General features: G+C 50.0%; 40 protein-coding genes (2 of these 40 running past the window's edge). 23 read left to right on the top strand and 17 right to left on the bottom strand.

From position 1 onward, the window contains the following. A protein-coding gene (locus tag J7438_RS06455; protein WP_209275886.1) for a TrkH family potassium uptake protein crosses the window boundary here: on the top strand, window positions 1-1159 show its 3' portion. It extends 293 nt beyond the left edge of the window; the window shows 1159 of its 1452 coding nt (coding positions 294-1452); the start codon falls outside the window, past its left edge; its stop codon occupies window positions 1157-1159. 206 nt (window positions 1160-1365) lie between these two features. On the opposite strand, the gene J7438_RS06450 is transcribed toward J7438_RS06455, so the two are convergent. After that, window positions 1366-2172 carry an HMG-box domain-containing protein gene (locus J7438_RS06450; protein ID WP_209275885.1) on the bottom strand — a complete coding sequence of 269 codons (807 nt, stop codon included), beginning with the start codon at window positions 2170-2172 and terminating at the stop codon, window positions 1366-1368. Between the two features lie 287 nt (window positions 2173-2459). On the opposite strand from J7438_RS06450, the gene glyQ reads away from it, so the two are divergent. From glyQ to J7438_RS06420, 6 genes are all read left to right on the top strand, one after another. Beyond that, complete coding sequence (glyQ, locus tag J7438_RS06445; protein WP_353620101.1) at window positions 2460-3425, top strand: glycine--tRNA ligase subunit alpha; 966 nt, start codon at window positions 2460-2462, stop codon at window positions 3423-3425. Then, window positions 3425-5536, top strand: a complete 2112-nt coding sequence (gene glyS, locus J7438_RS06440) for a glycine--tRNA ligase subunit beta (protein WP_209275884.1) — start codon at window positions 3425-3427, stop codon at window positions 5534-5536. Before glyQ ends, glyS begins: the two co-directional genes overlap by 1 nt. 58 nt (window positions 5537-5594) lie before the next feature. Further along, complete coding sequence (gene gmhB, locus J7438_RS06435) at window positions 5595-6173, top strand: D-glycero-beta-D-manno-heptose 1,7-bisphosphate 7-phosphatase (RefSeq protein WP_209275883.1); 579 nt, start codon at window positions 5595-5597, stop codon at window positions 6171-6173. Beyond that, the gene (locus tag J7438_RS06430) at window positions 6173-6943 is read left to right on the top strand and encodes a lysophospholipid acyltransferase family protein (protein ID WP_209275882.1); all 771 of its coding nucleotides are present in this window, start codon (window positions 6173-6175) and stop codon (window positions 6941-6943) included. The genes gmhB and J7438_RS06430 overlap by 1 nt, the downstream gene beginning before the upstream one ends. Before the next feature lie 432 nt (window positions 6944-7375). After that, window positions 7376-10183, top strand: a complete 2808-nt coding sequence (locus J7438_RS06425; protein WP_209275881.1) for a tetratricopeptide repeat protein — start codon at window positions 7376-7378, stop codon at window positions 10181-10183. Window positions 10184-10499: 316 nt separating this feature from the next. Further along, window positions 10500-11003, top strand: a complete 504-nt coding sequence (locus J7438_RS06420) for a hypothetical protein (protein WP_286196436.1) — start codon at window positions 10500-10502, stop codon at window positions 11001-11003. A gap of 70 nt (window positions 11004-11073) precedes the next feature. Here the strand turns inward: J7438_RS06420 and lpcA are convergent, their stop codons facing one another. The 5 genes from lpcA to dnaA form a co-directional block, all read right to left on the bottom strand. Beyond that, window positions 11074-11658, bottom strand: a complete 585-nt coding sequence (gene lpcA / locus J7438_RS06415; RefSeq protein ID WP_209275880.1) for a D-sedoheptulose 7-phosphate isomerase — start codon at window positions 11656-11658, stop codon at window positions 11074-11076. 63 nt (window positions 11659-11721) lie between these two features. Continuing rightward, complete coding sequence (gene gyrB / locus J7438_RS06410) at window positions 11722-14136, bottom strand: DNA topoisomerase (ATP-hydrolyzing) subunit B (protein ID WP_209275879.1); 2415 nt, start codon at window positions 14134-14136, stop codon at window positions 11722-11724. After that, window positions 14129-15355 (bottom strand): DNA replication/repair protein RecF, encoded by a 1227-nt coding sequence (gene recF / locus J7438_RS06405; protein ID WP_503003889.1) that lies wholly within the window; start codon window positions 15353-15355, stop codon window positions 14129-14131. Before recF ends, gyrB begins: the two co-directional genes overlap by 8 nt. Before the next feature lie 23 nt (window positions 15356-15378). Further along, a complete protein-coding gene (dnaN, locus tag J7438_RS06400; protein WP_209275878.1) occupies window positions 15379-16482 on the bottom strand; it encodes a DNA polymerase III subunit beta in 1104 nt (367 codons plus the stop codon). Window positions 16483-16544: 62 nt separating this feature from the next. Further along, window positions 16545-18176 (bottom strand): chromosomal replication initiator protein DnaA, encoded by a 1632-nt coding sequence (gene dnaA / locus J7438_RS06395; RefSeq protein ID WP_209275877.1) that lies wholly within the window; start codon window positions 18174-18176, stop codon window positions 16545-16547. A gap of 313 nt (window positions 18177-18489) precedes the next feature. Here dnaA and J7438_RS06390 point away from each other — a divergent pair, with 313 nt between their 5' ends. From J7438_RS06390 to J7438_RS06340, 11 genes are all read left to right on the top strand, one after another. Then, complete coding sequence (locus J7438_RS06390; RefSeq protein WP_209275876.1) at window positions 18490-18648, top strand: hypothetical protein; 159 nt, start codon at window positions 18490-18492, stop codon at window positions 18646-18648. Between the two features lie 676 nt (window positions 18649-19324). Beyond that, window positions 19325-21589, top strand: coding sequence for a hypothetical protein (locus J7438_RS06385; protein ID WP_209275875.1), 2265 nt, complete (start codon window positions 19325-19327; stop codon window positions 21587-21589). Window positions 21590-21716: 127 nt separating this feature from the next. Further along, entirely contained in the window at window positions 21717-21851 is a 135-nt protein-coding gene (gene rpmH / locus J7438_RS06380; RefSeq protein ID WP_081622094.1) for a 50S ribosomal protein L34, read from the top strand. Between the two features lie 30 nt (window positions 21852-21881). Further along, window positions 21882-22259 (top strand): ribonuclease P protein component, encoded by a 378-nt coding sequence (gene rnpA / locus J7438_RS06375; RefSeq protein ID WP_209275874.1) that lies wholly within the window; start codon window positions 21882-21884, stop codon window positions 22257-22259. A 225-nt stretch (window positions 22260-22484) separates the two neighbouring features. Beyond that, window positions 22485-22823, top strand: a complete 339-nt coding sequence (gene yidD / locus J7438_RS06370; protein ID WP_353620100.1) for a membrane protein insertion efficiency factor YidD — start codon at window positions 22485-22487, stop codon at window positions 22821-22823. Then, window positions 22799-24463: a membrane protein insertase YidC gene (yidC, locus tag J7438_RS06365; RefSeq protein ID WP_209275872.1), complete on the top strand. Its 1665-nt coding sequence runs from the start codon at window positions 22799-22801 to the stop codon at window positions 24461-24463. The genes yidD and yidC overlap by 25 nt, the downstream gene beginning before the upstream one ends. Window positions 24464-24760: 297 nt before the next feature. Next, window positions 24761-27736: a FimV/HubP-related protein gene (locus J7438_RS06360; protein WP_209275871.1), complete on the top strand. Its 2976-nt coding sequence runs from the start codon at window positions 24761-24763 to the stop codon at window positions 27734-27736. A gap of 66 nt (window positions 27737-27802) precedes the next feature. Further along, window positions 27803-29191 carry a tRNA uridine-5-carboxymethylaminomethyl(34) synthesis GTPase MnmE gene (gene mnmE, locus J7438_RS06355; RefSeq protein ID WP_209275870.1) on the top strand — a complete coding sequence of 463 codons (1389 nt, stop codon included), beginning with the start codon at window positions 27803-27805 and terminating at the stop codon, window positions 29189-29191. 226 nt (window positions 29192-29417) lie between these two features. Next, on the top strand, window positions 29418-30833 hold the full coding sequence (locus tag J7438_RS06350) for an F-box protein (protein ID WP_209275869.1): 1416 nt from the start codon (window positions 29418-29420) through the stop codon (window positions 30831-30833). Window positions 30834-31096: 263 nt separating this feature from the next. Then, entirely contained in the window at window positions 31097-32611 is a 1515-nt protein-coding gene (locus tag J7438_RS06345) for an F-box/WD repeat-containing protein (protein ID WP_209275868.1), read from the top strand. A 501-nt stretch (window positions 32612-33112) separates the two neighbouring features. Next, on the top strand, window positions 33113-34435 hold the full coding sequence (locus J7438_RS06340) for an F-box/WD repeat-containing protein (RefSeq protein ID WP_209275867.1): 1323 nt from the start codon (window positions 33113-33115) through the stop codon (window positions 34433-34435). 86 nt (window positions 34436-34521) lie between these two features. Here the strand turns inward: J7438_RS06340 and J7438_RS06335 are convergent, their stop codons facing one another. From J7438_RS06335 to J7438_RS06310, 6 genes are all read right to left on the bottom strand, one after another. Beyond that, window positions 34522-36723 (bottom strand): TonB-dependent receptor, encoded by a 2202-nt coding sequence (locus J7438_RS06335; protein ID WP_209275866.1) that lies wholly within the window; start codon window positions 36721-36723, stop codon window positions 34522-34524. Between the two features lie 98 nt (window positions 36724-36821). Then, window positions 36822-38840 (bottom strand): iron ABC transporter permease, encoded by a 2019-nt coding sequence (locus J7438_RS06330; protein ID WP_209275865.1) that lies wholly within the window; start codon window positions 38838-38840, stop codon window positions 36822-36824. Beyond that, window positions 38837-39757, bottom strand: a complete 921-nt coding sequence (locus J7438_RS06325; RefSeq protein ID WP_209275864.1) for an iron-siderophore ABC transporter substrate-binding protein — start codon at window positions 39755-39757, stop codon at window positions 38837-38839. The genes J7438_RS06330 and J7438_RS06325 overlap by 4 nt, the downstream gene beginning before the upstream one ends. After that, window positions 39758-40600 carry an ABC transporter ATP-binding protein gene (locus tag J7438_RS06320; protein ID WP_209275863.1) on the bottom strand — a complete coding sequence of 281 codons (843 nt, stop codon included), beginning with the start codon at window positions 40598-40600 and terminating at the stop codon, window positions 39758-39760. It abuts the gene before it with no gap. Window positions 40601-40717: 117 nt separating this feature from the next. Then, window positions 40718-41110: a hypothetical protein gene (locus J7438_RS06315; RefSeq protein WP_209200280.1), complete on the bottom strand. Its 393-nt coding sequence runs from the start codon at window positions 41108-41110 to the stop codon at window positions 40718-40720. Beyond that, window positions 41092-42345 (bottom strand): MFS transporter, encoded by a 1254-nt coding sequence (locus J7438_RS06310; protein WP_209275862.1) that lies wholly within the window; start codon window positions 42343-42345, stop codon window positions 41092-41094. Before J7438_RS06310 ends, J7438_RS06315 begins: the two co-directional genes overlap by 19 nt. A 298-nt stretch (window positions 42346-42643) precedes the next feature. Between J7438_RS06310 and J7438_RS06305 the strand changes: the two genes are divergently transcribed. From J7438_RS06305 to J7438_RS06290, 4 genes are read left to right on the top strand one after another with little or no spacing between them, the layout of a single operon-like run. After that, window positions 42644-44518, top strand: coding sequence for an IucA/IucC family protein (locus tag J7438_RS06305; protein WP_209275861.1), 1875 nt, complete (start codon window positions 42644-42646; stop codon window positions 44516-44518). A gap of 29 nt (window positions 44519-44547) precedes the next feature. After that, a complete protein-coding gene (locus tag J7438_RS06300; RefSeq protein WP_209275860.1) occupies window positions 44548-45576 on the top strand; it encodes a GNAT family N-acetyltransferase in 1029 nt (342 codons plus the stop codon). After that, complete coding sequence (locus J7438_RS06295; RefSeq protein ID WP_209275859.1) at window positions 45573-47384, top strand: IucA/IucC family protein; 1812 nt, start codon at window positions 45573-45575, stop codon at window positions 47382-47384. The genes J7438_RS06300 and J7438_RS06295 overlap by 4 nt, the downstream gene beginning before the upstream one ends. Beyond that, window positions 47381-48718, top strand: a complete 1338-nt coding sequence (locus J7438_RS06290; protein ID WP_209275858.1) for a lysine N(6)-hydroxylase/L-ornithine N(5)-oxygenase family protein — start codon at window positions 47381-47383, stop codon at window positions 48716-48718. The genes J7438_RS06295 and J7438_RS06290 overlap by 4 nt, the downstream gene beginning before the upstream one ends. 143 nt (window positions 48719-48861) lie before the next feature. Here J7438_RS06290 and J7438_RS06285 read toward each other — a convergent pair whose 3' ends face one another. The 4 genes from J7438_RS06285 to J7438_RS06270 form a co-directional block, all read right to left on the bottom strand. Continuing rightward, window positions 48862-50874, bottom strand: coding sequence for an F-box/WD repeat-containing protein (locus J7438_RS06285; protein ID WP_209275857.1), 2013 nt, complete (start codon window positions 50872-50874; stop codon window positions 48862-48864). Between the two features lie 320 nt (window positions 50875-51194). Then, a complete protein-coding gene (locus J7438_RS06280) occupies window positions 51195-52394 on the bottom strand; it encodes an ABC transporter ATP-binding protein (RefSeq protein ID WP_209275856.1) in 1200 nt (399 codons plus the stop codon). Continuing rightward, the gene (locus tag J7438_RS06275; protein WP_209275855.1) at window positions 52391-54028 is read right to left on the bottom strand and encodes an ABC transporter permease; all 1638 of its coding nucleotides are present in this window, start codon (window positions 54026-54028) and stop codon (window positions 52391-52393) included. Before J7438_RS06275 ends, J7438_RS06280 begins: the two co-directional genes overlap by 4 nt. A gap of 16 nt (window positions 54029-54044) precedes the next feature. Next, a complete protein-coding gene (locus J7438_RS06270) occupies window positions 54045-55055 on the bottom strand; it encodes a Fe(3+) ABC transporter substrate-binding protein (RefSeq protein ID WP_209275854.1) in 1011 nt (336 codons plus the stop codon). A gap of 672 nt (window positions 55056-55727) precedes the next feature. Here J7438_RS06270 and mnmG point away from each other — a divergent pair. Further along, window positions 55728-57608 (top strand): tRNA uridine-5-carboxymethylaminomethyl(34) synthesis enzyme MnmG, encoded by a 1881-nt coding sequence (gene mnmG, locus J7438_RS06265; RefSeq protein ID WP_209275853.1) that lies wholly within the window; start codon window positions 55728-55730, stop codon window positions 57606-57608. 54 nt (window positions 57609-57662) lie between these two features. On the opposite strand, the gene J7438_RS06260 is transcribed toward mnmG, so the two are convergent. Next, a protein-coding gene (locus J7438_RS06260; protein ID WP_209275852.1) for an ArsR/SmtB family transcription factor crosses the window boundary here: on the bottom strand, window positions 57663-57671 show its 3' portion. Its footprint extends 285 nt past the window's final position; only the last 9 of its 294 coding nucleotides appear in the window; its start codon lies beyond the right edge, outside the window; its stop codon occupies window positions 57663-57665.

The following is a 57671-nucleotide window of genomic DNA, read 5'->3' as shown; positions in this document are numbered from 1 at the left end:
TACCGACGCACTGTTTGAGTCCATGTCCGGCTTAACCACCACGGGAGCTACCATTCTAACCGGGATTGAGCACCTGCCCCGCTCTGTTCTATTTTATCGACAACAGCTGCAATGGCTTGGCGGTATGGGGATTATTGTGCTGGCAGTGGCCATTCTACCAATGCTGGGGATCGGCGGTATGCAGCTGTATCGAACAGAGACTCCCGGACCGGTTAAAGATTCAAAACTAACGCCCAGAATTACCGAGACCGCCAAAGCGCTCTGGTTTCTTTATCTTTTTCTAACGGCCGCCTGTGCCCTGGCATACTGGTTAGCGGGGATGAACCTGTTTGACGCGATCTGCCACAGTTTCACTACCATCGCCATCGGCGGTTTTTCTACTTACGACGCCAGTATGGGCCACTTCAACTCCCCCATGATTATCTCTGTTGCCATCTTTTTCATGCTGGTTGCCGGGATCAATTTTGCCCTGCATTTTACCGCCTGGCGCAATAAGTTATTGACCCACTATATTCAGGATCCGGAAGTTAAGTGGTTTCTGGCCATTTTGGGTGTTGTTGGCCTAATCACCGTTACCACGCTCTATCTTTCTGATACTTACCCCCTTGCCAAGTCCTTCCGCTATGGTCTGTTTGAAGTGGTATCCGTAGCCACAACCACTGGCTACACCTCATCCTCCAGCTTTTCTGCCTGGCCAACGTTTCTGCCCCTGCTGTTGTTTTTTACCAGTTTCATGGGGGGGTGTGCAGGCTCTACCGCAGGTGGAATGAAAGTCATCAGGGTTGTTCTGATTGCCAAACAGGGAATGAGAGAACTTCGTCGTTTAGTTCACCCTAATGCGGTCTTCACCATCAAGATTGGCGGAAAACCCGTGAGCTCAAAGGTGGGTGAAGCGGTGTGGGGATTCTTTGCTACTTATATTTTGATGTTTGTTCTTCTCTTTCTGGCTCTACTGGCAGCGGGTTTAGACTTTACTACGGCATTTTCAACCATTGCTTCCTGCCTGAATAATCTCGGACCCGCTCTCGGCGAAGCAGCGTTCAGTTACCGGGGCCTGCCCGATGCCGCAAAGTGGATTCTTGCTTTTGCCATGCTACTGGGACGCCTGGAGATTTTTACACTTCTGGTGTTGTTTACTCCAACCTTCTGGCGTTATTAATGCCATTCGGGAGAAGATGGTTACATCGAAGAGCTATCTTCTCCTGCCAGTACATCAGTAGATGAAATCGGCAAAGCTACCCCGGTACAGCGGCCAGAACAAAGGTTACGGGCTGAAAATATGCTGAATAAAGCAGCGGTTAACCGGAGGCAGCATCAATAAGAACCATGGAGAAGAGTTTCCGGTTGGAATGCATAGGATTAAAGTCAGTCTACCAGGCTCTCACCCTCCAGAACACTGAGCCATAGAGATTTATCAAATGGATTCACCAAATCAAAAATATTAGACTTGGTAAAGCTTACCGAGTCTAATTTTAGCCCATTATCGTCCCCCTTTTTTGAATAAATACGACTGGAATCTGTTTGACAGGAAACATTCCTGAATGCCCAATCCTCACGCAAGGACGTGACATTATTGTTGTCAGGAATCTGGGCACTATGAGGGTTGTGATCTGTTAAACCCGAAGGGCTTAATACTTTATGCGTTACCTGGTTTGGCTTAACACTGGTATGAGCAACGCTTGACGCTTTTTGAGCAATCACGGATTTCTTGTCCGGTTGCCTTACGTCAGAAACAGGATTATTGCCAGAACGCTGCCTTTTGGGATGGGCTACCTTCCGGCTTGTTACAGTTTTGCCTTTTAACTCGCTTTCAGCATCGGATTTTTTGCGCTTTATGGGGTGAAACTTGTAATCAGGATACTTTTTTTTGTGCTCAGCTTTTTCTAATTTGGCTTTCTGAACAAAAAACTCCTTCTGCTTCTCAGACATTTTATTCCAATCTTTGGCCACTAGTTTGGATAATTCACTTTGATAGCAATCCTTTACTTCCTTTGCCTTTATGCTGCGAAAAATAATAAACGCATTTCTGGGCCTGGGTATGTGATTGTGCTTTGATTTTACAGAGGCAGTTGTAGAGGCAGTTGTCTCAACCATCTCTCTATTATTAGTTTCAGGCTCCCCGGCAGGATAAGAACCCGGGGCAACAGTTGGACCAGAATTAGTTACATGCACGGTTAAAAAACCTCTCTAAAACCTGCATTGACAACGTTTTGAGCTATTAAGTTCCCAATGGGTCCCCTTAATGTTTACCCACATTGTTCACAACTTATCCACAGCTTAAACTTAATCGCACAAACCGGTATACTCCCTCTCTATTTTTACAGTCGAACCCTGCGAGTGATCACTCATAGGGAAACCTGCGCCAGGTGAATAAACCGGTCATCGATAATTGCTCGCAACACAACGCTCAATGTTCAAAAAACGACCCGTTTGCATTTGAGCCTCCAAGAGGTAGAAAAGTGACTTCCCAGAGCACACCAGATATCTATACATTCCAGGGGCTGATCCTCGCCCTGCAACAATTCTGGGCCCAACAGGGCTGCGTCATCATGCAACCACTGGATATGGAAGTGGGTGCGGGTACTTTCCACCCAGCCACTTTTCTGCGTGCCATCGGCCCGGAAAACTGGAACTCGGCTTATGTTCAGCCCAGCCGTCGCCCAACCGATGGCCGTTACGGTGAAAACCCCAACCGTCTGCAACATTATTACCAGTTCCAGGTGGTGATGAAGCCATCCCCCGATAATATCCAGGAGCTGTACCTGGAATCTCTCCGGCAACTGGGCATTGATCCACTGGTTCATGATATCCGTTTTGTCGAAGATAACTGGGAGTCGCCCACACTGGGTGCCTGGGGTCTTGGCTGGGAAGTCTGGATGAACGGTATGGAAGTCACCCAGTTCACCTATTTCCAGCAGGTCGGCGGTATTGAGTGTTACCCGGTTACCGGCGAGATCACCTATGGTCTTGAGCGCCTGGCCATGTATATCCAGAATGTTGATAACGTGTATGACCTGGTCTGGACGGTGGGTCCACAGGGTCCGGTCACTTATGGCGATGTGTTCCATCAGCAGGAAGTTGAAATGTCCACATTCAACTTTGAACACGCTGACACGGAAGAACTGTTCAAACAGTTCGATTTCTTTGAACGCGAATCCCGGAAGCTGGTTGATATCGGCCTGCCTCTGCCGGCTTATGAGTACGTTCTGAAAGCTTCACACACCTTTAACCTGCTGGATGCCCGTCACGCGATTTCGGTGACGGAACGCCAGCGTTTTATCCTGCGCGTCAGAACGCTGGCCAGGGCAGTCGCCAAAGCTTACTTCGATAAGCGTCGTGAGCTTGGTTTCCCCCTTGCGGATGACACCATTCGTGATGAAGTTCTGGCATCTCTTGCCAAAGAAACCGCGCAGGAGGAAAAATAATGAGCACTTCTGTGAATAAAGCACATAAAGAAGACTTCCTGATTGAGTTGGGCACGGAAGAGCTGCCACCAAAGGCATTAAAAAGCCTGTCTGACGCGTTTACCCGGGGCATCCTTTCCGGTCTTGAACAGGCCCAGATCACATTTACCGATTATGAGTCGTTTGCCGCCCCCCGTCGTCTGGCTCTGCTGATCAAAGGCCTGGATAGCGCGCAGCCGGATCAACAGCTTGAGCGCAAGGGGCCTGCGGTCAAGGCCGCCTATGATGCCGAAGGCAACCCAAGCAAGGCAGCCCTCGGTTTTGCCCGTTCCAACGGGGTAGATTTTGCCGACCTGGAACAGGAAGAAACACCGAAAGGTGCATGGCTGGTCTACCGCTCGGTCAAACCGGGTCAGGCCAGCAAAGATTTGCTGCCGAAAATTATTACCCAGTCTCTGAATAACCTGCCCATTCCCAAACGTATGCGCTGGGGTGCCAGCCGTACCGAGTTTGTCCGTCCCGTTCACTGGCTGCTGATGCTGCTGGGCAATGAGATTATTGACGTTGAAATTCTCGGCCTGAAAGCCGGTAACACAACCCGTGGTCACCGCTTCCACGGGAACCGGGAAATCACCATCAGCAATCCTGCTGACTATGCACAGGTTCTTCATGAGCAGGGCAAAGTGATTGCCAACTTTGCAACCCGTCGCGACATTATCCGTGAGCAGGTTGAACAGATTGCTGCCACGATTAATGGTCATTCGGTGATTGATCCGGACCTTCTGGATGAAGTCACTGCGCTCAATGAATGGCCGGTCGCCCTCTGTGGCCGTTTTGATGATGAATTCCTGGCCGTTCCATCGGAAGCACTGATCTCTTCCATGAAAGGCCATCAGAAATATTTCCATGTGGAAAACAGTGAAGGGAAACTCCTGCCGCACTTTATTACCGTGGCCAATATTGACAGTGCCGAACCTCACCTTGTTGTGGCAGGTAATGAGAAAGTCATTCGTCCGCGTCTTGCCGATGCCAAGTTCTTCTACGACACTGACCGTAAACATACACAAGACGATCGTCGTGAAAAACTGAAACCCATTGTCTTCCAGGCACAACTGGGTTCAGTGTTTGCCAAAACAGAACGTATCGCACGACTTGCATCTTACATTGCGCAAACGGAAGGTGGTGATGCCTCGCTGGCTGAACGTGCCGGTCAACTGTGCAAGTCCGACCTGGTGTCTGAAATGGTGCTGGAGTTTCCCGAGCTGCAGGGCATCATGGGTCAGTACTATGCCGACAACGACGGTGAAAACCCCGAAGTCAGCAAGACGCTGTATGAACAGTACATGCCCCGCTTTGCCGGTGACCAGCTACCGTCAACACTGATTGGCTGTGCCGTTGCCATTGCCGATAAAGTGGACACCATTACCGGTATTTTCGGTATCAATCAGCTGCCAACCGGCAGTAAAGACCCTTTCGCACTTCGTCGTGCCAGCATCGGTGTGCTGCGAATCATTGTTGAGAAGAAACTCAATCTTGATCTGGAAGCGCTGATCGATCAGGCGATTCTTGGCTATCAGGAGCAAGGTGTTTCACTGCCCGCACTGGATAACCTTAATACGACAGTCGTCAATTACATGCTGGAGCGTTTTGATGCCGCTTATCAGGAAGAAGGCATAGCGGTTGAGATCATCAACTCCGTCAAGGCATTACGCCCTACCCGGCCACTGGACTTTGATCGTCGTATAAAAGCCATTACCCGCTTTAATGCCATGGATGAAGCGGATGCCCTGGCTTCTGCCAACAAGCGGGTATCCAATATTCTGGCGAAAGCCGGGGATATCATTATTCCTGACGCGCTGGATGAGACACTGCTGAGTGAAATTTCTGAACTTGAGCTTGCCAACATTGTGTTTGCCAAGAAAGAGGAAATTGCCCCCGCACTGGCAGAAGGTCGTTACGCGCTGGCCATGGAGAGTCTGGCGGCACTGAAGCAACCGGTTGACCTGTTCTTTGACCAGGTGCTGGTCAATGCTGAAGACGAAGCTATCCGTCTGAACCGCTATGCACTGCTTAAGCAATTGCGCAGCCTGTTCCTGCAGGTAGCGGATATCTCTTTGTTACAGAAAAGCTAAATACAACCTGATAAAGTGCGGCACCAGCCGCACTTTTTTTATGTGTTTCAGGAGCACTATGACCAGGCTTGTTATTCTGGATCGGGATGGCGTGATCAATGAAGATTCAGACCAGTACATACGGTCTGAACAAGAATGGCTTCCTATTCCGGGAAGTATTGAAGCCATTGCCCGGTTATCATCTGCGGGCTATAACGTCGTTGTAGCGACCAACCAGTCCGGGTTAGCCCGTGGCTACTTCACTGGCAAAGAGCTCGATGCCATGCATAACAAGCTAATCAGGCTGGTCAAAGAGCAGGGAGGTCATATCAATGGCATCTATTACTGCCCACACGGCCCGGATGACCACTGTCAATGCAGAAAGCCGGCAACAGGGCTTATTGACCAGATTTTTACCGACTACGATGCCAGCCCGGCAGAAACCTGGGTGGTTGGCGATTCACTGCGTGATCTTCAGGCAGGGGTCCGCAGTGGTTGTAAAGTTGCCCTGGTACTGACGGGTAAAGGCGTTAAAACCCACGCTAAACTCATCGAACACCCGGAAGCGATTTCTGGTAGCCTATCTGGTAGCAGGGATGTAGCTGTTTATAACAATCTGAACAGCTTTGTAGAAGAACTACTTTCAGAGGGATTTTAATGTCATCAGCTGTCGGTTCTGCAACTACCCGGGCAGTGACCCGGTCAATGGCCACTACCTTTTCTGTTTTAAGGACAACTGTCTTTTATTTGTCGCTGGCAGTCTGGACCGTGTTCTGGGCAATGCTGATGATTCTGTTTATCTACCCCTTCAGGTTTAATCTACGTCATCGCATTTTTGTCAAAACATGGGCTGTTGTATCAGTATATCTTTGTCGTTTAATTTGCGGTATTCGATGGCGTGTAACCGGAACAGAGAATATTCCTGATACTCCCTGTGTCATTATCAGTAACCATCAAAGCACCTGGGAAACGTTTTTCCTGCAAACCTTATTAACTCCCCAGACTCAGGTGATCAAACAGGAGCTACTGAAAATCCCCTTCTTTGGCTGGGCTTTTCAAAAAATCAGACCCATCGCCATTAATCGTAAGGATGCCCGACAGGCACTTCAGCAGGTCAGAGAGCAGGGTAAAGCAGCACTTGCCCATAACGTCTGGGTCCTTATTTTTCCGGAAGGAACACGCGCATCTCCCGGTGAACCGGGCAAGTTTTCCCGTGGTGGCGCAGGGCTGGCGAAAGCGGCGGCAGTGGATATTCTTCCCATAGCCCATAACGCCGGTGTTTTCTGGCCGAACAGCTCCTGGATAAAACGCCCCGGAACGATTCAGGTAGAGATCGGGCCCGTCATCAAAACAGAACCCCTTTCGGTGGCAGAAGTAAATGATACCACCCGTGACTGGATTACACGTGCGCTGCAAACGATGCAATAACCGACTGCTATTTATCAGTACCCTGCATTGCTTACCACCTATGGCTTTGATCAAATCCGGGCAACCTCGGCCCGGGTAAAGCCTTCTTCCTGTCGACCCGCTGTACCAAAGCCTGGTTGTAATACCAATCGAACTTTTTAACTCCCTTGATGAGTATGAAGATTTGATACGTTCGTTCATTTTGCGATTTCAGAAAAATCCGAAGAAGTTAGTTTCGCCCTGCTATACTCAGCCGGTTCTAAGTCTGATGCCATTACAATGATTATTAAAATACATGTATCTGAATTGAGTTTTTCTTTCGCGGTGTCAAACAATGTATAGGACTCACGATCTGTTATTACCACCGAGAATAAATGCTTCCCCCCATATTAACGCATCCTGTGTTGCATTGAATGTGCTGAAAGCAGGAAACAGTGTTCAAAGAATTAATACATGGATAATAATAACGCGCATCTAAACGTTCATAACCTTATTTTGGCCCGTCATCAGGCTAATAAATACCACAGAAATAAGACAGCCCCCTATGCGAGGCCCTATGCGAGGCCAGGCTTTAACAGATCCATAAGATACATACAAAAGCCACAAGGGGCATCCAATGCAACGTCTTATATACCCAGAAGCCCGGGCATCCCAGAAAACAGGAAGGAATTTCAACGTTTTCATCATCGTCCCCCATCCCGCTCTCAACCGGGTGCGGGCTATCATCGACAGGGGGAAATTCCCGGTATTAATGAAGGGTTCAGCTCTTTAAGCGCAGGTGATAATGATCATGCCCTCAAATTAGCAGAAGAGATATTAAAGAATAATGCCAGATTGAGTCGGAGTAACTATCTGCGCGCAAACCTGCTTAAAGCCAGAGCCCTTTTGAATTCAGGGCTAGTTAATGATTGCCTGCGATCAATAGAACAGGTAAAACCTCCCCTTAACAAATGGTTACTGATGACAAAAGGCAAAGCACTTCAAGGCAAAAAACTCATGTTTGAAGCGCTGCATGTTTTTAAGGACATTTATGAAAACCACTCAATTAAGTACAACGATAAAAGAAATAATTATCTTACCCTTGGCATACATTACCAGCGCATGGGAGAGCATCAGGAGGCACTGACAATCTTTATCAAGCTGCGCACTGACCTCTCCGGGCATGAAGCCACTCCCTGCAACGACAAGCAAGTAGAACTGGCCCTTGGCTGGCTATACCAGGACATGGGGCTGTATCAGAAGGCGCTGACAATCTTTTGCAAGCTACGTGCCGACATCTCCGGACATGAAGCCACTCCCTGCAACGACAAAAAAGTAGAACTGGCCCTTGGCCGACTATACCAGAGCATGGGACTGCATCAGAAAGCACTGACGATCTTTATCAAGCTGCGTACCGACCTCTCCGGGCATGAAGCCACGCCTTGCAACGACAAGAAAATCGAACTGACCCTGGGTCGGCAATTCCAGTTCATGGGACGATATCAGGAGGCACTGACGATCTTTATCAAGCTGCGCACTGACCGCTCCGGGAATGAAGACACCCCCTGCAACGACAAAGAAGTTGAACTGGCCCTTGGTCGGCAATTCCAGCTAATGGGACGGTATCAGGAGGCGCTGACGGTCTTTAAGACGCTTCGCACCGATCGTTCCGGACATGAAGATACCCCCTGCCACGACAAGGACGTAGAGTTAGCCCTTGGTCGGCTTTACCAGGACATGGGACTGCATCAGAAGGCACTGGCGATCTTTACGAAGCTGTACTCCGCCCACTCCGGGCATCCAGGGACTCCCTGCAAAGACAAGGAAGTTGCTCTGGCCCTTGGTCGGCTATATCAGGACATGGGACTGCATCAGGAGGCGCTAATGATGTTTTTTAAGCTGCGTACTGACCGTTCCGGGCATGAAGGCACACCTTGCAACGACAAGGACGTTGAACTGGCCCTTGCCGTGCAATACAACTGCATGGGACGGTATCAGGAGGCACTGACGATCTTTTATCAGTTGCGCAGCGACCGCTCCGGGCATGAAGGCACTCCTTGCAATGACAAGGACATTGAACTGGCCCTTGGTCGGCTATACCAGTACATGGGAGGGTATCAGGAGGCACTGACGATCTTTATCAAGCTGCGCACCGACCGCTCCGGGCATGAAGGCACTCCTTGCACCGACAAGGACATTGAACTGGCCCTTGGTCGGCTATACCACGATATGGGACAGTATCAGAAGGCGCTGGCGATCTTTAACAAACTGCGCGCCAACCGTTCCGGGCACGAAGATACTCCCTGCAACGACAAGGACATAGAGTTAACCCTTGGCCGACAATACGAGTACATGGGACGGTATCAGGAGGCGCTGACGATCTTTACCACGTTGCGCACCAACTGCTCCGGGCATGAAGACACTCCTTGCAATGACAAGGAAATTGAACTGGCCCTTGGTCGGCTATACCAGCACATGGAACTGCATCAGAAGGCGCTGGCGATCTTTAACAAACTGCGCGCCAACCGTTCCGGGCACGAAGATACTCCCTGCAACGATAAGGACATAGAGTTAACCCTTGGCCGACAATACCAGTACATGGGACGGCATCAGGAGGCGTTGACGGTCTTTAAGAATCTGCGCACCGACCTCTCCGGACATGAAAGTACTCCCTGCAATGACAAGGACATTGAACTGGCCCTTGGTCGTCTACACCAGAGCATGGGACGATATCAGGAAGCACTGGCGATCTTTATCAAGCTGCGCAGCGACCGCTCCGGGCATGAAGGCACCCCCTGCAACGACAAGGAAATTGAACTGGCCCTTGGCGACATTCATGTCGATTTAATGAACTGGCGTCAGTTTGACCAAATGCAACTTGATAAAAAGGGTTTTGCCGGGCCTGAAGTGGACTTGTGTACCAGTATTCGTTACTTCAGAGAGTGCATTTATTCTGGTCAAAGCAAGGAAATTCCAGGGCTTTTGGCTAAAGCCATTGAGCATGGATGTAATGCAATAGAAAAAAGCCAGTATCTCGATGCATCATCTTTTAGTCAGTTAGGACACTGCCTTCGTATCGCAGCATTATTACCTGTTGAGAAAACACAGGATTTCTTTTCAAAAGATGAATTGAAAAACCTGGTTTCTGAATATTTTACCAAAGCTAACAAACTGTACCCTTACCGACAGGACCGGCTAAAAACTGAAGACTGGAGGAAAATAGAGCGTACTTTTTTAGCAAGGATACCTGTCGGACTTAAGACTGCCCTACCGCGAGAATAACCTGTGTTCCCAAAAAATTCAGCCATAGTATTGGGTGAAAGTCTCTTATTGATAGTGGTAATCAGGAAAATTTAAGTACCCATAGGGAACCAGAGCCAAATAAAGATGTCCCAAGTTTTTCAAAGCAGTAAAAACAAGAGATGTTATGAACGTCACTAACGGTGTTTCATGCTCTATATGTCATGACGTAGCAAACTGTGAACTCATCCAACTGACCTGTAGGCATGCGTTTGGCCGATCATGTATGCGACTATGGTTAGCTACTTCTGACCAAAGGCACTGTCTGCTGTGTGAACAACCATTAACTGATTATGAATTGCAAAGGATAAATTATATTTCGTTGTCTGAACGTGTGGTTGGTGTTTCGTCCACCGCTATTAGCATTTTTAAACAGCATTGCCCACAAGTTATTCTGCGTGGCTTACATATACTCACGTCTGTGACACGTATGGCTTGTGGCGTGCTTCTTTTCCTGGGTTATTTTGCCATTGCTGATAAAGAACTCCAGCATGTGCTCTTAGACGCTTTGCCGAATGTCATTGGTCATACTTTGGCTACTTATGTGACTGCCTGTGCTATCCTGGCTCTCGGTTCTGCTGTTGGTTCTTTCGGATCTGCTGGGGGAGTTTCTAAAGTTTTCGGAACTGCTGTCGGGATGACTTCCGGAGCTTTAACATCGGCTTGTGCCTGTGAGATATATGGCGATACGAATGGCGTCCGGTTCCCCACCACACTTCGCAACGCAATTATAGCTTTAGGGGGGCTCGTTGCAGGTGCCAGTGCCTTTACCGCCTATGGTATTAAACCGATCAACCGTTAGGCGGGGCTGAACACATGGTAGATTATTACCCTCCCAGAACTCCAAACAACCGGTATAACTGTGGATTTTTTTATTCCATATACTTTTCAACAAGCTGAATCATAATATGGATTGCCTTGATATGGACCTCCTGAATCCGATCAGCATAACCAAAGTGAGGCACACGAATTTCAACATCCGCCATCCCCGCCATCTGGCCGCCATCTTTGCCTGAGAGCAGAATAACCTTCATCCCTTTTGCCCTGGCCGCTGCTACCGCCTTGATAATATTCCCGGAATTACCACTGGTGCTGATCCCAAGCAGTACGTCCCCTTCCCTGCCTACCGCTTCAACGTAACGTGAGAAGACATACTCATAACCAAAGTCGTTGGATACACAGGAGATATGACTGGGGTCGGAAATGGCAATAGCCGGATAGCCAGGGCGATTATCGCGGAAACGTCCGGTCAACTCCTCAGCAAAGTGCATGGCGTCACAGTGGGAACCGCCATTACCACAGGACAGTACCTTGCCACCGGCTTTAAAGCTCTCAGACAATAACCGGGCAGCAAGATCAATGGATTCAAGATTGGCGTCATCATCCAGGAATCGGCTCAGCACAACCCTCGCCTCTTCCAACTCCTGTCGAATAATTGCTTTACATTCTGGAGACATAGAACACCTGAGAATCAAAAAAATAAAAAAAGTGCCGGTTAAAACCGACACTACTGAATTGGATTAAATATCGAGATTGGCAACATTCAATGCATTGCTTTCGATAAACTCTCGGCGGGGTTCTACATGATCCCCCATCAGCGTATTGAAGATCTGGTCTGCGGCAATCGCGTCTTCAATGGTGACCTTCAGCATTCTGCGGACATCCGGATCCATGGTGGTTTCCCACAGCTGGTCCGGGTTCATCTCACCCAGTCCCTTATAACGCTGAATGTAATGGCGCTTGGTGGATTCACTCATCAGCCACTCAAGGGCTTCCTCAAACGAAGACACGTCCTTCTTGCGCTCCCCTTTCTGAATAAAGGCCCCCTCCTCGATCAACCCTTGCAGTTTATTACCGAGAGAAACGATCTTTTTATAGTTAGTAGAGGCGAAGAAGTCGGCATTCCAGCGATAGTGGCTATCGACACCGTGGGCAATAATCGTCACCTTGGGCAGCCAGACATTGAGTTCCCGGTCTTCCTCTACGGAGAACGTCATGGTGCTACCGGCGGCTTTCAGGTTCTCAATTCTCTCGCTCAGTTGGGCAACCCAGGACTCCATTACGCTCTTATCAGCCAGGCTCTCTGCCGTGACTTCGGGCATGTAAATCATTTCCCGAAGCACAGTGACCGGGTAAATACGGGACAGCTTATCGGCCACTTTATGGACGTCTCTGAACTCTTTCACCAGTTCTTCAAGGGGCTGATCACTGATCCCGGGAGCATTTTCGTTAACATGCAGGCTGGCATTTTCCAGTGCTGACTGGGTCAGGTAACCATCCAGCGCACCATCATCTTTCAGGTACTGTTCCTGCTTGCCACGCTTAACCTTGTACAGCGGTGGCTGAGCAATGTAGATGTAGCCATTTTCAATCAGCTCAGGCATCTGACGGAAGAAGAAGGTCAACAGCAGTGTACGGATGTGCGATCCATCCACGTCCGCGTCGGTCATGATAATGATGTTATGGTAGCGGAGTTTTTCAATATTGAACTCCGTACGGCCAATGCCACAACCCAGGGCTGTAATCAGGGTTCCAACTTCCTGGGAGGAGAGCATCTTGTCAAAGCGGGCTTTCTCAACGTTCAGGATCTTACCCTTGAGAGGCAGGATCGCCTGAGTCTTGCGGTTACGGCCCTGCTTGGCTGAACCACCCGCAGAGTCACCCTCCACTATGTAAAGTTCAGAAAGTGCCGGGTCTTTCTCCTGGCAGTCCGCCAGTTTGCCGGGCAATCCGGCAATGTCCAGGGCACCTTTTCGGCGGGTCATTTCCCGGGCCTTTCGGGCGGCTTCACGGGCCCTGGCAGCGTCCAGCATCTTACCGACAACCGCTTTGGCTTCCTGGGGGTTTTCTACCAGGTAGTCCGCCAGGTATTTGCCCATCTCCTGCTCTACCGCGGTTTTTACCTCGGAGGACACCAGCTTGTCTTTGGTCTGGGAGGAGAATTTAGGGTCCGGCACTTTGACAGAGATGATTGCCGTCAGGCCTTCACGGGCATCATCACCGGAGGTGGCCACCTTGGCCGTCTTCTGGAAACCTTCCCGTTCGATATAGCCATTCAGGCTTCGGGTCAGCGCCGCACGGAAGCCCGCCAGATGCGTTCCACCATCGCGCTGGGGGATGTTGTTGGTAAAGCAGAATACCCCTTCCTGGAAGCTGTCATTCCACTGCATGGCCACTTCCACACCAATACCGTCTTCACGGGTCATTTCAAAGTGGAAGACTTTATTGATGGTGGTTTTATTCTGGTTCAGGTGTTCCACAAAGGCCTTCAGACCACCATCGTATTTGAAGTCATCAACCTTGCCGGTGCGTTCATCCGTCAGCTGGATATAGACCCCTGAATTCAGGAACGAAAGTTCACGCAGGCGCTTGGCCAGAATGTCATAACTGAACTGAATATTTGAGAAGGTCTCCGGGGAAGGAATAAAGTGCAGTTCCGTGCCGGTAACGTCCGTCTCACCAATAACCTTTAGCGGCTCTTCCGGAACCCCTTGATGGTACACCTGCTGATGAACCTTGCCATGGCGGCGGATGGTCAGTTTCAGCTGACTGGACAAGGCATTAACCACTGACACACCCACACCGTGCAAACCGCCGGAGACCTTATAGGTGTTGTCATCAAATTTACCACCGGCATGAAGCACCGTCATGATGACTTCAGCGGCAGAAACGCCCTCTTCCTCATGGATATCCACAGGGATACCACGGCCATTATCCTTAACCGTGATGGACTCATCCGGGTGAATAATGACAGAAATCTTGTCACAGTGCCCTGCCAGCGCCTCATCGATGGAGTTATCAACCACCTCAAACACCATATGGTGCAGACCGGTACCATCATCGGTATCACCAATGTACATCCCCGGGCGCTTGCGGACAGCATCCAGGCCCTTGAGGACCTTTATATTGGATGCGTCGTAGTTTTGTTCACTCATGCTCTATCTCCAAAGACTCAGCCCGGCGAATACTTTGCTGACCAGGGTTCTCATGTGATGTAACAGTAACCTGCCCATGTTTCACGTGAAACATTTTCACTTCCGTTTCAGGCAACCAGCAATGTTCCAGTGCCTCCTTCTCAACACAGGTGATGAAGGTCTGGCAGTTCATTTTTTGAAACAATCGACAAAGCTTTTGTCGATTAGGGGTATCCAGTTCTGATGGCAGGTCATCGACCAGGAAGATGCACTGTTTGTCTTGCAGCTCTTTGTATAAAAAGCCCTGAGCGAGTTTCAGTGCACAGACCACCAGTTTTAATTGACCTCGGGAGAGGATATCAACCGCACTGCCTTTGCCCATCCGAATCCTTAAATCTGCCCGTTGCGGCCCGGCATGGGTATAGCCCGATTGGACATCCCGTGCCAGTCCGCTACTGAGTACTTCATGCAGTTCTCTCTCCCGATCCCACCCTCGGTAATATTGGATGGAAAGATTATCCAGATCTGCCAGTTCCGAAAGCACCTCATTGAAGACGGGCGTCAGTTTCTGGATATAATCGCCGCGTAACACATCGATGGCATTGGCCGCTTTGGCAAACTCTATGTTCCACGAAGTCAATTCAGAACCGTTTATTCTACCATGACGGAGCAGACTGTTCCGCTGTTTCAGAGCCTTCTGCATGCGTTTCCATAGCGGGAAAAAGTCATGATGTTTCACGTGAAACACCCCCCAATCAATAAAGTTCCTTCTCAGCTTTGGGGAGCCTTCAAGCAAACGGAAGGTGTCCGGATTAATCACCTGTAAGGGCAGTAACCTGGCCAGCTCAGAGGTGGACTTCAGGTTTTCTCCGGACACCCGTATCTGCAGTGTTTCATCCCGCAGGTTTCTGGAAACGCCAACCGGTATGGTTCCCGATGGCACACCGATTCGGCCAAACACCGTACAGACCTCGGCATCACGATTGATCACCGGTTTAATTCGGGAGGTCCGAAACGATCGGGCAACCCCGAGAAGATGTATGGCCTCAAGCACGCTGGTTTTACCACTGCCATTGAGCCCGTAGAGCACGTTTACAGAAGAGGAAGGGGTAAGCGAAACAGAGGAGAGGTTTCTAATATCGGTTATGGCGAGCTGTTGAATCATATTCTGTTTATTTCCGAACCTGAGTAGCCCGGAAGCCGGATCAGGGCGAGTGTCTGATGCCACAACATCAGACACTGACTACTTCTGCCGACAGGCGGTTACAGCCTCATAGGCATAACAACATAGGTGGAGTCACCAGACTCAGACTCCTCAAGCAGCGCACTGCTGTTCGGGTCGGAGAGGGTCATCTTGATGGTCTCTCCAGAAAGCACAGAAAGCACATCCAACAGGTAGCTGACGTTAAACCCGATCTCCATGGAGTCACCATGATAAGCCAGGCTCAACTCTTCTTCGGCTTCCTCCTGCTCCGGGTTGTTAGCAATCACCTTAAGCTGGCCATCCGAAAGAATCAGGCGGATACCCCGGTATTTCTCATTGGACAGAATAGACGCACGCTGGAATGACTGACGCAGTTCCTGGCGATCACCAATAATGATTTTATTGCCGCCCTTCGGGATCACCCGCTCATAGTCAGGGAACTTACCGTCCACCAGTTTGGAGGTGAACATAAAGTCGCCGGTTTTGGCTCTGATATGATTCGCACCCAGGGTAATATGAACACTCTCTTCCCCTTCGGTGAGCAGACGCGCCATCTCAAGAATACCCTTACGGGGCACAATGACCTGATGCTTGTCCTGCTGGTTGATATCGGCATCCACGCTGCACATGGCCAGGCGATGTCCATCGGTAGCCACCGCACGGAGACAGTTCTGGCTGACTTCCAGCAGCATGCCGTTCAGATAGTAACGAACATCCTGCTGGGCCATGGCAAAGCCGGTACGGTCAATCAGGCGACGAAGACGTGACTGACCAATGGTAAAGGATACCGATCCCGCCTCCTCTTCAATACTGGGAAACTCATTGGCCGGCAAAGTGGAGAGGGTAAACCGGGACCGGCCAGCCTTTACCTTGACCTTCAGATCATCCTGATGCACTTCAATCAGGGTGTTTTCAGGCAGGGACTTACAGATATCCATCAGCTTTCTGGCCGGTACCGTAATCTCTCCGGCTTGTGCAACATCTTCCAGGGCGACACGGCCAACCAGTTCGACTTCCAGGTCAGTACCGGTTAACGAGAGCTGGTTTCCATCGACTACCATCAACACATTGGACAATACCGGCAGCGTCTGTCTGCGCTCAACCACACCGGCAACCAGCTGAAGTGGCTTAAGCAATGCTTCCCGATTAATGGTAAATTTCATCGCTTTCCTTTCTCTTGATATAAAAAGGTATTCACCTTTTTATGAGGTTGAATAAGGTGGAATTAACTTGTCAGTGAGCGCAACAGGTTTTTGTAATCGCTTTTGATCTCGTTATCCACTTCGACCAGTTCTTTTACTTTACGGCAAGCGTGAAGAACGGTGGTATGATCACGTCCGCCATAGGCATCACCAATCTCGGGCAAACTATGACTGGTCAACTCTTTGGAGAGTGCCATGGCGATTTGCCTTGGCCTTGCCACAGAACGACTGCGACGCTTGGAAAGAATATCCGCCACTTTGATCTTGTAGTACTCAGCAACCGTCCTCTGGATATTATCTATACTGACCTGTTTATCCTGTAAAGCCAACAGGTCTTTCAGGGACTCGCGGATCAGATCAATATCAATACGGCGTCCCATAAAGTGCGCACTGGCGATTACCCGCTTCAGGGCACCTTCGAGTTCACGCACATTGGAACGGATTCTCTGGGCAATAAAGAAGGCGGCTTCATGGGGCAGTTCTACTTTCTGCTGTTCTGCCTTTTTCATCAAAATGGCAACGCGGGTTTCCAGCTCGGGCGGCTCAACGGCTACCGTTAAACCCCAGCCAAATCGTGACTTCAGCCGTTCTTCAACGCCGCTGATCTCCTTTGGGTAACGGTCACAGGTCAGAATCATCTGCTGACCACCTTCCAGCAACGCATTGAAGGTGTGGAAAAACTCTTCCTGTGAGCGCTCTTTACCGGCAAAGAACTGGATATCATCAATCAGTAGCGCATCAACAGAACGATAGTATTTTTTAAAATCATTAATGGCATTCAGCTGCAGTGCTTTCACCATATCCGCAACAAAACGCTCGGAGTGTAAATAAACGACTCTGGCATTACGGTTCTGCTTGACCAGGAAATTACCCACCGCATGCATCAAGTGAGTTTTACCCAGACCAACGCCACCGTATAAGAACAGTGGGTTGTAGGAAGCACCGGGGTTTTCTGCCACCTGTCGAGCGGCCGCCAGGGCCAGCTGGTTTGATTTACCCTCAACAAAGGTTTCAAAAGTGAAACCAGTGTTCAGCGAACTGTGATGCTTGATAGACCCTTCAACTTCAACCTGCCGCACCGGGGTAACAGGCTCATCAGCCGCAGCACTCACCGACTCTTTCAGCGGGTTTACCTTGATCTGGGCGGGCTCTTCTGTCTGCCTGCTGTCATCTTCCTGAAAACCGGAGTCTGATACCAGATCCGGCTCCGGGGTATTGTCCTGCGCTACTGTTAAAGCAGACACCAGCTCATGGGTAACCACGGAACGCTCAATAGCGGCCTGTTTCAGCGGGTTCTCAATGGGTTTCTCAGAAACGGTCACCGTTGCCGCAGGCTGAATCTCTCTGGGTGGCACTTCCCTGAGCTGCGGCTCTCTTGGCCGTGCAGATCGCTTGCTCAGTGAGGGTGGCCGACGATTGGACACCGCCAACGCTACGGCTGGAGAGTCCCCATCGGACAGTTCATCCAGAATCTCTTCGATTCTTGGCAAAAACTTCTCTTTCACCCAGTCGGCAACGAACCGGTTGGGAGCCAGTAAACACAAATCGTGTTCGTCCCCCATCACTTTCAAAGGGCGAATCCAGGTATTGAATTGCTGAGAAGACAGCTCATCCTGCAGGATATCGATACATTTTTGCCACAGCTCAAGGGGCACAGGCACTCTCCTACTCTCCTACTCTCCCGCTCTCCCACCCATCTCCGGATATAGATAAGGATCAGAATCAAGGTTTGATACGGGTATCACTGAAGCCGGTCAGACAGCCTGCTGAAGACCTTCAGGTATGAAATAACGATTGGATAGACAAAAGGGAATTGTATCCTTTCTGGCAAAAGTTATCCACACCTGCAAAATAGGACAACAGATCATCCATCAGAAACAATATCCTTATAATTCAATGAGTTGAAAATAAAACAGCCATAATGCGGAGGAAAATATTGCTTACTGCACCCTGTGGGTAGGTCCGTTTATGAATGGCAATAAACCCTATGATCTTCCTGTGGGTAAATTGAATAACAAGAGAACTGTGGATAACAGCCACACTTATCCACAAGCCATCAAGACCAAAACAACAACATACCTCCGGGATTTCTACAAAAAAGCACACATCCCCAAAGGCAGACGATAACTGGCATAAACGGAGTTATCCACAGAAAAACCCTGCCTAAATAATTACATTAAAATCAAAAACACATCACATAAGAGATAACTTATCTATTTATATATCTATGAATCGCTGCCTGGTGATTAACATTATTTGATCTTTTGTACTAACTTGAACAGGGTGTTCCAAGGCCATACCAACAAAATAAAATTCATTCATTATGTTAGATCCGCTATCAAGGCTGACGGCTGTGCTGGAGGCACAATTGCCCATGGCCAACAATGAGGTCACAGGGCACTTGGCTAGCCAGGGTGCTTTCGGGCGATGTGTGAAGGATGCCAGTCAAACAGAAAAGAAGCTGCCCGAGCAGTCCGTGGCCAATATAAACTCGACTGCCCGGGAAGGTAGGAATGGATTCAGGCAGATCTCAAAGGGAACCGATTTTCAGCTGAACCGGTACAAGATAAATCCTTTGTTAGAAATGGAATTTATGCCGACATACGGGGGATTTGAGCCAATCGGGTACTATTGTGGCCTGCATAGGACTCAATTGCAGAGTAAAATCAATCTGTTCCGTAAAATGATTCCAAAGTTGACCCTGGAAATCGGTCAAATTGCCAAGGACAAAAACTTGTCAATGTTCTCTGAGAGGATTCAGCGTTGGTGTTTTAACTGCCTATTCGTGCAGGATGCGTTGAGTTTGGATCCATCGATGAGGAACAACTGCAAGCTCCACGGATTGGAACAGCAGATGTGCCATTATGATGATCAGCTTGTGGAGTGTTTGCTCAGTTACCAGCCAGATACTCCTGATGAACAGCAAGAGCTGTTTATTATGTGTATCTGGTATCTAAGCCTGCTGGTAATTTCTGATAGAGGTCGAAGTGCCAACACTCTGGCTATCAACCGCAAGGTGGTCGCTCTTCTGAACGATGGTCTTATCCGGGAGATTGATAAAGAGAGAGCCCGGCTGCGTATTTCCTGCCTCTATTCGGCCGATGATCCCACCATGGACGATCAGAGATTATCGAAGATTCTGTTTGGTCAAATCATGACTTCGTTGGGGAATATCCGCTGTCACAGTCTTGATATTGCCAAATGTGAAAAGCTGTATGACATTGTTGAACAACTGGTTACCTCAGACCCGATATTCCGGCAAGAACAGGTTGCTGAGGATTTGCTCACTCAATGGCAGCAGATAAAAGCACATTTTTTGGAATTAACAACCACCACGATCCGGGACGTCGAGGGCATAAGAAAGGATTTTATGGGCAGTGGCGAATTCGATGAGACCTGTACGATCGAGTATACGTTCTTCTGTCTTGGTTTTTGGCAAAGCGGATTCTGCTCACCGGACATTGGCCTGATCGCTTTGCAGATTCTGTACCAGAACCGCTCGCTGCCATCCGTCAAAGAACTATTGGTAAATTCGCAGAAAGCGGCCTGTAACGATGGCCAGGATAATCCGGCGCTGTATGCCCTTATGGAGTTTCTGATCAATTATGCCTGTGAGGATAGTGTTGCCAGAGTCGAGAATGATGACCTGAGATATTACCTGAAAAGCCTGATCTTTTATCTGGATGGACAGCTCGACAAGGCCATTGCTCAGGCCCGGTTATCCCGTTTGCCAGAAGCTTTCTGGCTGCTTGGCTCACTCCAGATGAGTCAAGAAAATGCGAATACTGAAGAAGCCATTGCCAGTATTGAATCAGCCATTATTCGTGGTGTGGAAGCGGGCAAGCTGAAGCTGGCTCTGCTGTTGTTAAAATCCAGGGAACCGGACCTGTTGAAAATTTCCGGTTTGCTCAATGATGTGATGGAACACTATGGCAGTTTAGGTGCCGTCAAGCTGCAGAGTGGGCTGGCCGAGGTCCGTGACATCCTGGAGTTAAGCGCTGAAGCCAGTTCAGTGGTGAATTCCCCTGCATTGAACGATGACTGGCTGCTGAGTGATGACATGCCAAAACGGTCATCCGCTGTAGCCCCCAGAAATAAAAACAAAGGCAAGCGGTCCAAACATAAAAGAGCGGGCTCCAGGGGCGGCAAAGAGCGTTCAGCAGCTGACAGCCACAAAACAGGCAGGGCAAATAAAGCAGTTGGTGCTGACCACCGGCCGACAGTGGATATTCCCCTGGCGGTTGTTCCGCAATGTCAAACCCAATGGCTTACACAATACGATATGGCGATCCTGAGTCTGTCAGTTACCCATGCCGTATACTGCCGGGGGTACGACCAGGCCTATGAGTTGCTGCTGGAAGCTAATGGGAAAGTCAACTGGGATTTTCAGCAAGCCACCATCGCCCGGCTGGATTTGTGGCGCCTGCGGGAGCTGGCCAATAACCACCAGCATTTGCAGTTGTTAAGTCAGTCAGTGCAGGCAGGGGAGAAGACCATTGAATTCTCGGTAATCCCCCAGCAAAGCCCCCTGCTTGGCCAGTTCGGGCTGGCCCGGAGTGAGCCCATTCCCCTGACCGGCGACATCAGTGTAGCCCGTGATGCACTGCGTCATCTGTTGATCGACAAATCCTTAAACTGGCTCTGTTTTCTCCATGCAGAACCGTTGGCCCTGGAGGATCTCAAACGGCGATGGCAGGATCATCCGCTGGAGACGGCCGAACAGCAGTTAACGGATTTTGAGCACAGTCTGTCCATGGTATTTACCACCGCTTCCTATCTGTCAATGCTGGGGCATCTTTACGGAGATATTGCCCGGGACCGGGACCCTGCTGATGGTATCGAAGAGATCCGCCGAATCAAGGCATTGTCGGCCGCGTTTTACCAGGCTGCCAACAAGTTCAATGAATGGCGTAACCGCCTGAGAGATGATGGCGAACTAAACAGTCGGATCGCTAAGGCCACCCCTTTGGGCAACCTGCAGAAAATTCGTGCGAAGCAGGGCAGAACCTGCCGGGAAAAAATTGAAAACCAGCTTTACGGCGATGATCATCAACTCAGGACGGAATGAGCGAAGGAAGTGTAGGGAGAAACAACGGGTAGTAATGCGGTGCTTCTTGACAAATGCAAATTGACGCTAACCCTGCAATTACTTAGAATGCCCGTCTTTTGTAAGTCCATTAAGACGAGTAACCACGATGAAAAGAACTTTCCAGCCAAGCAACCTGAAGCGCAAGCGTAACCACGGCTTCCGTGCGCGCATGGCTACCAAGAACGGCCGTGCGGTAATCAACCGTCGTCGAGCTAAGGGACGCAAGCGTCTGTCAGCCTGATCAACCGCCTGTGGCTAAGAGAGCATCAGTGTGAGCTTATCTTTTAGCCGTGCATCACGGCTACGCTCCTCGGCTGATTTCAAACAGGTATTTGATACAACGGATATCAAGGTATCCAGCAGACAGCTTCTGATACTGGCAAAAGCCAATGAGCTTGGCCGGGCAAGACTGGGGCTGGTGGTTGCCAAAAAAAATATTCGTACTGCCGTTGGCCGAAACCGGGCCAAACGTCATATCCGGGAAACCTTTCGTCTGAAACAGGATGAAGTTGGTAACCTGGATATTGTCGTTCTGGTCCGGAAAGGTTTCAGTGATCTGAATGACAGTGACCTGAACCTGCTACTCAACCAGCAGTGGCAAAGGTTGAAACGAAGGCTGCACGAATGGGAAGCGTCGGCATCACGTTGATATCCAACCTGAAGAAAATGCCAGAGTTAACAGGAAGCCCCGGGGTTTTTCCTGTTCGGCTCGACCAGGCTCAGAAAGCTTTCTTATAGAAACAGCCGCAGTTGAGTGTCGACTGTCTGAGGCTGTTGCCCGCACAGGGCATGTTAATAAGCAATAAGGCTTTGATCTGGCTAAAGGCTTGCTATAGAGCCAGGGGCTTTCTACAGGACTAAGGGCGCCGACAAAATGAAGGCATTTATGGGCAGATTAGCAACTATCCCCCGATCATTGCTGATGGGACTGATCAGGATATACCGCTATGCGCTAAGTCCTCTGATGCCCAGCCGGTGCCGCTTTTACCCCTCTTGCTCTGCCTACGGCCTGGAAGCCTTAAATCGTCATGGTTTTCTGACTGGTAGCAAGCTTATCTTGCTCCGACTACTGAGGTGCCACCCCTGGCATCCAGGAGGATTTGACCCGGTACCGGAAAAAGATTCTGGTGATCATCGGACACAATCAGACAATCATATTCATTCACCTGAATGTGTGGCCCGGAACTCATGGATTTCCAAAGAACACTCCTGATCGGCGCTATTGCTGTAGTTGGTGTTTTAACACTGCAGCAATGGAATGAAGACTATCCCGGTACGCCGAAGTCGGCATCCGTCGCTCACTCCGTATCCAGCAGTCAAGCTGGTTCCGATCTGCCGTCGATGACTGATGGCAACGCTATTCCCGACACCGACGATGGTGCGGTAAAACCTTCTGCCCAGCTTATCAGCGTCAAGACCAATACCATTGATGCGCTGATTGACCCTGCCGGTGGCGATATCATCAGCCTGACCCTGCCGCAATACCCGGCATGGTTGCCGGAAGAAGGAGAGCCAACGGTGCCTTTCCAGCTTCTGGTGAACAGCCCGGACTGTCAGGGAGAAACCACCTGTGTCTTCACTGCACAGAGTGCGCTGGCAAAAACCGATGGCCCGGACGCGAACAACCTTCGCGGGGTTTACCAGGTAAAGCAGGCCAACTACACGCTTGGTGATGGTGAGAACACGTTGACCGTTGATCTCCATAAAACCATGGATGGCGTCGACATTACCAAAACCTTCACCTTCTATCGTGACCGCTACGATGTTGCTGTTCATTACCAGGTGATCAATAACAGCAATAAGGTGTGGCGTGATCAGTTTTATGCCCAGCTGAAGCGGGATAATTCAGAAGATCCAAGTCAGCTTAACTCCAAAGCGCCAATGAACACTTATCTGGGCGCGGCGGTTCGCTCTAATGATGAGCCTTACGCCAAGCTGCCTTTTGATGATTTTGCTGATAAGGCATTCGCTGAGCGGGTTCAGGGTGGTTATGCCGCCATGCTCCAGCACTACTTTGTCAGTGCCTGGGTTCCTGATCAGCAGAAAGCCCATCAGTATTACACCAAGCAGAACAAAGATGGCTACAACTTCGTCGGCTTCTATGACGATGCCATGGTGGCCCAGCCTGGTGAAACCATCGAGACCGGTGCCACTTTGTATGTTGGCCCAAAGAACCAGGAAAACCTGAAGTCTCTGTCCGATGGTCTTGAGCTGACCGTTGACTACGGCATGCTCTGGTTCCTGGCGCAGCCACTGTTCACCATCCTGAAGTGGATTCACTCTCTGGTTGGCAACTGGGGCTGGTCCATCATTCTGCTGACAGTACTGGTCAAGGCGGTATTCTATCCATTGAATGCCACCAGTTTCCGGTCCATGGCGAAAATGCGCAAACTGGGGCCCAAGCTTCAGGAGATGAAAGAGAAGTATGGCGATGATCGCCAGAAAATGTCTCAGGCCATGATGGAGCTGTACAAGAAAGAGAAGGTCAACCCGATGGGGGGCTGTCTGCCGATTCTGGTCCAGATGCCGGTGTTCATTGCCCTGTACTGGACTCTGCTGGAGTCGGTGGAGTTGCGCCAGGCTCCATGGCTGGGCTGGATTCACGACCTGTCCCAGATGGATCCGTACTTTATCCTGCCACTGATCATGGGGGCTTCGATGTTCATTCAGCAGATGCTGAACCCGACACCGCCAGATCCTGTGCAGGCTAAAGTGATGAAGATGATGCCGGTGATCTTCACCTTCTTTTTCCTGTTCTTCCCGGCGGGTCTGGTTCTGTACTGGGTGACCAACAACGTGCTGTCGATTATCCAGCAGTACATTATTACCCGGAAAATCGAACAAGAAGGCTAAGCCTTTCGCGAAGCAGCTTTCCCGGTTAAAGCTGCTTCGCTCTCCCTCTTCTCCTCAACCTCGCTTTGATAAAACCCTATCCTGAAAAGAGCCTGCCCATACTCATTCTGATGCGGTAAAAAATAGCGTCTGAATTTTCTACAGTTGCTCTGGGCTGAACCGATAAACAGTTAGTAACTTGGCCTTCCCACGTTGGGCTAACTGGATAAGATCAGCAACATGATTAAAAAACTGATAAGCACAGCCATAGTAAGCAGTGTTATCGGGAGCGCATCAGCCAATCCTGAGCTGGGGTACATGACTATTGGTACTGATCAGTACCAACTATTCAATGCGACCATTGCCATTGATGCTCTGCCGTCAGAACTTACCAACAAGAAGCTGAAGGTAAAGCTTGGGTCTATTACCGAATTTTCCCGGCATAATATTGAGTATGACAAGCAGGTCTCCAGTCTGCGGTTTAAAGTGGCCAAAGATAGCGATGGCAAGCCGCTGATCAAGGTTCGCTCGGTTCGGGAAATTACCTCCAGCGAACTGAAGGCTGTGATCAAGTTGACGGTGGGGAGTCAGAAAATATATGGGATCTATAATTTCAAGTTAACGCCCGGTAACGAACAGCAGGTTACCTTAAATCTGCTTAACGCTGACCATCAGCCTGAACAGCCGATCACAACCGCCAAAGCCCGACAGTCCTACGCTACGGCCCAGCCATTACCCTCTGAGACCAGTATTACCGCTTCAGACGTAGACGTTCTTACGATGTCTTCCGCCGGGCATTACCGGGTCAAGGCGGGGCAAAGTATCAGTGGCATTGCCATGGAGTTGCTGCCCCGGTATCCGGAGGTGGCCAACTGGCGAACACTGATGAACCAGCTGGCCTCTCTGAACCCAGAGGCCTTCATCAATGGCGATATCAATAAACTGCGGGTTAATGCGCAGTTACAACTGCCAGGACATCTCCGAGAAAACAATCAGGTCATCGACCAACCGTCATGGGCTTCGGTAAAAACATCTGACACTGCCAAGGGCAAGACCAACGTTGCGCACAGTCAACACGGACAAGCACCTTCGACGGTCAGCCACTCGTTAAACTCAACAATTATCATCAAAGACCTGCCAGAAGGCCTTGCCGGCAAAGACAACCTTAAGGTTCAGTTGGGCTCAATTACCGACTATTACCGACAAGGCATCGATTATAATCAGCAGGTTGCAGGTCTTCAGTTTGATATAACGGCGAATAACAACAGAGAAACGGTGCTCAGGGCTCGCTCGACCCGTGACATCAATGCCAGGCAACTGACGGCTGTGGTCAGGTTTTCGGCGGGAAGAAAAAAGGCCTATGGTGTTTATGAAATTCGTCCCGGTAACAATGGGCGACACATTGCTTTTAACCTGTTAGATATCAAGGGCGGGAAAAAGCCTCAGGTTGTCAAGAATAACGCCCCGGCAAAAACACCCGGTGACAGTGCCAAGAAGCAGGCGTTGGCCGCATTAAGCAGCAAACTGAAGTCGTATGAACAGGAACCGAACCATTCTTCCGACCAATCGGTTCATCAGGATACCTCACCGTCAAAGACCTCTGGTGATGTTGCCAAAACACAGGCATTGGCAGCATTACGTAAGAAAATGAATGGATATAAGCAGGCCAGGGAAAACCGTCAGTCCAGGACAGCTGGAAGGATCAATCGTAACAATGTTCAACCCTCTTCGATGTCTGGGCAGAAAACTTACCGCGTTGCCAAAGGTGAAAGTCTAAGCTCTATAGCCATGAAGCTAAGCAACGCTTATCCGGGCAGCTGGCGAGAGGTAATGAAAGGTCTGGTAAGCAGTAACCCCGGTGCATTTATTGGCGGTGATATTAACAAGATACGTGTAGGAACCCTGTTAAACCTTCCTGACGCCGGTCATTCTGATCGTCTTGATAAAGCCATGCCCCGTGGCAATTTGATGGCAGGACAGAAAACTTACCGGGTTGCCAAAGGTGACACGCTAAGCACTATCGCCATGAGGCTAAGCAAGGCTGACCCCGGCTCGATGGGCTGGCGGTGGATAATGAAAGGTCTGGTGAGAAATAACCTTGATGCATTTATCGGCGGTGATATCAACAAGATACCCGCAGGAACCCTGCTAAACCTCCCTGATGCCAGTCAAAATGATCATCTCTATAGAGTTGCGGCTGGCGACAATGTCAGTACGATTGCCTGGAGAATGCAGTATAAATATCCCCATCCCACTGGATGGCGAGGGGTGATGCAACAGATCGTTTATATGAACCCCGGGGCTTTCACTGACGGTAATCCAAACAGGCTACGGGCGAATGAAATACTGATCATGCCCGATGCCGGTGCTGTTGAGATTGAGGCGGAAAATCAGGAGTTGGCCGAGCAGCAGCCAGAAATAAAGAGATCAAACGCTGATAGTCACCGTAAGCGGCAGGAATTACGGCAGAAGTTGGCAGAAATAGCCAAAAAGAGGGCCGCTGCCGCTCAGCAGTCATCAGCAGCACAGACATCTGATACGAAAAGCAATCAGCCGAAAAAAACACATCAGGCGTTAGCAAAGCAAGAGCAGAGGTTCTCTCCCACTTCGGAGCAAGCAGAAGCGCAGACAGCAAATACCGATATTTACCGTAAGCCGGAAAAAACGCATCAGACGTTGGCAAAGCTGGACCGAAAAATGCCATCAATGCCTGCAGAGCAGCCGGTGCAGCAGACAGCAGAAACTATTTATAAGGTCACTGCAAGTCAGAGTCTTGCTGCCATTGCCCATAAGTTGATACCCGATTATCCACAGTTCGACAGCTGGTATGACTTACTCCAGGAACTGGCAAAGCTAAACCCCTCACTGTTTGTAAATAATGATATTGGTGCAATCAGAAAAGGGACTGTGTTGCAGCTACCAGAGAAACAATCCCCCAAACACTCTATGGATGGCACATCGACATCATCCAAACCGGTGGAGCGTATTCAAGGGGAACCCCTCAGCGTAAGACCGCCTGAGGAAACCACAGGTAATGTGACCGCCCCTTCATACAACAAAATCAGTAACTCACTGCTGTCCAGAACCGGAAAGACTCCGGTATACAAGGTCCCTGAAGGCTATACCATCAGCATGGTGGCGATTAAACTGTTACCTCTGTATCCGGACTATGACAACTGGACATCCTTGATGAAGGACCTTTATAAACTCAACCCGGATGCTTTTATCAACAGAGATATCAACAAGCTCCGTGACAACAGCCAGTTGAAATTGCCCCGCAGGATAAGCTCATGATCCTGTACTAAAACAGGCACCGGGCATAGACTATGCCATCGTTTTAGCAGTTACCGATGGCTCGATATGTCTGATTTCAGCAACCTTCACCAGGATACCATTGTCGCCCAGGCCACAGCCCCCGGTCGTGGAGGCGTGGGTATTATTCGGGTGTCGGGTCCTGATGCCCTGCGTGTGGCAAGAGAAGTACTGAAGCTGGAGCCTAAACCGCGCTTTGCCCACTACACCCCATTTCATGATGCCTGTGGCCAGATTCTGGATGAAGGCATCGCGCTTTATTTTCCCAACCCCAACTCCTTTACCGGTGAGGATGTGCTTGAGCTTCAGGGCCATGGTGGCCCCATCATCCTTGATCTGCTGCTGAAACGCATTCTGGCGCTTGGCGTCCGTCAGGCAAACCCGGGAGAGTTCTCCGAGCGGGCTTTTCTGAATGACAAACTGGACCTTGCCCAGGCTGAGGCCATTGCCGACCTGATCGACAGCACTTCCGAGCAGGCGGCACGTTCCGCCTTACGCTCACTGCAAGGCGCTTTCTCACAACGGGTCAATGCACTGGTTGAGTCTTTGATCGAACTGAGAATCTATGTTGAGGCCGCTATCGACTTCCCGGAAGAGGAAATTGATTTCCTGAACGATGGCAAAGTCACCGGTGAGCTGGCCAGTATCTCGCAACAGCTTGGTGAGGTTATCCGTGAAGCGGGCCAGGGCGCGATTCTCAGGGATGGCATGACCGTGGTGATTGCCGGTCGGCCCAATGCCGGAAAATCCAGCCTGATGAATGTTCTGGCTGGCCGGGACACGGCCATTGTCACCGATATTGCCGGCACGACCCGGGATGTATTGAAAGAGCATATCAATATCGATGGCATGCCACTGCATGTGATTGATACCGCCGGTCTGCGCAAAACCGAAGACCGGGTGGAACAGATTGGTGTCGAGCGGGCCTTTAAAGCCATTGAAGAGGCTGACCGGGTGTTGCTGATGGTGGATGGATCATCAACCGAAGCAACCCATGCTCATGATATCTGGCCTGAGTTTGCCGACCGTTTGCCCGTTCAGGAGAAACTGACCATCATTCGCAATAAAATCGACCTTACCGGAGAGCAGCCCGGGTTTTCAGAAGTTGATGGTGTTCCGGTTATACGACTCTGTGCCTGTAATGACCAGAAAAGCGAGCGCGGGGTTGGTGCTCTCCGGGAGCACCTGAAAGCCTGTATGGGATTTGAAGGTGCTATGGAAGGCAGCTTTTCTGCCAGGCGTCGCCACCTGGAAGCGTTGCGACAGGCGGGAGAGTATATTGAAAACGGCCGTCAACAACTGGAGCACCTTGGTGCCGGTGAGCTGCTCGCCGAGGACCTTCGCCTTGCTCAGAAAGCCCTGGGAGAAATTACCGGCACCTTTTCCAGTGATGATCTGCTGGGTCGCATCTTTTCGTCCTTCTGTATCGGGAAGTAACCGGTAGAAATTTAAAGACCGGGTTTGGCAGGAATGATCCACATTTTTCATAATGTGGATTCAATAAGTACTCCCCGCCCTATCGGGCATTCTAAGATTGCTCTGAGAACCTTCCTGCTTCAATACCCCTTCCCTTATTGCAGTAATTCTTCTTTACTGGGTGCTGAATTGTTACGTTTTATTGTTTTTCGGGAAAAGAACTTCAGAGCTATTCATCAGAAGCTGTATGGGTAAAGATACCGCGGTTAATGCTGATAATTCCGTTAACCAATACCCGGTAACAAACCCGGCTGATCACCCGACGGGAGGAAAAACTACCAAGGGGGTATCGATTGTTCCTCCGCAACAGATGTCACCTTTACTGGTATTACCGGATGAGATCCTGGTTGAAATTGCTGACTACCTGACTGTGGTTGATATTAGACGCCTGTCTTTAACAAATAAGCGTTTAATTACACTTTTCAACACAGAAGAAAAACTGAAAAAACTGGCCGCTCAATATTATGGCTCTGCCTCTGATGCCTATAGAAAAATGATTGAAAACATGGATATACCTGCTGTTCCGGGTAATGAAATTTATGACCCTTTATTACGGCTTGCTTATCATCGCTACGTAAGCAATAAATATCTGGAAAGTAATCCCCTGCAAACCTCCGTGATGACGCTGAATGGGCATACCTCCGGGGTGATCTCAGTCACGTTATTGTCTGATGGCCGGTTGGCTTCCTGTGATGGTCAAACCATAAAGGTGTGGGACCCAGGGAAGCCCCACGGGCAGCAATGCGTCATGACGCTCCATGGGCATACCTCCCGGCTGGGATCTGTCATAGCATTGGCCGATGGGCGGCTGGCTTCCTGCTCTCAAGACAAAACCGTAAAGGTGTGGGATCTGAGCAAACCCGACGACCAGCAATGCGTGGCGACGCTCAACGGGCATACCGGGGATGTAAATTCAGTTATGCAATTGCCCGATGGGCGGCTGGTTTCCTGTTCTTATGATGGGACTATTAAGGTGTGGGACCTGAGCAAGCCTAACGGTCAGGAATGTGTGGCGACGCTGAATGGGCATACCGATTGGGTGACCTGCGTTAGGACATTGCCCGATGGGCGGCTGGCTTCCTGCTCTCTTGACGATACCATAAAGTTGTGGGACGTGGGCAAGCCCGTCGGTGAGGCATGTGTGGCAACGCGGAATGCGCTCTGCTGGATGTTCACAATCACACCATTGCCCGATGGGCGGCTGGCTATCTGTACTCATGATGGGTCTATTATTAAGGTGTGGGACCTGAGCAAGCCCAACGGTCAGGAATGTGTGATGACGCTGAATGAGCATACCGGTTGGGTGACCTGTGTTACGACATTGCCCGATGGGCGGCTGGTTTCCTGTTCTTATGATGGGACTATTAAGGTGTGGGACCTGAGCAAGCCGAACGGCCAGCAATGTTTGGCGACACTGAAAGAGCATACCAAAGAAGTGCTCTTTGTTACGCCATTGCCCGGTGGGCGACTGGCTTCCTGCTCTCTTGACGAGACCATAAAGTTGTGGGACCTGGGCAAGCCAGACGGGCTGCAATGCATGGTAAAGCTGAATGAGCAGCCGACTTTCTGCTCCCCCCCGCGAAAAAGAAGAAAAATCGTTTAATGATGTAAAAATTACCGGTGGTATCTGAAGAGAAAGTTGCCGAGCAATGGCCTGCCTTGAGTCCTGATCATGTTTCCGGGACCATATTCCTGCATTCACTAATTCATTTATTTATTGAGTTAACGACGTTTTTATCGTCGGGTAGGGAAGTGGATAGGGATTTACTCTTTATCAGGGCCGAGTGATATAACCTGAATTCAGGCAAGCTGATTTTTGCATTTCCGGTAAAAGAACTTTAGGGCTGTTTACCGGTCAGAGGTGGTGTGAAAAAAAATATCGCAGATATTGATACCATTTACCCTGACCACTACCAGGGAACAAGCCCGTCTGGTAACCAGGCAGGAGAAACAGCGACAGAGGGGGGTTCGGTTGTTCCTCCGGAACAGGTGTCGCCTTTACTGGCATTGCCAAATGAGCTCCTGATTAAAATTTCTGACTACCTGTCTCTCGTTGATGTTAGTCACCTGGCTACAACCAGTAAGCGTTTGATTACACTTTTCAACACAGAAGAAAAACTGAAAAAACTGGCCCTTCAATATTATGGCTCTGACCTTGAAGCCTATAGAAAACTGATTGAAGACCGGGATATACATATACCTGCTGTTCCGAACAATGAAATTTATGACCCGGTATTACGGCTTGCTTATCATCGATGCTTAAGCGATCAATACCTGGCTTCTCTGGAAAATAATACCTGGCAAGCCTGGGTGGCAACGAAAAGGCATACTGTCGGGGTGAACTCAGTCACACCATTAGCCGATGGGCAACGGACTTCCTGCCTGGGGCTTACTGATCATCGAAACGCAAGTAATAAATACCTGAAGTCTCTGGGAATTAATACCCAAAAAACCTGCGTGGCGACACTTAAGGGGCATACTGACAGGGTGAGCTCAGTCACGGCGTTGGCCGATGGGCGGCTGGTTTCCTGTTCTTTTGACAAGACCCTGAAGGTGTGGGATCTGAAGCAGCCCGACGGGCAGCAATGTGTGGAGACGCTCAATGGACATGCTGGCAGGGTGAACTCAGTCACGACATTGTACGACGGGCGGCTGGTCTCCTGCTCTGATGACAAGACCCTGAAGGTGTGGGATCTGAACCAGCCCGACGGGCAGCAATGTGTGGCGACGCTGAATGGACATAATGGCAGTGTGAAATCAATCACGACACTGGCCGATGGGCGATTGGCTTCCTGTTCTACTGACAGGACCATAAAGGTCTGGGATCTGAACCAGCCCGATGGTCAGCAATGCTTGGCGACACTGAATAGTCATCAATCATGGGTATTCTCAGTCACGCAATTACCTGACGGGCTGCTGGTTTCTTCCTCTGAGGACGAGACCATAAAAGTGTGGGATCTGAGCAATTTCCAGGGGCCACCATGCGTGGCAACGTTGAATGGGCATACCGGCTGGGTGAACGCAGTCGCGCCATTGGCCGGTAAGCAGCTGGTTTCCTGCGCTGATGACAAGACCGTAAAGGTGTGGGATCTGAACAATCTTTACGGGCAGCCATGCGTGGTGACGCTGAGTGGGCATACCGCTCTGGTGAAATCAGTCACGTTATTGCCCGATGGGCGGCTGGCTTCCTGCTCTTTTGACAAGACCGTAAGGGTATGGGATCTGAGTTTGCCCGACGGAGAGCCATGCGTGGCGACGCTGCATGGGCATACCGGCTGGGTGGTCTTTGTTACGTCATTGCCCGGTGGGCGACTGGCTTCATGCTCTTTTGACAAGACTGTAAAGGTATGGGATCTGAGAGAGCCCGACGGGGTAGGGTAGCTATGCGTGGCGGCGTAGAATGTGCATACCGACGGTGTGAACGAAAGTTATGGATGGACGGCTGGCTCCTTGTTCCTCTCCTCATAAAAGAAGAAAAATCGTTTAAAGATGTAAAAAATAGCAGTGGTATCTTATGAAAGTTGCCACGCAGTGGCCTGTCTTGATCCCTTATTCTGTCTTCAGGACCGGATTCATGCGCTCATTAATTCATTTATTAAGTTAACGATTTTTTTATAGTCGGGTCAGGAGGTGAATAGGGCTTTACTCTTTATCAGGGCGGAGTGATATAACCTGAATTCAAGCAGACTGATTATTATATTTCCGGGAAAAGAACTTTAGAGCTATTCACTGGTCAGAGACTGCATGGCTAATCATATTGCTGATAATACTAACGGTTCTTCCCCTCATTATCCCCGGGAAACACATCCGTTGGACAATCAGACAGGAAAAAAAACGACTGCGGGGATTTCAGTTGTTCATCCAGGACAGGTGTCGTCTTTAATGGTATTGCCAAATGAACTCCTGATTAAAATTTCTAACGACTTGTCTTTCGTTGATGTTAGAAGCCTGGCTTTAACAAATAAGCGTTTAATGACACTGTTCAACACAGAAGAAAAACTGAAAAAACTAGCCATTCAATATTATGGCTCTGCCTTTGAAGCCTATAGAAAAATAATCAGAAAAAGGAAGGTACCCGCTGTTCCTGGCAATAAAATTCATGACCGTTTATTACGGCTTGCCTATTATCGATTCGTCAGCAATCAATACTTTGCTCATCTGGGAAGCAAAGCCTGGAGAGCCTGTGTGGCCGTTCTGAGAGGGCATAACAGGAGTGTGAACTCAGTTACGGCATTGGCCAATGGTTTGCTGGCTTCCTGTGCTGATGACCGAGCCGTGAAGTTGTGGGATCTGGGCAGGTCAGGTCGGCGCAAATGCGTGGTGACGCTAATTGGGCATACTGACAGGGTGAACTCAGTCACGTTATTGCCTGATGGACGGCTGGCTTCCTGTTCTGATGACGGGACTGTAAAGGTGTGGGATCTAAGCAAGCCCGACGGCCAGCAATGTGTGGCGACACTGTATGGGCATACCTATCGGGTGAACTCAGTCACGTTATTGCCCGATGGGCGGCTGGCTTCCTGCTCTAATGATGGAACCGTAAAGGTGTGGGATCTGGGCAAGCCCGACAGCCAGCAATGCGTGGCGACGCTGCATGGGCATGGCGACTGGGTGAACTCAGTCACGGTATTGCCTGATGGACGGCTGGCTTCCTGCTCTAATGACAAGACCGTAAAGGTGTGGGATCTCGGTCAGCAGCGCGTGGTGACGCTGAACGGGCATACTAACTGGGTGCAGTCCGTCACGGTATTGGCCGATGGGCAACTGGCTTCCTGCTGTTATGACCATACCGTAAAGGTGTGGGATCTGGGCAAGCCCGACGGCCAGCAATGTGTGGTGACGCTGAATGGTCATACCGGCATAGTGTTATCAGTCACGCAATTGCCTGATGGGCGTCTGGCTTCCTGCTCGGGTCCTTATGACCTGAGCGTAAGAGTGTGGGATCTGAGCAAGCCCGACGATCAGCAATGTGTGGCAATTCTGAAGGGGCATTCAGCTTGTGTGAAATCCGTCACAGCATTGCCTGATGGGGGGCTGGCTTCCTGTTCTCTTGACGGGACCATAAGGGTGTGGCGTCTGAACAAACTCGACAAGAAGCGACGGAGGGTGACACCCCATGGAAAACACAACCGGTTGAAATCAGCCCAGACCGGTGGGCGGCTGGATTCCTGCTCACCTCCCACGAAAAAGAAGAGAATTCGTTGATTGATAATGTAAAAAAAAGCTGTCGTATATCAGTAACCTGACAAACTGAGCCCGCAACGAAATGTCAACAGGCTCTTGATGCCTTATCAGTACTCGACCCGGTAGCTCAGGTTATAGGCTCGACCTTCAGCCTTGTGTGCACTGATACCGCTATAGGTTGTCCTGGCCCACTGGCTGTATACGGTCTCGTAGTCCTTATTCAACAGGTTGGTTATTCCTGCTTTAAGGGTGCCCATGGGAAGGTCGTAGGAAACCAGAAGGTCAACGGTTGTGTATCCATCAACTTCAAGGTCTGTCACTGTAGAGCCGTTAACTTTTTTCCCCTTGTCATAATCCAGGAAGGTCATGGATTGCAGACGGACATTAAGATCTCCCTGATCATAAGCGACAAACGTTGTAAATTTCTCCGGTGAGACATCCGCCGCTTGCAGATCCAGCCACTCTCCTATTTCCTTGTAATAGCTGCGCCCTTCAGTAAAGGCGTAAGTACCCCCGACGTACCAGTAATCATTCAGGAAATATTCAATAGCGCCCTCAATACCGTAGACTTTTCTTTTTTGATCCAGCAGGTCTACATTATGATCCGCATTAAAGGCGATGGTTTTGTCCGATTCATTGTAGAAGACGGAGACATTGGCAATGATATTGTCAAAGTTACCCCGCCATCCAAGCTCGAAACTATCCGTCTTGATGGCATCGAGGTTTGCTTCAGAAACATTGGTGCCATTCAGTATCGGGTTAGCAGCAAGAGGACTAGCCGGGGAGACCGTATTACGCAGAATTCTTGACGCATCGGGTACGTCAAAGCCCTGTGAGTAATTCGTGAACAGCTCATTACTTTGATTAAGGCGGAAGACCAGGCCAAGATTAAACAGCGTATCGTCGTATTTTCTGACGGCACCCTCCAGTGGAGTCCTTGAAGCCTCTGGCATAAACCAAGTTTCAGCAAGAGGCATATGATCACTGATATCCAGCCTTGCACGCTCATGTCTGATACCGCCATTCAACGTCAGCTGTGTGGTTAAATCATAGGAGGTTTGCAAATAAAGCCCAAGGGTTTTGGTTTCAACATCAGGACCATATTCATACTCTGGGCCTGTGGGCTCAATAACTCTGCCACCACTGGCTATGTAGTTTGCTAAATCATGCAGCTGTCCTCTTTGCTCACCATCGTCCACATCATAATCAAGACCGTAGGAAAGCCTGAGCTGATTATTCAGCGAACGGTCAAGGTTCAGTTTTACTCCAAAAACTTCAGCGGTAGACGTCGATTGGTTTACAAATGTATTGGCACCAATGACATTGGGATAGGGAAAGAATCGGGCTTCACGCTCCCGATAGTAGGTCTGGGCCTGAAGGTTACTGCCCAGGAAGTCGTCGTCTTTATAAACAAGGTCAATAGACTGCCGCTGACTGTAAGGCTGATTTTCCAGCTCAAGTCCTTTCAGGGCTGCGGGTGAGTCGGCAATATTGCCAGTCGGCAAGGATGAAATGTCGGGTGCATAATCAGAATCCATCTGGTCATCAAAGAATTGCAGCGTTGCCTCCAGTCGCTGCTGGTCGGTCAGGTCATACCCAAGTTTAATCAGTGCATCTTTGCTATCGGTATCCATGCGGCTGACCTGGGATGGATCAGGGTTAACCCGGTTACCGTCTGCATCAAAAATACCGCCGCGACTTTCGTAGGTGCCACTGAGCAGGTAGTCAAAAGCACCGGAGCGGCCACTGATATTCTGGTTAAGTGTCCAGGTGGTCAGTTCATCACCGGATACCTTGAACCCTGCTTCCGAAGCAAACTGCAACTCATCGGTTTCAGGCTTACGGGTAATCACATTGATAATCCCGCCGGTAGCGCCGCCACCATAAATCGCACTGGCACCAGAGATAACCTCGATGCGTTCAATATTTTCTGGCCGGATAGAGTTCAGTTGACGACTGATCTGACGGTTCTCCACCTGAGAGATACCATCGATCAGGATCAGCACTTTCCGGCCACGGAGGCTCTGGGTTCTGTCTGTCACCGTTTGCGTACTGGGCCCAAACCCGGGAATCACCTGTTCCAGAACATCCGCCAGCTTCTGTCCTGGCTGGGATTGCTGAATGATCTCCTGCTGGCCGATCACCTGAACAGTCCCCGAAATATTGGAGACGCTGGATTCTGACCGGGAGGCGGTAACCACTATCTGGTCCAGGGTAGTCACCGATGTCTCTGAAGCCGTTGTTGCCTGAGCGGCGGTAACCAGAGAAATCGCCGCCATGAGTGGCAGAGGTATTTTTTTACTGTTCATTTTTCGACTTTTCCATGAGTAATGATTGTCATTCTTATTAAGTCCTTATAGTTATTCAGGGCCTGCTTCCTGCAGGCCTCTTTACTTCTTTTATTAAGTTAACGACGCTGGATGTATTTTCCGCTGAGCAGCAGAAGGATGAAGTAAATACCACCGGCACCGGAAACCAGAAGGCCTGAGGGTATTTCAAAGGGGGCGATAACGGTTCGTGATAACCAGTCACTGCTGACCAGTAACAATGCCCCGGTAATGGCTGCTGCGGGAATAAGATGACGGTGACTGGACATACCGGTCACTCTGCAAATATGGGGAGCCATCAATCCTACAAAAGAAACCCCACCTACCGCTGCCACACTGACTGCACTGAGCAACGCGACGATTATCAGCAACAGCGCAATCGTGACGGATACACGAATACCGAGCAGTGTGGGCAGATAGGCACCAAGCTGAAGAATATCGAGCCTGCGCCACATCATCCACAAAGTGGGAAGCAGGATTATAACGGCTGAAAACAGGGGATAGGTGCGTTCATCCGTCACGGCATAGGTGCTGCCGGAAAGCCAGATCAGCACTTCACTGGACTGGTTGCTGCCCAGAACCAGCACCATACTGATCAGGGTGGCGGCAACCGCCGAAAGGCACAGGCCGCCCAGGGCAAATAATAGTGGATTGAAACCGGTCAGACGGCTCAGGGTCAACAATAGAGCCAACGCAAAACCACTGCCGAATATGGCTAACAGCATCAAACCAAAACTGTCTATTCCCGGGTAGAGGACGGCACCCAGCACAATAAATAAAACAGCGGTTGTCGTTAATCCTGATACATCCGGGCTGGTCAGTGGATTTCGGGTTAATGTTTGTAAAACGAGACCGGAAACCCCAAGTGCCGCACCCGCAAACGCAGCACTCATGACCCTGGGCCAGCGCAGGTGCATAAACGTCATCTCTATCTGGCTGAACAGGCTCAGTCCCATCAACACCAGGCACAGTGCGGACAGAACGGCCAGGGTGCGGTTGGGGTTCATAGGGAAAAGCGCACGGATCCCCGTTTCTCCCGGTGTTGTCACCTGTGCACTGACCCGGTTTCTCCGCGTCAGCAGAAAGATCATAAACGGGGCTCCAACAATGGTGGTCATGACACCGGCAGGAAAGCTGTAATGGGAGTCCGAGACCATTATCGGGATCAATCGTGCGGCAATATCAGCGCTGAGCAGCAACAATGCCCCCACCACCGAAGCCAGCAGCAGTCGCGACCATACCGACTGACAGCCCAGGCCCCGGGCAATATGAGGTGCGATCAGGCCAACAAAACTGATCATCCCCACCTGACTGACGACGGTAGAAGACAAAATCACGGCAATCAGCAAAGAAAAACCAACGGCATGGCGCACATTTACCCCAAGGGTTTGAGCCTGTTCTGTCCCCAGGGCAATCAGGTCAAGTTGCCGGGCAAAGAATAACGCGATAAGGGTGAACAGCAGGATTATTGGCCCGCTGTGCTGAACCGCCTGAAAATCGAACTGGGAGAGATTACCGGCACCCCAGGTATACAACCCATCCAGACGGTTTTCGAAAAACATCAGCATGCCAGCACTGATGGCACCGAAGGACAGGGTGATTGCCATCCCCACCAGTACCAGGTTAACCGGCGAATGGCTGATGGCACTGGCCAGACGGAAGACCAGTAATGTGGTGATTATTGCACCGGTAAATGCCACCACGACCGGGTATTGCCCGGTAATGTCCGGCAGCAATACCGATCCCATGACAATCGCAACCATGGCCCCGGCATTAACGCCCAGGGTTGCAGGGCTGGCAAAGGGATTCCTGGTTGCGCCCTGAATCAGTACTCCGGCCGCGCCAAGGGCTGCACCACAGAGTAAAGCCATCAGGGTTCTGGGCAGTAACAACCAGGTAACAATGGTTGCATTGAGGGGCTGATGCTCGCGGATACTCCCGCCCGGTACTGACGATGGAAAAAATGGCATATCAACCAGCAAACTGGCGTCAATTCCTGATGGGCCGGTCATTAATGATATTGCCACGGCCACCACATACAGCAGAAATACCGACAGGAAGACGGTGGTTGCTTTAAAGGAGACGGAGTAACTCATCATGCCTTCGGTACCAGTTGTGACACGATTGCCGTTGCCATGCGGTTTGCGGACAGCGGTCCTCCGAAGGACCACAGTGCCGGCAAATAGTGAACCCGCCCTTCCCTGACCGCCGGGATAGCCTGCCATACTGGAGAACGGGTCATGGCCGGAAGATCATCAGGCTGACTACCGATAATAAGCAGGCTGGCATTCCCGATGGTGGTCAGCTTTAACAGGTCAACATGGGTAAAGTCCCGCCCTGGCAGAGCGCTGTGCCAGCTATTCACCAGACCCAGCTCATTAACGATGGCCCCCGCCATGGACGCATCGGCATAGACCCTGAGCCCAAGGCCCATTCCCACAAATTTGCCAACGACCACTGACTGTCCGGTCATACCGGCTTGCTGGATACGACGTCGTGCCTGATCCATTAATAGCTCCATTTCCCGCAGCTTTTGCTCTGCCAGAGTCGTCCGGTCGATCAGTCGGGCGACAGAGCGAAAGACACTCTGCATCCTGTGGTAGTAGTTTGATGGGGTGTCTGTTGTGGGATACTGGGTAAAGAGCACCGTGGGAGCAATGGCTTCCAGCTCTGAAATAATTCGATTGTGTCGCCATTGGTAGCCCAGTATTAAATCCGGCTTGAGCGCCGCAATGGCCTCAAGTGATGGTTCGGATCTTAAGCCCAGCTCCTGAACCCCGTCTGGCATTACCGGACTATTGGATTGCCACTCCTTATACCCTTTGATTGACGTGACACCCGCAGGTGTAATACCCAGAGTCAGCAACATTTCCGCCTGGGTCCAATTAAGGGCGGCGATTTTATCGGGTATTTTTTCACCTGAATCGAAAGAGGATGCCCCGGCTGACTGAACAGTGGCGAGTAGCAACAGTAAGGTAAAAGCAATGTGTAGCCTGGCATTGAAAGAAACTGACATTCAGGCCACTTCCTTGTCTGATACACTCAGCACCGGTTGTAGTAAATGCTCAGTCGTACTGTTAGCCGATGGCAAAAACAGACAGTGATCATAGCCTTCCGGCTGAACTCTGGTGGTCTTAACACCGAATACATCTGCAATAACTTCCGTGTCGATTACCCGGTCCGCCCTGCCCTTTCGCAGCAGATCTCCATGGTTCATCAACACCACATCATCACTGAACTGCAGCGCCTGATTAAGGTCGTGAAGAACCCAGGCGACTGTCGTATTTTGCTCACGGTTCAACGTCCGGACAATATCAAGCAGCTGGAGTTGATGGGCAATATCAAGCCATGAGGTGGGCTCATCCAGCAATAAGATACCGGTCTCCTGAGCCAGGATCATCGCCAGCCATACCCGCTGCATTTCTCCACCGGACAGGTGATCGACCCGTGTCTTTGCGAAGTCCGCCATGTCCACCCGAGCCAAGGCTGTGTTGATTGCCTGATGATCACTGGATTTCATCCGGCCAAAGGGGCCGGCATGAGGGTAACGACCACAGGCGACCAGTTCAGAAACGGACATTCCCAAAGGTACGGGTGAGTGCTGAGGTAACAGTGCCAGCTTCCGGGCCAGCGCTTTTCTGTGCCATTGAAGCAGTGGTTTTCCTGCAAGCAACACTTCTCCGCCATCCGGCGTGATCAAACCGGAAAGCATCTTTAACAGCGTGCTTTTGCCCGAACCATTGGGGCCGAGAATGGCGGTTATTCTGCCGGGAGCCAACTCAAGGCTGATCGGCTTGATCACCTGCTTGCCATTAACACGGTAACTTGCCTGATTAAGGCGGAGTGTATGATTAGACATCCATTTTTCTTTTTTTGATGAACTGTGTCGTTTGTCTCAGGCTGATCCGTTTTCTGCTGGTTTATTGATCAGTTGCTTTGAGATGGTTGCGAATGATATTGATTATCATTTGATCGTTCAAGTGATTTTCTTGTTATCCTGTATTCGGGTCATTGCCCAATCCTTTGCTTCACTCCAATCCAGGCACGCCTTCATGGGAAACGGCATGGCACTTTGCATGTTTTTACTGACTACACGGTCGCCCTCTTGTTCCGAGCCAACCAGTCTGGCGACACCAGTACAATATAAACCCAGCAACTCCCGCTTCTCCTTAAACCAGAGCCCAAGCAATTTACGGGCTACGGGTGAAAATTCACTATTAGGCTGTGCATGTATTACCATGCTGAAGGGCTCTTTTCTGTCCAGAAGCCCGGATAACTCATGTAACCAATCCCGTGCATCCTGATCCGTTGCCGGAGCATTAAAGCGGATGGTAACCATGGGCCAACCCATCATTTGAATCGCAGACATAATGACTTCCCGTGTTCATGATCAACCCATAAAAAAGTGATCATCAGTGATACGCTGGCAACCAGCACCCCGACCAACTCCTGCTGCCAGCCATTACTATTAATCGTGCCGGCCAGCAATGCACCCAGCGTATAGCCAATGGTATGAATCATAGTGAGCATGCCGGTAAGCGCACCCTGCTGACGGCTGGCCTGAGCAGATGCCAACGCTGTATAAGCTGGTGTTAATAAAGCAACCGAAGCGGCGCTGATGGTCATTCCGCTGGCCAGCCAGAACAGGTTCTTACCAGTCACCATGAACATAGTGCCAATCAGCAACAACACACTCCCACACTTCAATGCCATGACCAGATTTCGCTGAACCCACCGGGCAGCGACCAGATGGGCAATAATGGTCGACAGTGCGGCCAGCATCATCAGGATTGACAGTAATCGGGTGGTGGTTACTCCATCATGAACAATAAGATGAAGTCGGGGACCGGCCAGGTATTGCAGAAACCCAAACAGCGTTGTGACTGAGCACGCCAGTAGCAGCAATGGCCAGGTCTCTGCCATTAATAAGCGCACATAGCCATTACGGCCCCCTGACACCTTGTCATGCCTTACTGATACCACGGGTAAAATGACCAGCATAATGAGGAAAACCATGGCCAGCAGCGATACCGCACCGAGAGGAAAAGCACTTCCCCAACCAATAAGTAAGGCTGGAACCAGGGGGCCTGATAGCCGACCCACATTAATACCTGCTGTGATGCGGCTGAGCATTCTGGCCCGATTTACTCGGGCACTGTCGTCAATTACCCATGCCTGAACCGCCGGATACAAGCCAGATGCAAGCAGCCCATAGATGATGCGGGCAGAGAACATCAAGAAAATTGCCTGCTGTTGATTCAGCACGCCAGACACAACTCCCTGAATAGACAGGGCCAGCATCAAAAAGCTCAGGGCTATGCCGACAGTACCCGAGATGATTACAGGTATACGACCATAGTTATCTGATATTCGTCCCCAGATGGGGGCCGATAGGATAAACAGTCCGGTACCGAGAGCAACCATGACACTGAGCACACCGTAGCCAATTCCGGTCTCTTCCAGAATGGCTGGCAGACTGATCAGCAGCGTTGTCTGGCCAGTTCCCAGCAGGAATACCGCAATCAAACGACAAAAGTTATTCCGGCCTGAGCGTTGCCCGGAATGTGTGTCTGTTGAAACGGGATATAACGCATTTTCCGGCATGTTTAATTCTCAACACTGCACATTTATTATTCAATTTGTTGCAAATGATAATTGTTATCATATAGGATAGCAACCCAATCCAGGATGGGTTCAATTTTAAAAAATGGAAATAACAGACTGTTGAAAAAGAAAATGGGTTGCTGGATAAGTTAAGAATTGATGACCAACCCGTATTAAAAATTTTAATAACTAACTCTCAAAAACGTTGCTGATGAGAGCGTAATTCGTTGAACCTTTAAAAACTGAAATAATAATGATGTCCTCAGACTCAAAACTAAAACATTCGGCTGATAAAATAATGTCCGGCACATCCTCCAGTGGCGTTAATGATCAATGGCTTGGTAATGCAGCTATGATCAGAAACCAGGCTGAAGTGCTGAGCGCTAACTGTTTTTTTAATGCGCTCCTGCGGGAATGGCAAGGCTGGACATTACATAAAGCCAATGAATTTAAGGCGATAGAGCGTTATCGATCACAATTCATCTCTGCAACCGGGAAGAATATTGATCGTGTGATCAATATCCCTGTCAATGATTCATCGTTATTGGTATTTATCAGTCACTTTTCAATTACCGGGCGTCACCAGTTTTTAATGCCAGTGATTTTATCAAGCCCGGCAAAAGCAACGGCTATTCCCGTCACTTTTATGGAGGCTGTTCAGTTGCTGGTAACCGGGGATATTCTCTGGCAGAGCGATCCACAGACCCGGAGACATTTCCTGCAACGGATTCATCACAGTGTTAACAATATTGAAACCAATCTGAGAGCCCGTCAGCCATCATTAGACGACATTTTTAACGGTCCCGGGGATTTTCCGACTTCAGAACAGTCACTGCTGACAGGGCACTCTGTCCATCCCTGCCCGAAAAGTCGTGATCAATTCAGTCAGGATGATGCCGCCCGATATATGCCGGAGTCTGGTCGCAGCTTCCAGCTCCACTGGTTTGCCATAGACTCCGACCTACTCGATGACGACAGTGTTCATACACTGTCGTTCAGTGAACTGACCAGACAACTGGCAGAAGAAGACAAAAGCTTTCCTGCAGCGTTACTCCATGCAACCCCTGAGCATCAAACGCTCTTGCCCGCCCACCCATGGCAGGCCCAACAGTGGCTGAAAAGCAGCTACATACGTCAGTTGATTCAGGAAAAGAAACTGGTTGATTATGGATTAAAGGGCAGTGACTGGAGAGCAACATCATCTGTACGTTCCCTACATGCCAGCCACGCGTCTTTTATGTTGAAGTATTCACTCAGCGTAAAACTGACCAACTCCGTACGTCATCTGTTGCCTAAAGAGGTGATTCGCGGCAAAGAGATCCATCAGGTGAAATATCATAGGTCCATTGGCACGGAAATGAAGCAGCGCTACCCGGACTTTGAGGTGATCACCGAGCCTGCCCATGGGGCTATCAGGGGGCCGGATGGGCAGATATTGCCAGAGACCATGATGGTTCTCCGGGAAAATCCATTCAATAACCCTCAATCATTGAAGGGAACCGAGTTACTGGCCAGCCTGACCCAGGATAATCCCAGCGGTGAATCAAGGCTGGTTACACTTATCCGGAAACTGGCTGACAAAGAGCAGCTTTCGCCAGAAAGGATAGCTCTTCGCTGGTTTAACCAATACCTGTCAACCGTCGTAGAACCGCTGATGATTGGCCAGTCAGACTTTGGCCTTTTATTTGGTGCCCATCAGCAGAACCTGTTGATCACCCTGAAACAGGGTTATCCCCGGAAAGTCTATTTCCGTGATTGTCAGGGAACGGGCTACAGCCATATAGCCCGTGAGCTTCTTGCGGAGACGATCTCAGAAGAAACCAGACAACAGGAGCATCATGTGGATGGTGAGCTGGGCAACTGGCTGTTTACCTATTATCTGATCATCAATTCCACCTTTGGTGTCATCAGTGCTCTTGGGGCCGGACAAGTCACCTCCGAGCCTTCACTGCTGATTGTTCTAAGGGAATTTCTGGTGAAACTCAGAGCGTCTGATCCCAGAGACCCCCGTTGTCTGGACTACATTCTCAATAGCCCTGAGCTCTGGTCAAAGGGCAACTTTTATTGCTCTTACTGCGATATGAATGAGAACACCCTGGAGAATCCTCTGGCAGTGTATCACCCGCTATCTAACCCGCTCTTGGGGTTGTCACAGGACGAACTTCTACCTTAATCGCCAAAAATCCGTAAACAGGGACAGCAATGACAACAATAATTACACTTTCGGGAAAAACGCTTCCGGGTATTCTTAATCCGGAGATAACACTGAAGCCTCTCAGCGCCAACACACTGTTGATCAATGATGCTACCACTTCGCTGCATTTGAGCATCTCTGGCACCGACAGGCTGGTTATTTCTCCTGCCAATAGCTCCGACCAGCAGGACAGGATTCCCGCTCATCTTATGGCGGCAGGCCTGGATTATCTGTATGCAAACCATCCAATGCTGGAACAAATTCACTTGTCCCCCCTGATATCTGAACGGCTGGAGCCAGAGTCATGGCTACATGATATCGATCAGACTTCCGGGGAGAGCATTAACGTCAGAACCGGCTTTTATCAGAATCGAACGCTCTGGCATTGGCAGAACAGCAACGTTCTGACGCCGGAAATCTGGACGGAAAACAGCAATGGCATTTCCCATCCGCTGCGACCATTACAACCTTCTGGTGTCGTTTATCAGCGTTATGATTATCAAAATGATCTCACTATCTCGTTCCGTTCCATTGATCCAGAGGAAGACCTGGCCATTTTCCATCAGTGGATGAATCAGCCGCGAGTTGCTGAGTTCTGGGAACTGGCAAAGAGCAGGGAAGAGCTGCGCAACTACCTGCAAACGCTGCTCAAAGACAGAAAATCCTGGCCCCTGGTCGGCAGCATTAACGGTGAACCTTTTGGTTACTTTGAGCTTTACTGGGCGATGGAAGATCGCATAGCTCCCTATTATGACTGCCAGCCATGGGACCGAGGTTTTCATCTTCTGGTGGGAAACCCGGACTTCCTGGGAAAACGGTTTTCCAACAGCTGGACCAAATCCATAACCCACTTCCTCTATCTGGATGATCCGAGAACCGGCCGATTGGTTGGCGAGCCAAGGGCTGACAATCGGCGTTTATTGAAATTGCTGGCACCTGCCGGCTGGTCGTTTGTTAAAACGTTTGATTTCCCCCATAAACGGGCAGCCCTGGTAAACGGTTATCGACGTACGTTTTTCAGGGAGGTACAGCTATGAATCAGGCGGTCACACAATGTCTACTGAAGAGTCCACTGAAGACCAAACCCTCCTCTTTCTGGTCACAAGCTAATCAACGATTGCTGGCCAAAAGTCTCAGTGAACTGAGCTGGGAAGAAGCGATTTCGCCACTGGAGCTTGATAACGGTGATTTCACCCTGGAGCTGCAAAGTGGCACCAGCTATCAGTTCGCCGCCTGGCGAACCATCTGGGATCAATTGATCATTGACCCGGCCTCCATTATTCGCACCGGCCCTGATGGTCAGCGCTGGTCATTTTCCGATGTCAGTCAGTTCTTTATTGATGCCCGGACGGAACTTCATCTTACGTCAGTAATATTGGCAAACTTTCTGGAAGAGCTGGCCAACACCCTGATGGCCGAAGTCAGGGTACAGCAGAACTACCATCAAAAAACCGCCGCTGAGCTGATTGACCTGACCGATGATGAGCTCCAATGTTATCTGGATGGTCACCCGAAAGTGACCGTCAGCAAAGGCCGTATCGGTTGGGGGTTCAATGACTATGAGGCGTATGCCACCGAATTTCTGCCGGATATTCAACTGGAATGGCTGGCCGTCAGCCGAGAGCATTGTCAGCTATCCAAAATAGACGACCTTTCTGAGCAGGCATTATTGTCTGCTGTGCTTGATACAGAGGCTCAGGCCAGGCTTTTAGGCGTCTTTCATGGAATGAATTTAACAGCAGACGCGTATTTCCTGCTGCCGGTTCACCCATGGCAATGGCAAAACAAGCTGGTGAATTTATTTGCTGGTGAGATTGCTGCGGGTCGTATCGTTCATCTGGGGGCTTTTGGTGATCCCATGTTGCCGCAACAGTCTCTGCGTACGCTGTCAAACCGGCAGAGACCCAAACAGTTGAATATCAAGTTGCCGCTCTCGATTTTAAACACCTCCTGCTATCGGGGTATTCCCGGTCAATACATCAAGGCCGGGCCGATGATATCCAGGTGGCTGGCCAATATTGTGGATAGTGACCCAACGCTGGCAGACTGGGGAGTCATCGTCCTCGAAGAGCCCGCGGGAGCCTTCTACCCCAACCCGATATTTACCCGGATTGAGGATGCCCCCTATCGTTATCATGAGATGCTGGGCTGCATCTGGCGACAGAGTGTACACGACAAAATCAAGGCATCTGAACGTGCTGTCCTGATCTCCACCCTGTTTCAGCGCGATGGTTTCAATGAGCCGCTAATCCATGAGTACATACGACGTTCAGGGCTGTCTGCCAGGCAATGGTTGACCCGGCTCTTCGATTCGGTGGTCATCCCACTCTACCATTTGCTCTGTAAATACGGTGTTGGCCTTGTGGCCCATGGTCAGAATGTCACGGTGGTTCTTGAGCATCATCAGCCTGTGCGTGTTGCTCTTAAAGATTTTCAGGGTGACTTGCGTCTTGTTGATCAGGACTTTCCTGAGCTTGAAAGCCTGAGTGACTATGCCCGCTCAGTAACTGCGAGACTGCCCGCTGAATACCTTATCCATGACCTGCAGACGGGGCACTTTGTCAGCGTTCTGCGTTTTATTTCTGCTTGCCTGGCGGAAAAAGGGTTTTCGGAGGTGGACTTTTACGGACTCCTTGGTAAGCAACTGCAGTTGTATATGAAAGCACACCCGGAACTTAACGGGCGATTTAAAATCTTTGACCTGTTCCAACCGGAAATGGCCCGTGTTTGCCTGAACAGAGTCCGATTCAAACAAGGTTATGGTGACGCCAGTGAACGTCCACTGCCGGAACTGGGTACACCGCTTAACAACCCATTAGCAACAACATTCAGGGAAGTGCCATGAGATTGCAAAAAATCACGGATTGCGAAACCGATATTCTGGAACTGGCCGGACTGGGTGCCGGGCCATTCAATTTGAGCCTGGCCGCCCTGCTCGATAGTCAGCCTGCCATTTCAACCCGGTTTTTTGACAAAAAAGCAACCTTTGGCTGGCATCCGGGTTTAATGCTTCCGGGGGCTCATATGCAAACTTCCTGCCTGAAAGACCTGGTTACCGCTGTTCAGCCTACAAGCCCGTGGTCGTTTATTTCATTTCTGGTCAATAAAGGCCGTTTTTATTCATTTCTGTCGACTGAAAAAATGGTCATCAGCCGTACAGAGTTTGTTGAATACCTGAGCTGGGTGGCAAATAACCTGAGTTCGGTAACGTTTGATACTGAAATTCGGGAAGTCAGCTTTACTGATCATCACTTTGTGCTGAAGTCTGACCATCAATCCTTTAAAGCCAGAAATCTCTGTCTGGGCACCGGTAAATCACCCCATACCCCTGAGTGTACCCGGCGATGGCTCGGCCCGCACTGCTTCCATGCCGGTAGCCTGATGACTCGGGATATAGATTTATCCAATAAACGGGTGGCGGTTATTGGTGGCGGACAGACCGGGGCCGAAGTCTTCCTGAACTGTCTGCGAGGCCAATGGGGAAAGGTTGCCCAGGTGAACTGGGTATCCCGGCGAGCGGGTTTTGAACCTCTGGATGAAAGCCCCTTTACCAATGAGTATTTCACCCCGGGCTATGTCGGCCAGTTTCTGTCACTGCCCGGTGATAAAAAAGAGCGCATCGTCAATTATCAAAAGCTGGCCAGTGATGGGATTACCCCGGCCTATCTGCTGGAACTCTACCGGGAGCTTTATGACCAAACCTATCTGGACAATGATGATGTAAGCTGGCAATTGCTGCCGGATCGAACGTTAGCGGATATGTCCTTAACGTCCACAGGCTATTATGATCTGCGTTTATTCAATGCATTGTCAGAATGTGATGAAAGACTGGCCGCTGACGTGGTTATTCTATGCACTGGTTTCCAGAATACACTGCCTGAGTATCTGGAACCGATTCGGGAACGGTTAACGCTGGATCAGCAAAATCGATTCAAGCTATCCCCAAGTTTTAAAGTGGCCTGGGATGGCCCGGAAGACCGACGGATTTATGCGGTGAATGCCGGTTTGCACAGTCATGGTATTGTTGAGCCGCAGTTAAGCCTCACGGCCTGGCGCTCAGCAACCATCATTAATGACTTGATGAACGACGATGTATTTCCGGTCAATCACCCCCCCGGTTTTATCCACTGGCAGAGTAATACGGATTTTCTGCCCAATAGCAAAGGAGAAAATGGGTAGTTTTTTTTCACCAACCTCTATCTATAAGGTTGGTGGAATAGTCCTTTAAATTCAGATTAAAGAAAGGCATGCAATCTGATGTAAGAGGCTGTCTGAGAATGGACTGCTCTATCGGGCAGCTGCTGCTACATTACATACGGTGGCTATTCTTGGTCAACCTCCCGCTCGATCCGCCAAAAAGACAGGATTTTCCGGTCGCCATCCATAGAGCTGACCTGTATGGAGTGACCGCAAGGACTGAATTTGAAGCTGTCAATGCAACCCTCCGCTTGCAGGCGGCCCTTTTCCTGCCAGACACCCTTAGGGGTTATGCCCAGTACAACCAGGTAAGATTTGTCGTTAACATCAAGGCCGGCAAAAAGGGACCCACCGTGATTAAAATCCGGTTCACAGAGTCGTAAATTAGAGTCCGGGGTTTGCCGGACCCATTCACCGTATTTCTTTTGCACCTGGATATCCAGCCTCCCCCGATCATCAGTACAAATAATCGAGTGTCCGTCCGGGCTGAGCTTCTGGGCAGTGGGAACATTGGAGTTTTCATACCTGCGACTACCTCTCATGTCACACATATAAGTAAACATGTGCTGGCAGTGCCAGATTCCGGCCCCGTCCAATTGCCAGACCATTGCAGATCCCTCCTGAAACAGCACAAATACCGAGGAGTCCACATTGAATGTCACCATTGAATCAGGCAAAACCCTCCCGGACTTCTGGAAATAGTCATGATCTTTTATTTCCGCTACCCAACCGTTGTTATCCGTTAAATGCCAGATATCAAAATTATCTTCGCTATGAACAACCAGATACCGACTATCGGGACTGAAGGTTACTTCCAGTGATATAATATGAACGGGTTGCGGCTGATGTTTGGTGATTCTTATCGCTTCAGACCATCGACCGTTATCACCAAGACTAAAAACAACCACGAAAAAATCCTCTACATTTATATCCATGTCGTCGGAATCTTCCCCGGCATCATTGAAGCATGCAGCAAAATACTGACTGTCCGGACTGAATTGAATGGTGTCAAAACAACAATAATTCTCTACTCTTTTTCTCGCTTCTGTCAGAGCCATGGTAGGCATGCTAAATTCCAGTTTCCCGTTGGCTAACCAGCGGCCATCCTTTCTTTTTCCATAGAAATGGATATATCCTCCACAATTTATGGCAATATGATTACTGTCCGGGCTGAAAATACTGCGACGTCCGATGCAAACACCGTTGTTTTTCCATTGACCATTCAATTGCTGGCCTAAAATCAGGCTCATCCGGTAAGATTCAGAATAAATCAGAGATTTCCCATCGGGTGAAACCTTAAAAGATAAAGAGCCAAAATTAAGACTTTTTACACCATAAGGATCGGGAAAAAGCTCAGCAACGGTCATTCGCTTTGTTTCAGTCCATAAGCCTTTCCCATCCCGCTGAATAATCGACAGTAAATCGTCTTTAGCACCATAGGTTTTAAAAGCAGGTCTATCAGAGGGGGGAGGATCAACAGGTATAAAAACAGTATTGCCATGGTATCGATCAATGCTGTTAAAGCATTCGAAGAAACTGCGAGCTTTAATGGTGAATTCCCTGCTCCAGCAACCATCACTTCCCGCCGTCCAGATAGAACACTGAGAGCTGTGACTATCATTAATGAGCAGCCGACTGTGATTCTCATTGAGATAGTATTTACTAATGTTATCCTCCCTGCCAAACGAGTTTTGCAGCACAAATTTAAGGGAGATGGCATTAATGGTTTCATTGCGTAAATGATCAGCGTGATATGCACAGATTGCCGGCAAATTGTCAGTACAATGCGATTGTCCGGCAATGACTTGTATTGTTGATGTCCGCAGATGATGAATCAGTGGTTGATTGGTAATACTCAGGTCCCGGTAAAACATCTGTTCATTCTTACTCAGATTCCCGTAGTACTGAACAACTTCAAATAATCCATACTCATTCAGGACCGTGTGCATTCTTCTGGAAACAAGTGCCAGATTACACGCGTCCTTAAGCGGTAAATAACCGGTAATTTTCAACAATAATTCCACCGGTAGCCAGGTAATACTCCACCTGTGGAAATGAGCTGATTGTTCAGGAATAACCGGATTCGTTTCACTCAGACAAGGTTCATCAGGTTTTTCCTGTGCAGTAGGCAATTGCATGATAAACCCTCTCATCAGATCACTACGGAAAAATCTGATTAAGAGGTTAGTCCAGAGATGTCATATCTGAAATAATTCTCAGGACTTTAAACCCCGTTTTCACCAACACAATAACGCAATACCCATCGTAAGTAGTTAACCAAATGAAATCATATTTTTCTGACTAAGTGGACAGTCACTCTGCGGCGTTGCAACTCCGGTCACATAGCTACGGCTATGCTTCCTACGTTGCGCCTTGCATAGTAACTGTCCACTTAGCCAGAAATATACGATTCCATTTGGCCAACTACTTATTTTCGAAACCCTTAGCCTGACATCGGCTATGTCTGGGCGTCATGGTGTGGTTCTTCTTTTTGGCGTGCGTTCAGGCCATCAGCATCAAACAACACCAGATCATGGGGAATAATGTTCAGTTGAACGTTGGCATTTCCGGCTACCGGATTTGCATGCTCTGCCACCAGCTGATAACTCCCCTGGCAACCCTCCAGATGAATCTCGCTGCGTATACTTTTGCCCATAAACTGCTGCCGGGTAATGGTGGCCTGTGGAAAAGTATCGATAGAAGCCTGAGACAGTGAGCCTTCAGATTTAACCACAGCCGAGAGGGCAACCATCTGTGGCCGGATAAACAACTCAAGACTTGTTCCTGCTTTTTCCACAGAGAGCGGTTGGGTGGATGCCACAACGCCTAATGGGGTGCTTACATGAAACTCATCTTCAATGGTGGCCGGCAAAACATTTCCAGCCCCCATAAAGTCAGCAATAAAACGGTTGTCAGGGTTGTGATAGATATCGAAGGCCGTCCCCTGCTGCATGATTCTGCCCTGCCCCATGACGGCAATGGTATCCGCAAAAGCAAAACCTTCTTCACGGCTGTGGGTCACAAACAGTCCGGCGACTTTTTGTTGCTTCAGGATATCCCGTATTTCCCTGACCAGATGCTGACGGACCTGGCTGTCGATATTGGAAAACGGCTCATCCAGCAACAGAATGGAAGGCTCGTTGGCCAGTGCCCTGGCGATGGCCACCCGTTGTTGCTGCCCTCCGGACAGTTCATGTGGATAGCGCTGGTCAAGACCATAAAGGTTCACCAGCTGCAGCATATCCTGAACCCGTTGCCTGACCTGTTCGGAGGTCTTTTGGTTCTGGCCGAAGGCTCCCTTAAGTCCAAAACTGTTAAGTCCAAAACTGATGTTGTCAAACACCGTCAGGTGGGGAAACAGGGCATAATCCTGAAAGATCATGCCGATGCCCCTCTGCTCTGGCGGCATTACTCTGGCAGCAGAGCTGACTTCCCTGCCATGCAGCTCAATGGTGCCGGATACCGGTTGAATCAAACCGGCGATCGCTTTTAATAAGGTCGACTTACCACAGCCACTGCGACCCAGAAGGCAAACAATTTCACCATCCTCAATGGCCAGGTTTACCCCGGACAGGACCAGATGATCGGCAGTGGCGCTGCTTTTTCTGGCAGACCGATCATAAGCACAGGCAAGTTCAGTGATGTTCAGGGCACTCATTGCTGTTCCTGCCTTTCCAGAGAGCGATTAAGCATAATAAGGGGAACCAATCCTACCAGAACCAGCACCAATGCGGCAGGTGCCGCATATTCCAGCTGCTCATCAGAGACGTATTGGAAGACCCGGGTGGCCAGTGTTTCAAAATTAAAGGGCCGCAGTAGCAGAGTGGCAGGCAGCTCTTTCATACCCTCAATAAAGACCAGCAGCAGCCCAGCCAGCATGCCTTTACGAATTAACGGCAGATGCACACGCTTGACCATTTCCTGGGGGCTACACCCCAGGGTTCGGCTGGCCATATCCAGTGAAGGAGACACTCGCCCAAGACTGGACTCAACGCTGCCAACAGCAACGGCGGAGAAACGCACCACGTAGGCAAACACCAGGGTAATGGCAGAGCCGCTGAAAATAAGCCCAATCGGTGACTGGTGCCAGTGAATCAGCAGTTCGTTGAGCAAATTATCCGAGAGCGTCAGAGGGATCAGTACTCCAATGGCCAGAACATTGCCCGGCAGGGCATAACCGGTGGAGGCCAGGCGAGCAGGGATACGGGAAAAGCTCGTGCGCTGTAAACGCTGATAAACACCAAGGAACAAGGCTATAAAGCAGGCAATTGCAGCTGCGGAACCGGAAACCACCAGGCTGTTGATACCGTATTCAAACAGCGCACTGCTCCATGACTCATCGAAATAGGCAATCAGGTACTCCACCAGCACCAGTGATGGCAACAAAAAGCCGAGAATGACCAGCACCCAGCACCAGCCGATAGCCAGCCATTTTGACCAGCCGGAAAGCTCGATCAACTCCCGCTGCTCCTGTCCGGTATTTTTCTGGTAGAGCTTCTGTTTACGACGGCTGTATTTTTCCATGCTGATCAACAACATGACCACCAGCAACATCATGGCCGAGATTTTTGCCGCCGCATTCAGGCTGCCATAACCAAGCCAGGTGTCGTATACCGCCGTGGTTAATGTGGGCACGGAAAAATAGCTTACCGTGGCAAAATCACCCAGGGCTTCCATGCCCATAAGCGCCAGACCGGTAATGATGGCGGGACGGGCCATGGGCAGGGTTACCCGGAAAAAGCTGTGCAGTGGCGAGCAACCTAACAGTCGGCTGGCCAGGGTCTGGCTTTTCGATTGCTCAAGAAACGCGGTTCTTGCCAGCAGATACAGATAGGGATAAAGCACCAGGGCAAGCACAATAATGGCACCGCCCAGGCTGCGTATTTCCGGGAAGGAATAGTCTGCTGCTGACGTCCAACCCGTGAGCGCTCTGAGAAAACGCTGCACTGGTCCGGCAAATTCCAGCAGGTCGGTATAGATATAGGCAATAACGTAGGATGGCATGGCCAGTGGTAATACCAGTAACCACTGGAGCTGATCTCTTGCCGGAATCCGGGCATTGGCCATCACCCAGGCGGCAGGGATCGCCAGAACAGCCCCAAGTCCCCCTACCCCGAGAATCAGAAGAACACTGTTCACGATGTAGGTGGTCAGGACGGTATCCCAAAGATGATCAAATAACTCACCGGCAGGGGCGAGAGCCTCCAGAACCAGGGCGATAACAGGGGAAAAAAGTAAAAGGGCCAGCAGCCAGCTGCCAGCCCTCCAGTAGGTTGGTAAGTTGTGATTCATGTACTAATGACAAGATCTAAAGATCAAATTTTACTTCGTCCAGAAGACGTTGAGCCTTGGTTCGGTTGGCTGCAATGTCTGAAATAGGCAGTGGATCCGCCTTGAATTCTCCCCATGCAGCCACGGTGTCAGACACTGGAACTTTCGGGTTGACCGGATATTCCATATTGTCCCGGGCATAAATGGACTGAGCCTCTTCGCTGGCCAGGTACTCCATCAGCCTGAGGGCATTATCCTTGTTCGGTGCATACTTTGCCATCACCATACCACTGATGTTGACATGGGAACCCACCGTCTTCTGGTTCGGGAAGTTAATATAAACGGCGTCAGCCCAGGCTTTCTGATCATCATTCTCCATCATCTTGCCAAAGTAGTAGCTGTTGCCCAGAGAGACATCACAAACCCCCTCTTTGATCGCTTTGACCTGGGCCCGGTCATTCCCCTGTGGGCGACGGGCCAGGTTGGCTTTTACCCCTTCCAGCCACAGTCTGGTTTGTGCTTCACCGTTATGGGCAATCATCGAGGCGACCAGGCCAATGTTGTAGGGGTGCTTGCCACTGCGAGTACAGATCTTGCCTTTGAACTTGCTGCTGGCCAGGTCTTCATAGTTGATATCAACGGGCTTGTCGCTGCGCTTGGAGCTGTAAATATTACGCACCCGCATGGTTAATGAGTACCACTGGTTATCCGGGTCCCTTAAGTGCACAGGGATGTTCTCATTAATGGTTTTACTGTTCACGGGTTGCACCAGTTGGCGATCAACCAGGTCAAAAAGACTGATCATATCGGAAGTCAGTACGACATCTGCCGGACTGAATTTACCTTCCCGCTCAATACGCTCCTCCAGACCTTTCTTGGCAAACACCACGTTAACCTTGACGCCCGTTTCCTTTTCAAAGTCTTTCAACATGGGCTCAATCAGAAAAGGCTGACGATAAGAGTAGATATTGACCTCTTCGGCAGCCCGGGCCAGCAAAGAAGAACAGGAAATCGCAATAGCGGAAGTAATCGAGAGGAGTTTTTTCATAGCAGTCTGTAAACAAGAATTATTATCGTTTGCGAATTGTACTTATTTTCCCTGACTTCGCAACTGCTTTATTGCTCTGTGGATAAATTCAATGGCGATAAATCCACTGATTACCCGGTAGATCCCATAACAGCTGGCTGTCAGGCAAAGTACCTGAGCATTATGGCAATGTGGACATGTACACAGACAAGCTATTAACAAGGTAGTGAATAACCCTTTAATAAAATTGCCCTGTGGATAAAGCCATTTTTTTCCACAGTTTAATGACAGGTTAACTAAAGCTTTCTACCAACAATATAACAGAGTTGTTCAATTTATAAAATGTTGAAAATAAAGATCTTTATCTGTTTATCCACAGATTTTATCAACACCAATATCAATAAAAAAAATAAGATAACACTAAGAAACAGCTATTCGCTGTTATTACTGTTGTTTACCTGGAAGAACTTCGTCGTTTGATAAGAAAAAAACAAACTTTTTGGGCAGATCTGCTGGCTGTGAGTAAAATTACGTGGCCGGTTGCCACTCACGCCCGTTATGCAGGCTTTGTCATTGGGCTGGCACTGCGAAGTCTTCAGATCACGCTTATCCAATGATGGGTCACAGCACTGGCTAACCGGTGTATAATTGCTAGCCTTATCTTCTCTTGATAACAGGTGACAGACGTTGGCAGTGGATTTCCCAAAACAATTTGATGTGATTGTGATCGGTGGTGGTCATGCCGGTACGGAGGCCGCCCTGGCGGCAGCACGTATGGGCGTTAAAACATTGTTGTTGACCCATAACATCGAAACTCTGGGGATGATGTCCTGTAATCCGGCCATTGGCGGGATTGGTAAAAGTCATCTGGTCAAAGAGGTGGATGCCCTTGGCGGTGCCATGGCAACAGCGACGGATCTTGCCGGTATCCAGTTTCGGGTGCTCAATGGCAGAAAAGGTCCGGCGGTCAGGGCTACCCGGGCACAGGCTGACCGGGCGCTTTACAAGGCCGCGATTCGTTCGATTCTGGAAAACCAGGAGAACCTGTGGATATTTCAGCAGTCTGCGGATGATCTGGTGGTTGATGACAACACCAGCCAGGTTCGTGGTGTCGTGACCAACATGGGTGTTCGTTTTCTTGCTGCGAACGTTGTTCTCACTGCAGGTACTTTCCTGGGTGGTCGAATTCATATTGGTCTGGAAAACCACAGCGGTGGCCGGGCCGGTGATCCGCCATCCATTGCCCTGGCCAACCGGCTGAGAGAACTGCCTCTGGATGTTCGACGCCTGAAAACAGGGACGCCTGCCCGTATTGATGCCCGAAGTGTGGATTTTTCCGTGATGGAAGCACAACCGGGGGATACGCCGATGCCGGTGATGTCTTACCTTGGCACGGTTGAGCAGCACCCTGAACAGGTGTCCTGTTATATCACCCATACCAATGAGCGTACCCACGAGATCATCCGTGGAGGGCTGGATCGTTCACCCATGTTTACCGGGGTTATTGAAGGGATCGGTCCGAGGTATTGCCCATCCATTGAGGATAAAATTACCCGGTTTGCGGATAAAACCTCCCATCAGGTCTTTCTGGAGCCGGAAGGGTTATCCACCCATGAGCTGTATCCCAATGGCATCTCGACCAGTTTGCCCTTTGATGTGCAGATCAACCTGATCCAATCCATTCGAGGCCTGGAAAATGCGCATATTACCCGTCCCGGTTACGCCATTGAGTACGATTACTTTGACCCTAGAGGGCTGAAGTACTCCCTGGAAACCAAAGCCATTGGTGGCTTGTTCTTTGCCGGTCAAATCAACGGGACCACCGGCTATGAAGAAGCGGCGGCGCAGGGGCTATTGGCGGGTATGAATGCGGCGCTCAGGGCGCAGGATAAAGAATCCTGGTGCCCACGTCGTGACGAAGCGTACATCGGTGTGCTGGTGGATGACCTGATTACCAATGGCACCAGTGAGCCCTACCGGATGTTTACCAGCCGGGCAGAATACCGGTTGATCCTGCGGGAAGATAACGCCGACCTGCGTCTGACCGAGAAAGGCCGAGAGCTGGGGCTGGTGGATGATCAACGGTGGATGGCATTCAGTGACAAGAAAGAGCGTATTGAGAAGGAGTCTGAGCGCCTCAGGGCGGCGTTTGTCCATCCCGGTAGTGATGCTGCCCGTACCCTGGAAAATAAGCTCAGCAAACCTTTAAGCCGTGAATACAGCCTTCTGGAACTGCTGCGTCGCCCGGAACTGACCTATAACGATGTGGCCGGACTGGTGGGAGACGCTGAAACCCATGATCAGGTCGCGGAACAGGTGGAGATACAGACCAAGTATCAGGGCTATATTGACCGTCAGACCGAAGAGATAGACCGTATGCGACGTTATGAGAACACCCGCATACCACAGGCGCTGGACTACACATTGATCGAAGGGCTTTCCAACGAGCTGAAGCAAAAGCTGACTGATGCCCGTCCGGAGACACTGGGCCGCGCTTCCCGTATCCAGGGGATGACGCCTGCTGCTGTATCTCTATTGCTGGTTTATATGAAAAAGCGCTCTATGGCTGCTTAATGATCCAGTTACCAGTGCCTGATCCATCAGGCACTGGTAACTTACCCCACCTGATTACATTGA

Source organism: Thalassotalea sp. G20_0 (genome assembly GCF_017744175.1).
Taxonomy (GTDB): domain Bacteria; phylum Pseudomonadota; class Gammaproteobacteria; order Pseudomonadales; family Endozoicomonadaceae; genus Endozoicomonas.
Note: the sequence above shows the minus strand (reverse complement) of the source record. Positions and strands in the feature narration are given on the sequence as shown.

Bases quoted from the DNA above. Each gene is read 5' to 3' on its own strand.
- glyS (WP_209275884.1), top strand. From the start codon at position 3,425: ATGAGCACTTCTGTGAATAAAGCACATAAAGAAGACTTCCTGATTGAG.
- gmhB (WP_209275883.1), top strand. From the start codon at position 5,595: ATGACCAGGCTTGTTATTCTGGATCGGGATGGCGTGATCAATGAAGAT.
- J7438_RS06430 (WP_209275882.1), top strand. From the start codon at position 6,173: ATGTCATCAGCTGTCGGTTCTGCAACTACCCGGGCAGTGACCCGGTCA.
- J7438_RS06425 (WP_209275881.1), top strand. From the start codon at position 7,376: ATGGATAATAATAACGCGCATCTAAACGTTCATAACCTTATTTTGGCC.
- lpcA (WP_209275880.1), bottom strand. From the start codon at position 11,658: ATGTCTCCAGAATGTAAAGCAATTATTCGACAGGAGTTGGAAGAGGCG.
- gyrB (WP_209275879.1), bottom strand. From the start codon at position 14,136: ATGAGTGAACAAAACTACGACGCATCCAATATAAAGGTCCTCAAGGGC.
- dnaN (WP_209275878.1), bottom strand. From the start codon at position 16,482: ATGAAATTTACCATTAATCGGGAAGCATTGCTTAAGCCACTTCAGCTG.
- J7438_RS06390 (WP_209275876.1), top strand. From the start codon at position 18,490: ATGAATGGCAATAAACCCTATGATCTTCCTGTGGGTAAATTGAATAAC.
- rpmH (WP_081622094.1), top strand. From the start codon at position 21,717: ATGAAAAGAACTTTCCAGCCAAGCAACCTGAAGCGCAAGCGTAACCAC.
- yidD (WP_353620100.1), top strand. From the start codon at position 22,485: ATGAAGGCATTTATGGGCAGATTAGCAACTATCCCCCGATCATTGCTG.
- yidC (WP_209275872.1), top strand. From the start codon at position 22,799: ATGGATTTCCAAAGAACACTCCTGATCGGCGCTATTGCTGTAGTTGGT.
- J7438_RS06360 (WP_209275871.1), top strand. From the start codon at position 24,761: ATGACTATTGGTACTGATCAGTACCAACTATTCAATGCGACCATTGCC.
- mnmE (WP_209275870.1), top strand. From the start codon at position 27,803: ATGTCTGATTTCAGCAACCTTCACCAGGATACCATTGTCGCCCAGGCC.
- J7438_RS06350 (WP_209275869.1), top strand. From the start codon at position 29,418: ATGGGTAAAGATACCGCGGTTAATGCTGATAATTCCGTTAACCAATAC.
- J7438_RS06340 (WP_209275867.1), top strand. From the start codon at position 33,113: ATGGTATTGCCAAATGAACTCCTGATTAAAATTTCTAACGACTTGTCT.
- J7438_RS06335 (WP_209275866.1), bottom strand. From the start codon at position 36,723: ATGAACAGTAAAAAAATACCTCTGCCACTCATGGCGGCGATTTCTCTG.
- J7438_RS06330 (WP_209275865.1), bottom strand. From the start codon at position 38,840: ATGATGAGTTACTCCGTCTCCTTTAAAGCAACCACCGTCTTCCTGTCG.
- J7438_RS06325 (WP_209275864.1), bottom strand. From the start codon at position 39,757: ATGTCAGTTTCTTTCAATGCCAGGCTACACATTGCTTTTACCTTACTG.
- J7438_RS06320 (WP_209275863.1), bottom strand. From the start codon at position 40,600: ATGTCTAATCATACACTCCGCCTTAATCAGGCAAGTTACCGTGTTAAT.
- J7438_RS06315 (WP_209200280.1), bottom strand. From the start codon at position 41,110: ATGTCTGCGATTCAAATGATGGGTTGGCCCATGGTTACCATCCGCTTT.
- J7438_RS06310 (WP_209275862.1), bottom strand. From the start codon at position 42,345: ATGCCGGAAAATGCGTTATATCCCGTTTCAACAGACACACATTCCGGG.
- J7438_RS06305 (WP_209275861.1), top strand. From the start codon at position 42,644: ATGTCCGGCACATCCTCCAGTGGCGTTAATGATCAATGGCTTGGTAAT.
- J7438_RS06300 (WP_209275860.1), top strand. From the start codon at position 44,548: ATGACAACAATAATTACACTTTCGGGAAAAACGCTTCCGGGTATTCTT.
- J7438_RS06295 (WP_209275859.1), top strand. From the start codon at position 45,573: ATGAATCAGGCGGTCACACAATGTCTACTGAAGAGTCCACTGAAGACC.
- J7438_RS06290 (WP_209275858.1), top strand. From the start codon at position 47,381: ATGAGATTGCAAAAAATCACGGATTGCGAAACCGATATTCTGGAACTG.
- J7438_RS06285 (WP_209275857.1), bottom strand. From the start codon at position 50,874: ATGCAATTGCCTACTGCACAGGAAAAACCTGATGAACCTTGTCTGAGT.
- J7438_RS06280 (WP_209275856.1), bottom strand. From the start codon at position 52,394: ATGAGTGCCCTGAACATCACTGAACTTGCCTGTGCTTATGATCGGTCT.
- J7438_RS06275 (WP_209275855.1), bottom strand. From the start codon at position 54,028: ATGAATCACAACTTACCAACCTACTGGAGGGCTGGCAGCTGGCTGCTG.
- J7438_RS06270 (WP_209275854.1), bottom strand. From the start codon at position 55,055: ATGAAAAAACTCCTCTCGATTACTTCCGCTATTGCGATTTCCTGTTCT.